Raw genomic sequence first — 57515 nt, forward strand, 5'->3', positions numbered from 1 at the left:
TTCAACGTGTCGATACTCGTTAGACATAAGCCTGTCCTCAAGCCTGTGCTTGAGCCTTTCTGCTTATGCCGACTGTCCGGTCGAAATGGGGGGCAGTTCACTGGCCAAAGGCTAAGTGTTAGATTTTGTTGGTGAGGGGATCTCGACCGCGCACGAAAATCCCCACACCAAAAACCCGTGCCACACTCCTCTCGTCCCGTCACGGATACACCGGTTTGCGTTGCCGGCGAGGCGGGGCCGGTGCCCGGGTGGTCTGACGGAACGCGCGTCAGATATCCGGGGCCGCGTGAAAGGCGGTTCTCCTCCGGTTCGCAAATGAACCGGGCGTGCCGGGTAGCCACGCCACGGGCGGCTCACGCCGCCGGACGGTTCTGCCGTCCAAGGGTCCAGGGCTGAACCCCGCCTCATTGAAAGGCCCTGCGGATAAGCAGCGGGCCGGGGCATTGGAGGCCTCTCCGTCAAACGAGAGGCGCAGAAGAACCTGAGAAGCGCGGCAAAAGACATCGAAACGGGGCACGGCGTGCGCCATATTACTATTCTATCTGAGGCATATGTCGTGCCCCGGCCGGATTGCTCTTTGAAAACCACGGCGATTTTTCGCGCGTGGGCGAACGACGTTGCGACAGTCTTCCCGTCCTTGTGCGGAAGAAAGTACCGGGAAGACGACCGCCCTGAAAGAGTGATGGAAAAAACCGGCCGACCTGTTATGAACCTCGGCTGCGTCTGTCGCAGCGCCCCGGAACAGGAGGCAATCATGTCACGCAAGACCTTCCACGACGTGAGCTTTTGAGGTTACGTCCAAGCGACGCAAATCCTATCCATCCGAAACCAGAGTGAAGACTGGCACCCGCTTCGTCCACGGCGATGTGGAACTGATCGAAAAACTCGGCCGCAACGATCCCTGCCCCTGCAAGTCGCGGAGGCGATTTCAAGAATTGCTGCCTCAGCCTTGGCCGCTATGATGGCATTGAACGCGACCACTACTTCTAGGGAGCGGGACTGAAATGTGCAGCCGCTGGAATTCAATTCGGCGGCTGCATGGTCTCCAGTCATCAAAACGTGATCGGCACGCCAGAAACGATGCCTGCCGCAAAACGTTGTATGCGACAGTCAACTAAAGGATTGAACACGAAATTGCGACAGAGCGTCGTGAAAACGTGCGTTGCTCCTTACGGCGAACTCGTCAATAACATGACATACATTTGGCCCCGCCGGGCCGCCAACATCGGATGTCTGTTTGAACCTTGTTTCCTCACGATCGCGCAAAAGACTGCATCTGCTGACCGGCGCCTGCCTCGGGTTCTTCTTGCTCACCCATTTCTCCAATCACGCGCTCGGTCTCGTGTCGGTCGATGCGATGGAGGAGATGCGCTGGTGGTTCAATCTGATCTGGCGTAACTGGATCGGCACGGTGCTGCTTTACGGTTCGCTTCTCGTGCATTTCATCCTGGCGCTTGAAAGCCTCTATCGGCGCCAGACGCTGCGGATGCCGATGCGGGAAGCCCTGAAGATCATCTTCGGCCTGTCCTTCCCCTTCCTGCTGATCGCCCATGTCACCAACACGCGGATCGAATGGATGCTGACCGGTTACGGAGACGGCTATTACCAGGTGCTGCCGCGCCTCTGGGCCAATCCCGTCAATGCCAGCCTGCAGTCGCTCGCGCTCATTCTCGCCTGGTCGCATGGCTGTCTCGGCGCCTGGTTCTGGATGCGCGGACGCGACTGGTATCCCCGCTATTTCCTGTGGTTCTATTCCTTCGCCGTCATGGTGCCGCTGCTGGCTTTGCTCGGCTTTGCCGTCGGCGCGCGGTCATTGGAAGTCGGATTGCCATCCGACGCATGGTTCATGCCGGTGCGAACCGCGCCCGAAATTCTCGGGCAGATCCGGCTCTCCATTCTCGCCACGCTGCTCGCCGCCATCGGCGGAACCCTGATCGCCCGCGCCATTCCCACAGGCGGCAAGATCAGGATCACCTATCCCGACCGGGCGATTTCCGTCGCCAAGGGCTTCAGCGTGCTGGAGGCGAGCCGCGCCGCAGGCATTCCGCACCTGTCGATCTGCGGCGGGCGCGGGCGCTGCTCGACGTGCCGCGTTCGCGTGACCGAAGGGCTGGACCGGCAACCACCGGCGACGGAAGCCGAACGCGCCACGCTCATCCGTATCCGTGCACCCGACAATGTCCGCCTCGCCTGCCAGCTGCGCCCCAATCACAGCCTGTCGATCTCGCCCATCCTCGGGGCCGACAATGTCGGCGTGAAGATCCAGCCGACGGAGCAGGAAGCCGCCGGCCGCGAACGCCGCATCGCTGTCCTGTTCTGCGATCTCCGCGACTTCACCCTGCTCGCCCAGCAGAAGCTTCCGTTCGACACCGTCTTCCTGCTTAACCGCTATTTCGAGACCATCGGCGAGGCCGTTGAAAGCTCGGGCGGCGTCATCGACAAGTTCATTGGCGACGGCGCACTGGCGATCTTCGGACTGAGCAACGGTATCGAGGAAGCCTGTGAGCAGGCGCTGATGGCAACCGCCCGCATCGCCAAGGGCGTCGAGGTGCTGAACCGCAATTTCATGAGTGAACTCGACCGGCCCTTGCGCATCGCCATGGGCATGCATGCCGGATCCGCGATCATCGGCCAGATCGGCTACGGCCGCGCATCGTCGCTGACCGCCGTCGGCGACACCATCAATGCCGCCAGTCGGCTCGAAGGCTTCGCCAAGGAATATGACGCGCAACTCGCCGTGTCCGCCGATGTCGTCCGCTATGCCGGCCTCACGGTGGACAATCGCGAAAGCTACAACATCTCGATCCGGGGCCGCGCCGGTACATTGGAAACATTGATCGTGCAAAGAGCGGTGGAGATCGAAGCGATGATCGAGGCGGTCAAGCAAGCGCCAGATACGCCGACCTGACGTTGCGTCAGACCGCGTCGACGCCGCCTTCTCGGATCTCGAGACCATGAACGAACAACTGCTCGAGAAACCGGGCGGCATCCTCGAAACGCCCCTCGCCGGACCGTTCCTCGCCCAGCACGCCACGGACCTGGACATCGAAATCGGCATAGTGCTGCGTCGTCGACCAGATGGCGAAGATCAGGTGATAGGGATCGCATTTGGCGATCTTGCCGGCCTTCGCCCAGGAGCGGATCACCTCCGCCTTCTCATCGACCAGCTCCTTCAGCGGCCCCTTCAACTCGTCCTCGATATGGGGCGCGCCCTGCAGAATCTCGTTGGCGAACAGCCGGCTCTCGCGCGGGAAATCGCGGGCCATTTCAAGCTTGCGGCGGATATAGCTGCGGATTTCCGAAACCGGGTTCCCCTCGGCATCGAACTCCCGAAGAGGATCGAGCCAATTGTAGAGCACCCGGTCGATCAGCGCCCGGTGCATGGCGTCCTTGGTGCGGAAGTAATAGAGCAGGTTGGGCTTCGACATGCCCGCCACTTCGGCGATCTGGTCGATGGTACTGCCACGAAAACCATGGGTGGCGAACACATCGAGCGCCGCCTCCAGAATAAGTTCTTCCTTCTCCTCCTGGATACGGGTACGCCTCTGTGTCCTGGCTGCCCTCGGAAGTACCATCTTTCCCCCTGTCTTCTCACCACCGCCGCGAAAATTGCGGCCCGAAAACATCCGAAAAACGCATGTTTCAAAAATTCGGAGGGCACGGACGTTTTTTCTGTTTTTCGTCTTGAGTGCCGCAACGGAAGTTGTAATGTTTTACCAACCGGTCAAATTATCAGTCAGTTCATCATCAAACGCAACGGCTGATCGCAGGGCAATCGAAAAAACCAGATGGCCCCGATTTGACCACGGGAACAACGGGATGTGCCTCAAGGTGCTACCTGCAAAAACATGAGGAGAACCGCCATGGCAGCTGCACCGGGCGAGAACATGCGCGTCAATGCGGACCGTCTGTGGGATATGCTCATGGACATGGCGAAGATCGGCCCCGGCATTGCCGGCGGCAACAACCGCCAGACGCTGACCGACGAAGACGGCGAAGGCCGCCACCTTTTCCAGAAGTGGTGCACGGACGCCGGCCTGACCATGGGCGTCGACAAGATGGGGACGATGTTTGCCACCCGCCCCGGCACCGATCCCGATGCGCTGCCCGTCTATGTCGGCTCCCACCTCGACACCCAGCCGACCGGAGGCAAATATGACGGTGTGCTCGGCGTGCTTGCGGCCCTCGAAGTCGTGAGCACCATGAACGACCTCGGCATCCAGACCAAACATCCGATCGTCGTCACCAACTGGGCAAACGAGGAAGGCGCGCGCTTTGCACCGGCCATGCTGGCGTCGGGCGTCTTTGCCGGCGTGCACACGCTCGATTATGCCTATGGCCGCAAGGACCCTGAGGGCAAGACCTATGGCGACGAGTTGAAGCGCATCGGCTGGCTCGGTGAGGAAGAAGTCGGCGCTCGCAAGATGCATGCCTATTTCGAATATCATATCGAGCAAGGCCCGATCCTCGAGGCAGAGGAAAAGCAGATCGGTGTGGTGACGCACTGTCAGGGCCTGTGGTGGCTGGAATTCACGCTGACCGGCCGGGAAGCCCATACCGGCTCGACACCGATGAACCTGCGCGTCAATGCCGGCCTTGCCATGTCGCGCATCATCGAGATGGTGCAGGATGTCGCCATGGCCGAACAGCCGGGCGCCGTTGGCGGCGTCGGCCAGGTGTTCTTCTCGCCCAACTCGCGCAACGTGCTGCCGGGCAAGGTGGTCTTCACCGTCGATATCCGCTCCCCCGACAAGGAGAAGCTCGACAGGATGCGGGCGAAGATCGAGGCCGAAGCGCCGAAGATCACGGAGGCGCTCGGTGTCGGCTGCTCGATCGAGGCCATCGGCCATTTCGCGCCGGTGACCTTCGACCCGACCCTGGTGACCGCCGTCCGCACCGCCGCCGAAAGGCTCGGCTACAGCCACATGAACATCATTTCCGGCGCCGGCCATGATGCCTGCTGGGCCGCCAAGGTGGCGCCGGCAACCATGGTCATGTGCCCCTGCGTCGGCGGCCTCAGCCACAACGAAGCCGAGGACATTTCGAAGGAATGGGCATCGGCCGGCTGCGATGTGTTGTTCCATGCAGTTGTCGAGACGGCGGGGATCGTGGAGTAAGCCCATGAACATCGCCGCAGACTTCGGGAAGCATCGAGAGAACGACGAGCGGCAATTGAGGATCGATCTCGCCGCGGCCTTCCGGCTCGCCGTCCGCTTCGGCTGGCATGAGGCGGTCGCCAATCATTTCAGCGCCGCCGTCTCGCCCGATGGCAAACAATTCTTGGTCAACCCGCGCTGGCGTCATTTCTCGACGATTAGGGCGAGCGAACTGCTGCTGCTGGATGCCGACGACACGAAAACAATGAACCGGGCAGATGCGCCCGATCCCTCCGCATGGTCGATCCATTCGGCCATCCACCGCAATATCCCCCATGCCCGGGTGGCCCTGCATCTCCACCCACCCTATTCGACGGCGCTGGCCGGTTTGAAAGACCCGTCGATCAAGCCGATCGACCAGAACACCGCCCGCTTCTACAATCGCATGGCAATCGACCTGTCCTTCGGCGGCATTGCGACCGAAGGCTCCGAGGGCGAGCGCATCGCCGCCACGATCGGCAATCATTCGACCGTCATGATGGGCAATCACGGCGTCACCGTCGTCGCCCCCACCGTCGCCGAAGCCTTCGACACCATGTACTACCTCGAACGCGCCGCCCAGACGATGGTGCTCGCCTATTCCACCGGCCAGCCGCTCTCCGTCATGTCCGACGACATCGCCGAACAGACCGCCGCCGAATGGGACGCCTACAAGGGTGCGAGCTTTGCCCATTTCGAGGAAATGAAACGCATTCTCGACCGCGAGGACCCGAGCTATGCGGAGTGATACGGGACGGGAAAATTCAAAGGTCAGCCTTGAGCCAAATGCCGGGAACGCAGTGGGCTCTCGTACCATCAGCCTCTGGACAACCACCTGACACAAGCACCGTGCACCAGAACGGAGTTTTCCAAAAGGACATAAAGCACTGAAATCCAAATTATAACCGGTTCAATCAGGAGAATGGCATGTCGGACGGCAACAAGACGATCACCTTTACCTTCTCCGGCCCCAAGGCGGCCGAGGCAGCAGAGGTTCTCTGGGTTCAATATCTCGACGGCGGCCTCGATCAGTAAATCGAGAGCCGGTTTCAAGTCCAGGGGATCGGCGACACGACATATACCAATGACGACAACACCCGGACTATCACGATTTCGACCAAGTAATCAGGGAACAGCACCATGCCCAGCACAGTCATCAAGAACGGAACCATCGTCACCGCCGACCTGACCTACAAGGCGGATGTCAAGGTGGATGGGGGCAAGATCGTCGAGATCGGGCCGAGCCTTTCCGGCGACGAGACGCTGGATGCGACGGGGTGCTATGTGATGCCGGGCGGCATCGATCCACATACCCATCTCGAAATGCCGTTCATGGGCACCTATTCCTCCGACGATTTCGAGAGCGGCACTCGGGCGGCACTGTCCGGCGGCACGACCATGGTCGTCGATTTCGCCCTGCCCGCGCCCGGCCAGTCGCTGCTCGAGGCGCTGACCATGTGGGACAACAAGACATCGCGCGCGACCTGCGACTTCTCCTTCCACATGGCGATCACCTGGTGGGGCGAGCAGGTGTTCAACGAGATGCAGACCATCGTTGAGGACAAGGGCATCAACTCGTTCAAGCACTTCATGGCCTACAAGGGCGCGCTGATGGTGGATGACGACGAGATGTTTCATTCGTTCCAGCGCTGCGCCGAACTTGGCGCGCTGCCGATGGTGCATGCCGAAAACGGCGATATCGTCGCGCAGATGCAGGCAAAGCTGCTGGCCGAAGGCAATAACGGCCCCGAAGCCCATGCCTATTCCCGCCCGGCCGCCGTCGAAGGCGAGGCCACCAACCGCGCTATCATCATCGCCGACATGGCGGGCGCGCCGCTTTACGTGGTGCACACCTCCTGCGAACAGGCGCACGAAGCCATCCGCCGCGCCCGCCAGAACGGCATGCGGGTTTATGGCGAGCCGCTGATCCAGCACCTGACGCTCGACGAGACCGAATATGCCAACCCGGACTGGGACCATGCCGCCCGCCGCGTCATGTCGCCGCCCTTCCGCAACAAGCAGCATCAGGACAGTCTCTGGGCCGGGCTGGCAGCCGGTTCGCTGCAGGTGGTGGCGACCGATCACTGCGCCTTCACGACGGCACAAAAACGCTTCGGCGTCGGCGATTTCACCAAGATCCCGAATGGCACCGGCGGGCTTGAGGATCGCATGCCGATGCTCTGGACGCATGGCGTCGCCACCGGCCGCATCACCATGAACGAGTTCGTGGCCGTCACCTCGACCAATATCGCAAAGATCCTCAACATGTATCCGAAGAAGGGCGCAATCCTTGTCGGCGCCGATGCTGACCTCGTGGTCTGGGATCCCAAGCGCTCCAAGACGATCTCGGCATCCTCGCAGCAATCGGCGATCGACTACAACGTCTTCGAGGGCAAGCAGGTCACCGGCCTGCCGCGCTACACGCTGACCGCCGGCATCGTCGCCATCGAGGAATCGACGATCAAGACCCGCGAGGGCCAGGGCAAGTTCATCAAGCGCGAGCCCTTCGCCGCCGTCAACAAGGCGCTCTCGACCTGGAAGGAAATCACCGCGCCGCGCAAGGTCCAGCGCACCGGCATTCCGGCAAGCGGGGTGTGATGACGTCAGGTTTTCCGACAGTTGGTAAAACCGTGCTGGCATATCTGGCTGCCGCGCTGGCAGGCATGTGTGTCGGCATCGGGCTTGTCGCTGTCTTTGACCAGTTGATGGGAGCCGGGACACCAAACCCGAGCGATCACGGGATTGGTGGCTTGATAGGGGCTTTGGCGGCATCCGGCCTGATCGGGTTGATCGCGTATTTTCCGCTGGCGCTCTGGTCTGTCATATCGACCATTGCGAAAATGCGGATGTCTTTGTCTGTAGCCTGTTTTGTCGGGGTCGTGGCGCCGACCCTGTCATTCCTGACGATCGGCTGGCTGGTGGGGAAGAGCGGGCCAACCCACGTGTTCGACGTGACAAAATTCGACGCCGCCATCTCGGTGGCAGGCGTCATTGCCGGAGCAGTGTTCTGGCGGATTGCGTGGATGCAGACGACCAGTCTGGATCAACAACCCTTGAACAGGAATTAGGCGGGACAATGGAGTTCATTGCCAGAATCACAGTCGTCGCGACTGCCCTGTCCATCACCGCAGGGTATGCATTTGCCCAGGAAAAATTCCTTGATGGCGCCTATGGCAACACGGACGGCTGCGCCTATGCCAACAGCAACGGCCCCCTCGTTTCGGAGGACGTTTTCCTGCTGACGGACGAGGCGGTGATGTCGGCAGCCACCTATTGCGGCTTCAAGGGTCCCCTGAGCAGGAAAGGCGATTCCTTTGCCTCGGCGGTCACCTGCGCGGAGGAAGGCGATGGCGGCGAGATGGACACGAAGCTGGAAATCCAGCGTGCCGGCAAGGACTATGTGATCGTGTTCGAGGACGGGATGCGTTGGGGGCCGTTGAAGAAATGCAAGTGAATTGCACACTGCCTCTAACGCGACTCTGTCTGTTGCCGGCGGAAGGTGAAGCGTGAACGCAGCATCAGAATTCCTCGCCAGATTCATTATCGCTCATTGTGCGGCCGGGGTTGCTGGCGCTGTTTTCTATGTGATTGCACTGTCGTTGCTGAAACCTGAGTTCGCCATGCTTATGGCCTTGGCTTTCCCCTTCTTCATTGGCATCACCGCCGCAATCGTCGCGGTTACTCTTCCCTTCAGCCTTGTTATGTCCGTTGTTCTTTTGAAACTCGACTGTAAGAACAAGTGGATATGGATCAGCATCGGAGCTCTTTTCCCGGCGCTTTTCTTTGTGACAGTAGAGATATTGCCGACATTGCAGCACACTTCCGGACCAACTCGGTTTCCGGCTCCAGCACTCGCTGAAAGGCTGAAAACTCCGTTGACCGCAGGAATATTCATGGCACCGGCTGGTATGTTTAGCGGATGGATCCTTTGGAGAATGATCGCCCGTCCACAGGCAATGGTGGCTAAAGATATGGCGGAGAACGCATAATGTTCCACTCAGGAAAGCCGGTCGTGATCCGGTCAGCCCCCTCTTGCCGTCGTCAAACGGCCGACCTGAAGCTGGTGACTAACCGCAACGCGATCCCTTTAAGACGGCACCAGCGCTTCCAGTTCCGGCATCAGGACGACGCTTTCCTGTTCGTTCGGGTCGGTGCGGGCGATCACGGCCGAGGCCGGCTGGTCCGACAGGTTGGCCGGAAGATGCGGTACGCCAGCCGGGATGTAGAACATTTCGCCCGCCTTCACGATGACATGGTTTTCCAGCTGGTCGCCGTACCAGGTGTGTGCCTCGCCCGACAGCATGTAGATCGCCGTCTCATGGGTTTCGTGCTTGTGGGCCTTCGCGCGGCCGCCGGGCGGGATGGTCAGAAGATGCATGCAGATGGCCGACGAGCCGACGGCTTCGGCGGAAATACCCTCGAAATAGCTGAACCCCTGCTTGCCGTCATAAGTCTGGCCGGGACGGACGATCCGGCAGGTCGGTTTCGATGATTGCAACATATCCACATCTCCGGGCTCATTGTTCAATATCTCAATCGGAAAATTTGACGTACGACTATCAGGAACACCAGACAAAAAGACGTCAACCAGGCATTCAGGGCGGAGCATACAAGACCTTATGACAACAACACCTGCATCCGTCGTTTCGGCGCGTGATCTCGGCCTCACTTTCCAGACCAATGATGGTCCCGTCAATGCGCTAACGGGCGTCAATCTGGATGTGCGCAAGGGCGATTTCGTTTCCTTCATCGGGCCTTCCGGCTGTGGCAAGACAACCTTCCTGCGCGTCATCGCCGATCTCGAACAAGCGACGGCCGGCTCGATCACCGTCAACGGCGTCACGCCGCACGAGGCGCGGCAGAACAGATCCTACGGTTATGTCTTCCAGGCGGCAGCCCTCTATCCCTGGCGCACAATCGAGAAGAACATCGCCCTGCCGCTCGAAATCATGGGCTACAGCGCGGCCGAACAGAAGGAACGGATCGACCGGACGCTCGACCTCGTCAATCTCACTGGCTTCGGCAAGAAATTCCCCTGGCAGCTGTCCGGCGGCATGCAGCAGCGTGCCTCGATCGCCCGTGCACTCGCCTTCGACGCTGATCTTCTCTTGATGGACGAGCCGTTCGGTGCGCTGGATGAGATCGTTCGCGACCATCTGAACGAGCAATTGCTGAAGCTTTGGGAGCGGACCAACAAGACGATCTGCTTCGTCACCCATTCGATCCCGGAAGCGGTCTATCTCTCGACCAAGATCGTCGTCATGAGCCCCCGCCCCGGCCGCGTCACCGACGTCATCGAATCCACCCTGCCGCGCGAGCGCCCGCTCGACATCCGCGAAACGCCGGAATTCCTGGAGATCGCCAGCCGGGTGCGCGAGGGACTGAGAGCGGGGCATAGCTATGATGAGTAGACCACGCACGCCTGGGGATACCCCCCTCTGTCAGTTCGTGACATCTCCCCCTCAAGGGGGGAGATCATTCATTTCCCTTGACGCTTCCGTAATGGGCGCACGAGCCGTGCGGTCAATCTCCCTCCTTGAGGGGGAGATGTCCCGGAGGGACAGAGGGGGGTGTAGCGACACGACGAGGTGCCTGCCATGAACCTCTCCTTCATCCTCTGGCTCGCGGCCTCCATGGCCATTTTCCTCAGCGCGGCGACGGCGTCGCGGTACTATGTCTCGACCAACAATATCCTGCTGCTCGTCTTCTCCCTGTTCCTCTACTGCGTCGGCAACCTAATGATGGTGCGGCTGATGCGGGAAGGCGGGTTGGGGCTGGCGATTTCGGCATCCGCCATCGTTCAACTGGTTCTGGTCAATGTCATCGCCTTCGTCGTCTTCGGCGAGCGGCTGACGTTGACGCAGATGGCGGGCGTCGCGCTGGGCATCGTGGCGATGGGCCTGATGATGCTGCCGGCGAGCGGGAGGGTCTAACCATGGAGAAACCGGGTTTCTTCAAGGACAGGATCATGCCGGTCGCGGTGATCGTCGCCGCACTGGTGGTCATCTGGTACATCGCCGCCGTCTTCCTCAACGCGCCGTTCGAACGCGACACCGCCGCTCGCGCCGGAACGCCGATCACCTTCTCGGAAATCTTGCCGAAGACGATGTTCCAGGAGCGGCCGGTTCTTCCCGCGCCGCATCAGGTCATCGCGGAAATCTGGGACACGACGTTCAACAAGGCGGTCACTTCCAAGCGCAGCCTCGTCTACCACGCCTGGATCACGCTGTCGGCGACCCTCGTCGGCTTCGGCATCGGCACCGTACTCGGCATCCTGCTTGCCATCGGCATTGTCCATAACCGCGCCATGGACCGCTCGCTGATGCCCTGGGTCATCGCCAGCCAGACCATCCCCATCCTCGCTATTGCGCCGATGATCATCGTGGTGCTGAATGCGGTCGGCATATCCGGCCTGCTGCCGAAGGCGTTGATCTCGACCTATCTCAGCTTCTTCCCCATCGTCGTCGGCATGGTGAAGGGGCTGCGCAGCCCGGAAACCATCCAGCTCGATCTGATGCATACCTATTACGCCAGTGCGTCGCAGACGTTCTGGAAGCTGCGCTGGCCGTCGTCCATGCCCTATCTCTTCACGTCGCTGAAGGTCGCCATCGCCATCTCGCTGGTCGGCGCCATCGTCGGTGAATTGCCGACGGGGGCTGTGGCGGGGCTCGGCGCCCGTTTGCTCGCCGGCTCCTATTACGGCCAGACGGTGCAGATCTGGTCGGCGCTGTTCATGGCGGCGGCGCTGGCGGCAACACTTGTCATCATCGTCGGCCTCGCCCATACGGCCGTCCTCAAGCGCATGGGGATGAAGCCATGAACACAAGCCTTGTTTTCGGCGCTATCGCGTTCTGGCTCGTGGCTTGGGCCATCAATGAATGGCTCGTGCGCCAGACATTCCGTGACCGGCTGGCAAACCGCGCGGTGCGACTTGTCGTCCCGCTGCTGTTCGGCATCAGCATCCTTGTGCTGTGGGAAGGACTTGTGCGCGGGCTGAACGTGCCCTTCGTGCTCCTGCCGCCACCGTCGGCGATCGGGGTGCGGCTGGTCAATTCGGTGCCCACGCTCTGGGCGGATTTCCAGCAAACCTTCCTCAAGGCCGTCATCACCGGCTATGCGCTTGGCTGCGGTCTCGGCTTCATCGTCGCGATCGCCATCGACCGCTCGCCCTTCCTGCAGAAGGGCCTGCTGCCGCTCGGCAATTTCGTTTCCGCCCTCCCCGTCATCGGTGTTGCGCCAATCATGGTCATGTGGTTCGGCTTCGACTGGCAGTCGAAGGTGGCCGTCGTTGTCATCATGACTTTCTTCCCCATGCTGGTGAACACGGTTTCCGGTCTCGCCGCGACCAGTTCGATGGAAAAGGACCTGATGCGCACCTATGCCGCGACATGGTTCCAGACGCTGGTGAAATTGCGGCTTCCGGCGGCGTGGCCTTTCATATTCAATGCGCTCAAGATCAATTCCACCCTGGCGCTGATCGGCGCCATCGTGGCCGAATTCTTCGGAACCCCAATCGTCGGCATGGGCTTCCGGATTTCCACTGAGGTGGGGCGCATGAATGTCGACATGGTTTGGGCCGAAATCGCCGTCGCGGCGGTGGCTGGCTCCGCCTTCTACGGGGCGGTGGCGCTCATCGAGCGTGCCGTCACGTTCTGGCATCCGTCCATGCGCAGCGCACGGGCGGCCTGACTGATCGCCTGCCCGGGTCGGGCAGGCGCGCGACGAACGACCGCCGGTTCGCAATTGGCCCGGCATAACAAAAAAGAGGGAACTGACATGAAGTTGAGACTTGCATCACTGCTGCTGGCAAGCGCCTTTTCGCTGTCCGCATTCCAGGCCATGGCCGCCGACAAGGTCGTGCTGCAGCTGAAATGGGTCACGCAGGCCCAGTTCGCCGGCTATTACGTCGCCAAGGACAAGGGCTTCTATGAAGAAGAAGGCCTTGATGTCGAGATCAAGCCGGGCGGCCCGGATATCGCACCGCCGCAGGTGATCGCCGGCGGTGGCGCCGACGTTGTCGTCGACTGGATGCCATCAGCGCTTGCCACCCGCGAAAAGGGCGTCGCCCTCGTCAACATCGCCCAGCCCTTCAAGTCATCCGGCATGATGCTGACCTGCCTGAAGGAATCCGGCGTCGCCACGCCTGCCGACTTCAAGGGCAAGACGCTCGGCGTCTGGTTCTTCGGCAACGAATATCCGTTCCTGTCCTGGATGAGCCAGCTTGGCCTGAAGACCGAAGGCGGCCCGGATGGCGTCACCGTCCTCAAGCAGGGCTTCAACGTCGATCCGCTGATCCAGAAGCAGGCGGCCTGCATCTCGACCATGACGTATAACGAATACTGGCAGGTCATCGATGCCGGCATCAAGCCGGAAGACCTCGTAACCTTCAAGTACGAGGACCAGGGCGTGGCAACGCTTGAAGACGGTCTCTACGTGCTGGAAGACAAGCTCAAGGACCCGGCCTTCAAGGAAAAGATGGTCAAGTTCGTGCGCGCCTCGATGAAGGGCTGGAAATATGCCGAAACAAATCCGGATGAAGCGGCCGGCATCGTTCTCGAAAACGACTCGACCGGCGCCCAGACGGAAGTGCACCAGAAACGCATGATGGGCGAAGTGGCCAAGCTGACCGCCGGCTCCAACGGCGCGCTCGACGAAGCCGACTACAAGCGCACCGTCGATTCCCTGCTCAAGGGCGGCTCGGATCCGGTCATCACCAAGGAGCCGACCGGCGCCTTCACCCACGAGATCACCGACGCGGCTCTCAAGTAGTCTGATTGGTATTACTTTTTTAACCTTGAAACGCGCGGGCAGGCCCCGCGCGTTTCTCATTTGCAACACTTTGGCAAGACTTCTCGGCAACAAATCGACACAAAACAGAAGTTGTGTTGATGGCACTCGACAAATAAAATAATGAGGCACCATTCTTTTTTTGTACTGCCTTGCAACGTCGAAAAGGCCTAACTAAATAAGGCCCGAGGCATTTGAGGAGAGGTGTGGGGAAGCGTTTCGCCCGGGAGCATATCGGCGATATTTCTTTCTCCTCCAGCGACTGATTGAGACAAACCCTTCTCAAGAGGGACTTCTCACAGGCAAAACTGATTTATCCGGAATTCGAGGAAAGTGAGCCGATGGCCCGTACTTTGACTAACGCATTTGGTGTTTCCACTGCCCTGATGCTGGCTTTCCTGTCGAGTGCCGCTTTCGCGGAAGATCCTGCACCGGCCAAGACGGAACCTGCCCTGCCCTCGATTGTTGTCTCCGAGGTCAAATCCCAGGCGATTGTCGACCGCGTGCTCGCAACCGGTACGGTCAAGGCCGTCGATGAAACCTATGTCTCGCCGCTGGTCGATGGACTATCCATCCGCACGCTGAACGCCGATGTCGGCGATCGCGTAGAGGCCGACAGTACGCTGGCGACCCTGAACCCGGACATGCTTGAACTGCAGAAGAGCCAGTATGCTGCAAGCCTTGCCAAGGCCAATGCGGCGCTCGCCCAGTATGAGGCACAGCTTGCCGAGGCACAGGCCAACGCCGATGAGGCCGTGCGTGTCGCCGAACGTTCCAAGAAACTCGCGGAAGCCGGCTCGATGTCGACGGCGCAGCGCGATCAGGAACGGGCCGCGGCGACCGCCGCACTTGCCCGTGTCCGCTCCGGTGAGCAGCTGGTTTCCGTTGCGAAGGCCGATATCAAGGTGGTCGAGGCACAGATTTCCGACGTCGATCTGCGGCTTGCCCGCACCGATGTGAAGACGCCGGTAAGCGGTGTCGTCTCGGCCCGGACCGCCAAGGTCGGCGCCATTGCCAACGGCGCCGGCGAACCGCTGTTCACCATCATTCGCGACGGTGCCGTGGAAGTGAAGGCCGAAATCATCGAGACCGACCTGCCGAAGCTGGCAATCGGTCAGCGCGCCGAGGTCACACTTGCCGATGGCAAGACGCAGATCGAAGGCAAGATCCGGTTGATTTCGCCGGTTGTCGATACCCAGACCCGTCTCGGCAACGTCTATATCAGCCTGCTGACGCCGGATAAGGCGCGCGTCGGCATGTATGCGCGGGCGCAGATCATCGTCACCGAAAAGACCGCGCTTGTCCTGCCGCTGTCGGCCGTTACCAACACCAAGGACGGCATGGTTGCCCGAAAGGTCGAGGGCGATGTCGCGCATGTCGCCAAGATCGAAACCGGTATTCAGGACAATGGAGTGATCGAAATCCAGACCGGTCTCAAGGAGGGCGACAAGGTGATCACCAAGGCCGGCGCCTTCGTGCGCGACGGTGATCGCATCAAGCCTGTTCTTGCCTCCGCCGAAACCGTATCGAACTGATCGAGGTCATAGCGATGAATTTTTCTGCCTGGGCCATCCGAAACCCGATCGCACCAATCCTCGCTTTTGCGCTGTTGCTGTTTCTGGGAATACAGTCCTTTTACGCACTGCCGATCACCAAGTTCCCGAACATCGACGTTCCCGTCGTCGCGATCACGGTGACACAGAACGGCGCTTCGCCATCCGAGCTGGAAATGCAGGTGACGAAGGAGGTCGAGGACGCAGTCGCCTCCATCGCCGGCGTTGACGAAATTCAGTCGACGGTGACCGACGGCCAGTCGGTTACCTCTGTCATTTTCCGCATCGAGAAGCCGACGGAAGAAGCCGTTCAGGACACCAAGGATGCGATCGACCGCATCCGCAGCGACCTGCCGGCCGATGTCGAGGAACCCGTCGTCACCAAGATCGACGTCGAAGGTCAGGCGATCCAGACCTTCTCCGTCACCTCGCCCGACATGACGCTCGAAGAGCTGTCCTGGTTCGTCGACGATACGATCAAGCGCGCCCTGCAGGGCCAGATCGGCGTCGGCCGTATCGACCGTTACGGCGGTTCGGATCGTGAGATCAAGGTGGAGCTGGACCCGAGCAAGCTCGATTCCTTCGGCATCACCGCGCCTGATGTCAACAACCAGTTGCGCAGCACCAACGTGGACCTCGGCTCCGGCCGCGGCCAGATCGGTGGCAACGAGCAGACGATCCGCACGCTCGGCGATGCCCGCAACGTGCAGCAGCTTGCGAACACGACGATTGCCCTGCCGAATGGCCGCTTCGTGAAGCTGTCGGATCTCGGCACCGTCACCGATACCTATGAAGAGCCGAAGTCATTCTCGCGCTTCAATGGCGATGCCTCGGTCACCTTCGCCGTGTTCCGTTCCAAGGGCGCTTCCGAAGTATCGGTCGCCGAAACCGTTGCTGCGAGCCTCGACAAGGTTCGCGCCGCCCATCCTGAAGTCAATATCGCGATGGTGGACGACGCCGTCTACTTCACTTACGGCAACTACGAAGCGGCGCTTCACACGCTGATGGAAGGCTCGATCCTCGCCGTCATCGTGGTTCTGCTCTTCCTGCGCAACTGGCGTGCGACCCTGATCGCCGCTGTCGCGCTGCCGCTATCGGCTATCCCGACTTTCTGGATCATGGACCTGATGGGCTTCTCGCTCAATCTGGTCAGCTTCCTGGCGCTGACGCTGGCGACCGGTATTCTGGTCGATGACGCGATCGTCGAGATCGAGAACATTGCCCGGCATATCAAGATGGGCAAGACGCCGTATCGCGCCTCGCTCGATGCCGCCGATGAAATCGGCCTTGCGGTTATCGCCACCAGCTTCACGATCATCGCGGTCTTCGTGCCGGTCTCGTTCATGCCCGGCGTCGCCGGTCAATACTTCATCCAGTTCGGCCTGACCGTCGCCTTCTCCGTCTTCTTCTCGCTGATGGTGGCGCGTCTCATTACCCCGATGATGGCCGCCTACCTGATGAAACCTGAAGATGGCGTCGACGATCATCATGACAATGATGGCCGCCTGATGAAGGGCTATACCTGGCTTGTCACCAACACGACGTCGCGCTGGTACATGCGTTACGCCACATTGGTGGTGGCAATCGCCTTCCTGGTGGGATCGCTGGCCCTGATGTTCCAGGTTCCCGGCAGCTTCCTTCCGCCGGACGATGCCTCGCGCGTCGTGCTCTCGATCGAACTGCCACCGAACGCCACCCTTGATGAAACAGATTCGACGACGGAGAAAATCTACGAAGCCGTTCGTGGCATTGATGGTGTCGAAAGCGTGTTCGTCCTCGGTGGCGCGTCTCCCAAGGGTGATCTCGAACTGCGCCGCGCGACGATCCGCATCATTCTCGGCAAGATCGATCACTCGCTGATCAAAACCCTCGTCAACAAGGGACTTGGCGGCCTTCCGATCGTCGGACAATATGTGCCGAAGATGGAGCTTGAGGGCCGCAAGCGTCCGCAGTGGGACGTCGAAAAGGATATCTTTGCCGCCATCCGCGGTATTCCGGATGTCCGCATCACCAAGCTGAACGATCGTGGCGAGCGCGAGTTGACCTTCAACTTCCTGTCCTCCAACGAGGAAGACCTCAACGCGGCCGTTGCCGTTCTGGAAGGCAAGCTGCGTGCGTCCCCGATCCTGGTCAATGTCAGCTCGGAAGGCGCCCTGCCCCGGCCTGAACTGCAGATCCGGCCGCGCAAGGACGAAATCGCCCGCCTCGGCATCACGCCGCAGCAGATTTCGCAGACGATCCGCGTTGCAACGACGGGTGACGTCGATGCCGCTCTGACCAAGATCTCGCTCGATGATCGGCTGATCCCGATCCGCGTTCAGACTTCGCTCGACGTTCGCCGTGACCTTCGGGCCATTGGCGCACTCAAGATCAAGACCGCCTCGGGTGGAACGGTGCCGCTCGATAGCGTCACGGATATCACCTATTCGGAAGGGCCGAGTTCGATCCTGCGCAACGCGCGCAACCGGGTCGCCGCCATTGGTTCGGACGTGCCCCAAGGCACGGCACTCGACACGTCGACGGCGGAGTTCAAGCGGATCGTCGAAGAAACGAAGCTGCCATCGACGGTGCGCCTCGCTGAGAGCGGTGACGCCAAGATCCAGGGCGAGATGATGCAGAGCTTCGGCAATGCCATGTTGCTCGGGCTGCTGATGGTTCTGGTGGTACTCATCCTGCTCTTCAAGGATGTCATCCAGCCCTTCACCATTCTCTTCTCGCTGCCGCTCGCTATCGGCGGGGTCGCGGTGGCGCTGATCCTGACCCGCAACGCGTTCTCCATGCCGGTCATGATCGGGGTACTGATGCTGATGGGCATCGTCACCAAGAACGCCATCCTGCTGGTCGATTTCGCGGTCGAGATGAAACGCCATGGCATGGGCCGTGTTCAGGCCATGGTCGAAGCCGGGCGCAAGCGCGCCCAGCCGATCATCATGACCTCGATCGCCATGTCGGCAGGCATGATCCCGTCTGCACTCGGCGTCGGCGAAGGCGGCTCGTTCCGCGCGCCGATGGCGATCGCGGTGATCGGCGGCATCATCGTCTCGACCGTTCTGTCGCTGCTCGTCGTGCCGGCCTTCTTCCTGATCATGGACGACCTGTCGCGCCTGCTCGGCTGGATGTTCGGTCGCATCGTCGGCCGCAAGGACGAGGAACTGGACGTGCTGGAAAACGAAGCGCTGACCGAGATCGTCACCGATCAGGGCAAGACGATCAGCGATCTGCAGGAACGCCTCGACAAGCTGGAAGGTCCAAAGCGCGGCAACAACGTCATCAATCACCCGGCGCTCGCCGCCGAGTGATTTACGGCAAACACAGAAAAGCCCCGGCGGAGCAATCCGCCGGGGCTTTTCGTTTGGAGTGGGTAAACTCAGAGTCCGCCTTCGACCGTAAGGAACTCGACGATCCGCTCGACGCCGTCACCGCGCTTCATGTCGGAAAACACGAAGGGAAGCTCCTTTCGCATGCGCGTCGCATCCCGCTCCATCACGTCGAGATCGGCGCCGACATAGGGAGCGAGATCCTTCTTGTTGATCACCAGCAGGTCCGAGCGCGTGATGCCCGGCCCGCCCTTGCGCGGAATTTCCTCGCCCTGGCAGACGGAGATCACGTAAATCGTGATATCGGCCAGATCCGGTGAGAAGGTCGCAGCGAGATTGTCGCCACCGGATTCGATGAAAACGACATCGAGGTCGGGGATGCGGCGGTTGAGATCGGCAATGGCCTGCAGGTTGATCGTCGCATCCTCGCGGATTGCCGTATGCGGGCAACCGCCGGTCTCGACGCCGACGATCCGGTCCGACGGCAGGGCCTGCATGCGCACCAGAGCCTCGGCATCCTCCCGCGTGTAGATGTCGTTGGTGACGACGGCGACGGAATAGTTTTCGCGCATGGCCTTGCAGAGCTTGTCGGTGAGCGCCGTCTTGCCGGAACCGACAGGACCGCCGATCCCGACGCGAAGGGGGCCGTTTGCAGATTTCATGACGACAGGTCCTTTCAAAAACAGGCTTCTTCCCTCAGGAGCGGAACAGCCGTGAATGCAATGTCTCGTGACGGAGCGCCGCAATGTCGGCGATGATCGTGGCCGACCCCAGATCGTCCAGCGTGCTTTCGGCAGCCCTTGCCGCCGTCTCGGCAATCAACGGCTCCAGGCCTGCCAGCACGCCGACGCCCTGAGTCTGCCCCATCACCCCACAGCGAATGGCGACGGAAACGAGGTTCGATGTAGTGGCATGCAGATAGGCAGCCAGCGCGGGTTCGAGCCCGGTCCGATGCGCACCGGCAACCGCGCCGACGGCGACGGGATAGGCGACCATGCCACCAAGCATTTCCAGTACCGGATGCGGCCAGTGGGTGGCGGCCGTCAGGAAAGCATTTCCCTGCAGCACCGTTTCCTGATGGCGTTCACGCGATCCGGCCAGCGCCTCGGCAAGCTCCCTCACCTGCTGCAGCCTCGCCGCATCATCATAAGCCCGGTAACTCTCGGCGAGAAGCACCGCATCGTTCCAGCTCGACCCGTGACAGATCAGGGATTCCAGCCACACGGCAAGGGTTGCGGCATTGCTTATCAACCCGTCATGGACAGCCTGCTCCAGCCCACCGGAATAGGAGAAGGCCCCCACCGGAAACGCCGGCGACATCCATGTCACCAGCCGAAGCAAGGCCTGGATATTCGACGGCTCAGTCATGGGCGTGGTGATGACCGCCGTGCGCGTGCCCATGATCATGTCCATGGGAATGTCCGCTATGATAGGCGCCACGCATCGGCTGGAACGGCTCGGTGACTTCCGCAACCGTGGCACCGAGGCCTTCCAGCATCACTTTGATTACCGCATCACGCTGGATGAGGATACGATCCTGCCGGATTTCCGCCGCCAGATGGCGATTGCCGAGATGCCAGGCGAGTTCGATCAGGTGGAGCGGATCGCGCGGACGAATGTCGTAGAGAGCCTCGGGGATGGCCGAAATCCGCACATATTCGCCGGTATCGAGCACCAAGAGATCGCCATCGGCCAGCATGACGGCTTCCTTCAGGTCCAGCATCACCACGTCGTCATTGTCGAGATGCAGCAGCTTGCGGCGCAGGTGCCGCTGATCATGGGCAAGCGCGATCGTGTGCAGGATGGTCTTGTCGGCGGGTCCCGGCGACAGGACCTGGGTCGAGCGATACGGCATTCAGGCGGCCTTGTGGTTCCGCGCGTGCGCTCGGGCGTCCGCGGCAGGGTAAATCATTGAACCTCCGAGGGTTTCTCGGACGTACTGTAACAATAAAAAACCCCGGCGCCAGATCAAACAATGGCGGGCGCCGGGGTTTGTCTCATTCCATCAGACCTGCCCGATATCAGGCGGCGATCTTGTCCGACTGCAGCGCGCCAAGAATGTTCTGCGGCGAGGAAACGCCATAGGGATCGCTGTCTGCGTTATCGGCATAGCCTTCTTCCTCGAACCACTGCTCGACGACACCATCATTGATGATCGCCGCATAACGCCAGGAGCGCATGCCGAAGCCGAGATTGTCCTTGGCGACCAGCATGCCCATCTTGCGGGTGAATTCGCCCGAACCGTCCGGGATCAGCTTGACGTTTTCGAGGTTCTGCGACTTGCCCCAGGCATTCATGACGAAGGCGTCGTTGACGGAGATGCAATAGATCGCATCGATGCCTTCGGCGGCGAAATCACCGGCCAGCTTTTCAAAATCCGGCAGTTGGAAGGTTGAGCACGTCGGCGTAAACGCGCCCGGCAGCGAGAACAGAACGACGCGCTTGCCGGCGAAATAATCGGCAGAGGAAACGTCCTGCCAGCGGAACGGATTGTCGCCACCGACAGCCTCGTCGCGGACGCGGGTACGGAACGTTACGGAAGGCACTTTGCGGCCAATGATCATATGCTAACTCCTTGAAATACAGTCGTCCCGCGCGGCAAGTCTTGGGAGGAATCCGCGCGATGGGGCGAGCCGCTTCTCTACAACAAGCCGTGCTGCGGCGCAGCACAAACCGGGTTAAAAAATCCCAGTGCATGGCTGCTTTGCGGATAGCGCATGCCTTCTACTAGACAGAAATTTCAGTTGTAGAGCGAAAGCGACGTGGTCAGGGAACCGGGCAGCGGGTTCCACCAGCCGGTGCGCAACCCGGCTTCACGCAGGCCCGCTGCTGTCCAGGTGTTGCAGCCCAATCCAGCGCTGAACCAGCCGTTTGCCTCGAAGAAGCGATCATTCGGACCATAGGCCGTGTTCGGGATCGCTGCGATCCCGCCATCCTTCGGCGTGAAGCTGGCTTCGATATAGGACAGCAGTTTCTCGTATTGCGCATCGCCGATCTCGAAGGCCACGACCGTCTCGGAAGGCTCGACAATCTCACCGGCAACATCGACATGCATGACGGAACGATCGACGGTCAGCCCCTTCAGCAATGGCATCGGCTTCAGGTCCGCCCATGTCGGGGTCTCGATGTAGAACGCCCGCCCGCCCCAACCGAACACGATCCAGCGCGCATTCGGATGCCCGAGCGGCATGCCGCTGTCCTCCAGGAACGAAAAACGGCTTCGGGTCTCGCTATCGAGTGCAATGGCGATATCGGTGTGGATGGGATTGGAAAGCACGAGGATACGGTGTCTGCCCTCGCCCCCACTATCCGCCTTGGCTACCGGCCACAGCGGACGAGGAACGAATGTTCCGGCGACGGCGACCGATGCCGCGACCACCAGAACGACCAGCAGCCAGCGAACGGACCGTCTCCAGGACATCAGCACTTTTCTTTCGCCATCAGGCCTAGAACATGAAATAGCGCTGCGCCATCGGCAGCACCGTCGCCGGTTCGCAGGTCAGCAGTTCGCCATCGGCGCGGACTTCGTAGGTTTCCGGATCGACTTCGATATGCGGTGTCAGGTCGTTGTGAATCATCGATCGCTTGCCGATGCCGCCGCGGGTGTTCTTGACCGCCACCAGTTCCTTGGCGACGCCGAGACGGCCCTTGAGCCCGGCATCGAGCGAAGCCTGCGAGACGAAGGTGACGGACGAATTGGTGCGCGCCTTGCCGAAAGCGCCGAACATTGGGCGGTAATGCACCGGCTGCGGCGTCGGGATCGAGGCATTCGGGTCGCCCATCGGGGCAGCGGCGATCGTGCCGCCGAGGATGACCATGTCCGGCTTGACGCCGAAGAAGGCCGGGTTCCACATGACGAGGTCGGCGCGCTTGCCGATTTCGACCGAGCCGATGTGCTGGCTCAAACCATGGGCGATCGCCGGGTTGATCGTATACTTTGCGATATAGCGCTTGACGCGGACATTGTCGTTCTCGCCGGTCTCGGACGCCAGTCGGCCGCGCTGACGCTTCATCTTGTCAGCGGTCTGCCAGGTGCGGATTGCCACTTCGCCGACGCGGCCCATGGCTTGGCTGTCGGAGGAGATGATCGAGAAGGCACCAATGTCGTGCAGGATGTCTTCCGCCGCGATGGTTTCCTTGCGGATGCGGCTTTCCGCAAAGGCGATATCTTCCGGGATTGACGGCGACAGATGGTGGCAGACCATCAGCATGTCGAGATGTTCGGCCAGCGTGTTGATCGTATAGGGCCGGGTCGGATTGGTCGACGAGGGGATGACATTCGGCTGACCGCAGATCTTGATGATATCAGGTGCATGGCCGCCGCCGGCACCTTCGGTGTGGAAAGCGTGGATGGTGCGGCCCTTCAGCGCACCGATCGAATCCTCGACGAAACCGCTTTCGTTCAGGGTATCGGTGTGGATCATCACCTGCACGTCATATTCGTCCGCCACCGACAGGCAGCAATCGATCGCCGCCGGCGTCGTGCCCCAGTCCTCGTGCAGCTTCAGCGAGGTGGCGCCGCCCATAACCATCTCGACCAGCGCGCCCGGCAGCGAGGCATTGCCCTTGCCGGCAAAGGCAAGGTTCATCGGGAAGGCATCGGCCGCCTCGATCATCCGGGCAAGGTGCCAGGGACCTGGCGTGCAGGTGGTGGCGAGCGTGCCGTGGGCCGGGCCTGTGCCGCCGCCGAGCATGGTGGTGAGCCCGCTCATCAGCGCTTCCTCGATCTGCTGCGGGCAGATGAAGTGGATATGGCTGTCCATGCCGCCGGCGGTGATGATCTTGCCTTCGGCAGCGATCGCCTCGGTACCAGGACCGACGATGATATCGACACCCGGCTGGGTATCGGGATTGCCGGCCTTGCCGATCGCGACGATCCGGCCATCCTTCAGGCCGATGTCCGCCTTCACGATGCCCCAGTGATCGACGATCAGCGCGTTGGTGATGACCGTATCCACGGCACCGGCGGCGCGGGTGACCTGGCTCTGGCCCATGCCGTCACGAATGACCTTGCCGCCCCCGAACTTCACCTCGTCGCCATAGGTGGTAAAGTCCTTCTCAACCTCGATGAAGAGTTCCGTATCGGCAAGCCGCACCTTGTCGCCGGTGGTGGGGCCGAACATGTTGGCATAGGCCGCGCGCGACATCTTGTAGGACATGGGTCAGGCTCCCTCAGCAAAAGCAGATAGTGTCTCTTTATCGAGGCGCGCGAGACGCCCCTTTGAAATCATTTCGTCCACGTAACGGCGCTCGGCCGCAAATGGATGCCATTCCCAGCCGGCATGGCCAAAGCCCGCGAGAACGACCCGGTCGCTCGGACGGCGCCAATGGGCCAGTACCTCGGCGATCACGATCAGGCCGCTGCTCGGCACGACGTAATCTCCCGCATCGAAGCGCTCCAGATCGGCGTCCACGGCCGCATGGGTTGAGGCCGGAATTACATGCAGTGCCCGGTTCGTCGCCTTGGCGAAGGCCCGGAAACCATCGGCATAATCGTCGCAAAGGTCATCCAAGTCGGGATGGCTGATCGCGAGTTTCGGCCGCAGCGCCTCGAATACTTCCGAGGATCGCACACACCAAATTTCGCGCGCCTGCCGAACAGCCGCATTCGTCTTCCAGCCGCCGCCACCCAGCATGGCCATTGCCGGACGCCCGGTGTTGCAGACGGCGACGATATCCGTCTTCTGTCCACCGGCGCCGCAGGAGCGGCAATCGTTGAAACGGATCACCAGATCGGCTGCATCGATGACCGCCGCCATTTCTGGTTCGACCTGCCCATTGCCGACGATCATGATGGTACGGCTTGCCGTCACGCGACCCTCAGTTCCCAAAACCGTTGGCCAGTTCTTTCAGTTCGTCCGTGCGCTTTTTCGTCAGGTCCGCCAGGCATCCGGATACCAGCATCGGCTCCATCGAACCACCACGTGCCTCGAACCCGGCAAGTTCGCACTGGCCGTCGCGATAGCCGATCCACGCACGCTGCGCATTTTTTAGTGCCTCAACGGCACCGACGAGGTTGGTGTCGATATCGGCAAGCTCCGTATCGGTCGCCTTCACCGAAGCCATGGCCTTCCTGTAGACCGCATTCAATTCCTTGTCGGCGGCCTCGTAGTCCTGGTTGGCGCACATGTTCATCTCGGCCTGCGTTATCGCATTCTGGCAATCGATCTGATCCTCTTGCGCCGATGCCGTCGACGTACCGAGGACAAGGCCGCCGAACATCAGGCCGGCGAAGATCGCTTCACGGATCATAATTTGCCCATGACCTTCTGCCGGAAGCCATAGACCTCGCGCTTGCCGGCAAAAGGAACCAGTGTGACGCTGCGCGTCTGGCCGGGCTCGAACCGCACGGCCGTACCGGCGGGGATATCCAGCCGCATGCCATGGGCGAGCGTGCGATCGAAAGACAGGCCAGCATTGGTTTCGGCAAAATGATAGTGGCTGCCGACCTGCACCGGACGGTCGCCGGTGTTGGAGACGTCGAGCGAAACGGTTTCCAGACCGGCATTCAGCTCGATTTCGCCATCGGCGGCAATGATTTCACCGGGGATCATGATCTTCTCTCCTCCTCATGCCGCTTTGGTCGGGGAGCAACCGTCGGGCTGCAATACGCGCTCGGTGGAAGCCGGGAATTTCCCAAGTTTGGCCGCCGGGCGGACCGGACGACGTACCAACTCACCGGAACAGTTGGGGCATATGCCGTCCAGAACTTCGGAAGCGCAGGTCGTGCAGAAGGTGCATTCGAAGCTGCAGATCATCGCTTCACGGCTGCCGGGCGGCAGATCCTTGTCGCAGCATTCGCAATTGGGTCTCAGTTGCAGCATGGCGCGCTCCTCAGCGAATGGGTTCGTGGACGGTGACGAGCTTGGTGCCATCGGGAAACGTCGCCTCGACCTGGATGTCGTGGATCATTTCCGGGATACCCTCCATCACCTGCGCACGGGTGATGACATGGGCGCCCGCTTCCATGAGATCCGGAACGGAGCGACCGTCGCGCGCACCCTCGACGACGAAATCGCTGATCAGCGCGATCGCTTCGGGATAGTTCAGCTTGACGCCGCGCTCCAGCCGCCGCCGGGCAACCATGGCCGCCATGGAGATCAACAGTTTGTCTTTTTCCCGGGGGGAGAGGTTCATGCTTGGCCACCAGATTTCGTGTCGATTACAGGTTCCAGACTTTCGGCACAGAGGCGCCCTTGCGCAAGTGCGAAATGATCGGAAGAAGGATTTTTCTCAGGGCAAAACCATCGGCGGCAACAAGACGCGCAACCAGCTTGTCCTGCCCGCCGACCTGATAGTGGCTGACGCCGGCCACATGGTCTTCGGTCAGCGCGCGCAGTGCAGCGAGTTGCTGCTCGCAATCCCTGCCGGTGTAGAAAAGCGTGGCGAACGCCACATGCCCGCCCAGCACTGCGGCTCGTCGCGTCAACCCGGCGATGTCGTCTGAAAAACCCAGGTTTTCCGCATGCAGGAGGGTTCCATTCTTTCGGATGCGCCAGCAATCTCGAAACAGCCCGGCATGCATCGCCTCGCCCATCGCCTTGCGGCCGAGCAGGATAGCTTCAACCGCCAGGAACTCGCCACCTTCGGCTACATCGACATCAAGCCTGCGCGACAGTGAGGCGCGATCGAACAGGATGGTCTCCTGCGGCAGCCAATGCACGGTGGCGCCTGCCTCGACAGAGATCCGGGCGGAGACGGCGGCCGTTCCGGCGCTCGCCTTGTAAATCTTCTCGCAGGCCTGCGTCGTCAGCGTCAGGTGCGTGCCCTCGCCGGCTGAAAACAACCATTCCATATGGTCGCCGCCAGTCAGGCCGCCGGAGCTGTTGATCAGCACGGCTTCCATCGTTCTGTCGAAGGTATCCGGCAGGCGAATCTTGGCGCAGCCTTCCTGATAGAACTCCGCAAGCCGGGTGCGTCCGTCGAGCGGCTTTGCCACCAGACGTCCCTTGCCCCAGGCCCGTTGTGGGAGAATAACCGCCGCCTCAGCCATACATTCCGCCGTCAAACTGTCAGGTGGCGGCGCGCTTCCGGCGTGTCCAGCGTTTCCGCCGGCCCCTGATGCACGATCTCGCCCCGATCCATGATATAGACATGGTCGGCAAGCTCGCGGCAGAAGTCAAGATATTGTTCCACAAGCAGAATCGCCATCCCCGTGGAATCGCGCAGATACTGGATCGCCCGGCCGATATCCTTGATGATCGACGGCTGGATGCCTTCGGTCGGCTCGTCCAGAACCAGAATTTTTGGTCGCGTCACCAGAGCCCGGCCGATGGCCAGCTGCTGTTGCTGCCCGCCGGACAGGTCGCCGCCGCGCCGCCCCAGCATGGTCTGGAGAATGGGGAAGAGGCTGAAGATGTCGTCGGGGATGAACCGGTCCTTGCGCGGCACCGGCGCATATCCGGATTCGAGGTTTTCCTTGACCGTGAGCAGCGGAAAGATCTCCCGCCCCTGCGGCACGAAGCCGATGCCATGCTTGGCGCGGTGATAGGGCGCCATGCCGTTCAACACCGCGTCGTTGAAGGTGATGGTGCCGGCGCTCGGTCCATGTTGCCCGGTGATTGCCCTGAGCAGGCTGGTCTTGCCGACACCGTTGCGGCCGAGCACGCAAGTGATCTTGCCCATCGGCGCGGTGATGGAGACGCCACGCAAGGCCTGCGCCGCGCCATAATGCAGATTGATGTTTTCGACCGTCAACATGAGGCACCTTCATTCATTGAACCGCGATCATCCGAGACCACGGCCGCTTTGGGACTACCGCCATCAGGCTGCCCTCGCAGACAGGACAACACTTTCGCCATGAACAGCACCAGCGTCAGGCAACGTTCCTCCTGTGGCATGACGAGCTGCGCGGGAGGTACGTCGGGAAATAGTGGCGGGATTCGATGGGCATCGAACATGGAAACGTTGTGATGCATCGCACTCACCTTCCCAAATAATTCTCGATGACCTTCGGGTCGTTGCTGACGAAATCGATGGAGCCTTCGGCAAGCACCGAACCTTCGGCGAGACACGTTACCTTGACGCCGAGATCGCGGATGAAGCCCATGTCATGCTCGACCACGACGACGGAGCGTGTCTTGGCGATCTCCTTGAGCAGGATGGCGGTTTCGGCGGTTTCGGCATCGGTCATGCCGGCAACGGGTTCGTCGACCAGCAGCAGCTTCGGCTCCTGTGCAAGCAGCATGCCGATCTCCAGCCACTGCTTCTGCCCATGGGACAGGTTGGCGGCGAGATCATCCTTGCGGGCGGTCATGCGCACGGTTTCGAGGATTTCCTCGATGCGCGCCTTGTCGGTGGGCGACAGCCGGTAGAACAAGGTCGAAAACACGCCGCGGTTCCGGTTCAATGCCAGCTCGATATTGTCCCAGACCGTATGGCTTTCGAACACCGTCGGTTTCTGGAACTTGCGGCCGATGCCCAATTGGGCAATTTCGGCTTCGTCGCGCTTGGTGAGATCGATATCGCCGTTGAAGAAAACCTGACCGGTATCGGGCCGGGTCTTGCCGGTGATGATGTCCATCATCGTCGTCTTGCCGGCGCCGTTCGGGCCGATAATTGCACGGAGTTCACCCGGATCGACCACGAAGGACAGCGAATTCAGTGCCTTGAAACCATCGAAAGACACGGAGACACCGTCGAGATACAACAGGCTCTTGGAGGGTTTTTCATCCATCGATCTTACTCCGCAGCCTGGGGTTCAAGTGTTGCAAGCGCTGCATCCGGCTTGGCCGACGCCTTTTCCTGATAGGCCTTCTCGATCGCATCGGCCTTCTTCTGCTCCTGGCGGCGCGCGAGATATTGCTGAACGGTGCCAACCACGCCCTTCGGCAAGAAAAGGGTCGTCGCGACGAACAGCGCGCCGAGTGCAAACAGCCAGAACTCAGGGAAAGCGGCAGTGAAGATGCTCTTGCCGAAGTTGACGAGGACAGCGCCGATGATCGGGCCGATCAGCGTGCCGCGCCCGCCGACAGCGGTCCAGATGACCACTTCGATCGAGTTGGCCGGAGCAAATTCGCCGGGATTGATGATGCCGACCTGCGGCACGTAGAGCGCGCCTGCGACACCGGCCATCATGGCCGAGACGGTGAAGATGAAGAGCTTCATGTTCTCGACGCGATAACCTAGGAACCGGGTGCGGCTTTCCGCATCGCGCACGCCGACGAGCACCTTGCCGTATTTGGAGCGGACGATGGCAGAACTCAGGAGCAGCGCGAGAGCCAGCGCGATCGCGGTGGCGGCAAACAGCGTTGCGCGCGTTCCGCTGGCCTGAACGTTGTAACCGAGGATTTCCTTGAAGTCGGTCAGGCCATTGTTGCCGCCGAAGCCCATTTCGTTGCGGAAGAAGGCAAGAAGCAGCGCATAGGTCATCGCCTGGGTAATGATCGACAGGTAAACGCCGGTGACACGGGAGCGAAAGGCGAACCAGCCGAACACGAAGGCGAGAATGCCGGGCACAAGGAACACCATCAGCGCCGCGAAAGCGAAGTGATTGAAGCCGTACCAATACCAGGGCAGTTCGTTCCAGTTGAGGAACACCATGAAATCGGGCAGGAGCGGATTGGCATAGACGCCGCGATCGCCGATCTGGCGCATCAGGTACATGCCCATCGCATAGCCACCGAGCGCGAAGAAGGCGCCGTGGCCAAGCGAGAGAATGCCGCAGTAACCCCAGACGAGATCCAGCGCCAAGGCCAGCAGGGCGTAACACAGGTACTTCCCGAGCAGCGGCACGAGATGATCCGGCACATGCAGGAAATTGCCGTCGGGGATGAGCAGGTTGGAGAGTGGCACGAGGGCCGCCACGAGAAGGATCAGGCCGATAGCCCAGACCGTCTTCTTTTCATGTCGCGAGAACAGCATTTGCGCAATCATTGTTCGATCGCCCTTCCCTTGAGCGCGAACAGGCCGCGTGGCCGCCGCTGGATGAAGAGAATGATGAGAATGAGGATGATGATCTTGCCCAGCACCGCACCGGCATAGGGCTCGAGAAACTTGTTGGCGATGCCAAGCGAGAAGGCGCCGACGAGCGTGCCCCAGAGATTGCCCACACCACCGAAGACTACGACCATGAAGCTGTCGATGATGTAGCTCTGGCCGAGATCGGGCGAGACGTTATCGATCTGGCTGAGCGCCACGCCCGCCATGCCGGCAATACCCGAGCCGAGACCGAAGGTCAGCGCATCGACCCAGGGCGTGCGAATGCCCATCGACGATGCCATCCGGCGGTTCTGCGTGACGGCGCGCATCTGCAGGCCGAACTTGGAGCGCTTGAGAAGCAGCAGCAATGCAACGAACACGCTGAGAGAGAACAGGATGATCCAGAGGCGGTTCCAGGTGCTGGAGAGGCCGCCGATCTCGAACACGCCGGACATCCAGCTGGGATTGTCGACCTGCCGGTTGGTCGGGCCGAAGATCGTGCGGATCGCCTGTTGCAGGATGAGCGAGATGCCCCAAGTGGCCAGCAGCGTTTCCAGAGGCCGGCCATAGAGCCAGCGGATAACACTGCGCTCGATGGCGATGCCGACAAGGCCGGTGAAGACGAAGGCAGCGGGGACGGCGAAGACCAGCGAATAGTCGCTCATGCCCGGCGCGACCGTATTGATCGTCTGTTGCACGACATAGGTCGTGTAGGCGCCCAGCATGACCATTTCGCCATGTGCCATGTTGATGATGCCCATGACGCCGAAGGTGATGGCAAGGCCGATGGCCGCGAGCAACAGCACGGAGCCGAGCGACAGGCCGTACCAGATGTTCTGGAAGACATCCCAGACAGCGAGGCTGCGGTTGATGGAATCGATGTTCGTCTGGATCGCGGGCTTCAGATCATCCGGTGCGTTGTCCATCGCGGCTGTCAGGATCGCCAGCGCATCGCGGTTGCCGCGGGCGGCGATCATGTCGATGGCGGCTTTCTTGTCCTCGGCGCTGGCATCCGTTTTCAGCATGATAACGGCGCGTGCCGCTTCCATCGTCGCCTTGATTTCGGCGTCCTGCTCCTTGGCGAGCGCCGAGTTCAGAAGTTCGAGGTTGTCAGGGTTGGCATCCTTGAGCAGGTCCTGCGAGGCGGCCAGGCGAGCAGCGCGGTCCGGGCTCAGAAGCGTCAACTGGCTGAGCGCCGCGCCTATGGCACCGCGCAAGCCATTGTTCAGCCGGATCTTGGCGAGATTGCCGGGCACATCCGCGACAGCCATGCCGGTCAGGACATCGACATAGCTACCGGCATCCGGGCCTTCGAGATAAACAGCGCCGCCGGTTTTCGGGGCATAGAGCTTTCCGTCGCTGAGGTTTTGAAGGATCTCGGCGACTTTGGCGTCACCGGAAGCTGCGAGCGCTCCGACAGCTTCGATCTTCTGCGGGAATCCGCCGGCGCCGAGCGCGTCGACCAGCGGACGGATGTCCTCCTGCGCGCGCAGGCCTGTTGCGAGGCAACTGACGAGCAGGCAGAGAGCGACAAGGAAAGTCTGGATGGCGCGATACATGAGCTCTTCTTGTTCCGTTGGCTTGACGCCGTGCACTCCGGGCAATGTCGATGCTGGCGCCGCTGCTTAAGATTTCCGCAATTCGCTCGCCCGACGATCAGATCGGGGAAACCGGTCTCGGGAACCGTATCCCTCCCTCTGCGAGATGCAGAAACCATGCCAGACGGCCGGCAAAGGGAGACAAGTCCCTCCGTCCAGGTGGGAGACCTCGACGGAGGGTATTGGCATGAAAATCAAAAGGTCATTGGATCATTTGTCGAAGCGGTGCGGACACCGCTTCGGATTATGCTGGCCTTGATGAAATCAGGAGCCCCAGATCAGGAACCTTTGCCGCCGCACTTGCCGGTTGCAACGTTGAAGTTGCCGCAGGACATCGGCTTGCGCCAATCGGAGATCAGGTCCTTCGAGTCCGGCAGGTAGTCGGACCATTCGTCACCGACGACGGCCGGGGTCTGCTGAACGATTTCGAACTGGCCGTCTTCCTGGATTTCACCGATCAGCACCGGCTTGGTGATGTGGTGATTCGGCATGACGGTGGCATAGCCGCCCGAAAGGTTCGGAACGGTGGTGCCGATGATCGTGTCGAGAACGGCGTCCGTGTCGGTCGTGCCGGCGGCTTCAACAGCCGAAACCCAGGCCTTGAAGCCGATATAGGCAGCTTCCATCGGGTCGTTGGTCACGCGCTTGTCGTTCTTGGTGAACGCATGCCATTCCTTGATGAACTCGGCATTGGCAGGCGCATCGACCGACTGGAAGTAGTTCCAGGCAGCGAGGTGACCGACGAGCGGCTTGGTGTCGAGACCGGCAAGCTCTTCTTCGCCGACGGAGAACGCGACGACCGGGATGTCGGTTGCCTTGATGCCCTTGTTGCCGAGTTCCTTGTAGAACGGAACGTTGGCGTCACCATTGATGGTCGAAACGACGGCGGTCTTCTTGCCTGCCGAACCGAATTCCTTGATCTTGGCTACTTCCGTCTGCCAGTCGGAGAAACCGAACGGCGTGTAGTTGATCAGGATGTCTTCCTTCGGAATGCCCTTGGCGATCAGGTAGGCTTCGAGGATCTTGTTGGTCGTGCGCGGATAGACATAGTCGGTGCCTTCGAGCACGAAGCGCTCGACGCCTTCGGTGTTCATCAGGTAATCGACAGCCGGGATTGCCTGCTGGTTCGGCGCGGCACCGGTGTAGAAGATGTTGCGCGAGGATTCTTCACCCTCGTACTGAACCGGGTAGAACAGGAGCGAGTTCAGCTCTTCGAAAACTGGCAGAACGGACTTGCGCGACGACGAGGTCCAGCAACCGAACACGGCCGAAACCTTGTTGACCGAGATCAGCTCGCGGGCCTTTTCGGCAAACAGCGGCCAGTCCGAGGCCGGATCGACGACGACGGCCTCGAGCTTCTTGCCTAAGAGGCCGCCCTTCTTGTTCTGATCCTCGATGAGCATCAGCATGGCGTCCTTGAGCGTGGTCTCGGAGATGGCCATGGTGCCGGACAGCGAATGCAGGATGCCGACCTTGATCGTGTCTTCGGCAGCATAGACGCTGGAGAATGCGGTCGTGGCGAGCGCACCGGCCAGGAACGCGCCCATGACGTGAGATTTGAATTTCATTGTGAACCCCTCTCGTTCTTTGACGACGGCTCTTGGGAGACATTTACCGTTCGTAAAGGAACTATCCGCCGGGCTTCACGAAACCTGTATACGTCAATTGACGTAGGAGGGGTGGCGAAGTGTGCAATGCAGCACACTTAATGCCCGCCCGCATCTATGCTACGACAACAAGGCGGCCTCGAACGAAGCCGCAGGTAGAGCATCAAGGGGCATTCACGCAGCATATGACAGCACGCCAGCGCATCATTCCGGTCCGGCGCGAGTATAATCGCTGGGTCGCCAACCAGACGCTGGAAGACTATGCGCTGCGCTTCACCGCCAAGAGCGCCCGGCAATTTTCCTCGCAGCGCATTTCGCAGACGGCCATCGGGGCGATTTCCTTCCTCGCGCTGGAGGCGATCGGCGGGGCGATCACGCTTTCCTACGGCACGACCAACGCCATCATCGCCATTCTTGCCGCGAGCCTTGTCATGCTCGGCGTCGGTCTGCCGATCAGCCGCTATGCCATCCGCCACGGGGTCGATATCGATCTTCTCACCCGTGGCGCCAGCTTCGGCTATATCGGCTCGACGATCACATCGCTGATCTATGCCTCCTTTACCTTCATGCTCTTTGCCATCGAGGCCTCGATCATGTCGGCGGCGCTGGAGCTCGCGCTCGGCATTCCCGTCTGGATCGGTTACATCATCAGCGCCGTGATGGTCATTCCGCTGGTGACGCACGGCGTGCGGCTGATCAGCAAGTTCCAGCTCCTGACACAGCCCTTCTGGATCATCCTCAACATCCTGCCGTTCATCTTCATCGCGCTGGCAGACTGGGGAAAGTTCAATCTCTGGCTCGCCTTTCCCGGTGCGGCCAAGCCGGCGGGTCAACCCGGTACGCTGGCCCCGTTTTCGCTGATCGAGTTCGGGGCTGCCTCGGCCGTCATTCTCGCCCTGATGGCGCAGATCGGCGAACAGGTGGATTTCCTGCGGTTCCTGCCGCCGGAAGGTCAGCGCAAGCTGCATCATCGCTTTGCCGTATTCCTGGCCGGTGCCGGCTGGGTGATCGTCGGCGCGCCAAAGCTGCTCGCAGGCTCCTTCCTCGTCGTCCTCTGCCTCAGCGCTGGCGTGCCGGTCGAGGATGCCGCCGACCCCGCCCACATGTACTTGACCGCCTTCGGCTACATGATCCCCTGGCACAACGCCGCACTTCTGCTGATGGCTGCCTTCGTGGTCGTCTCGCAATTGAAAATCAACGTGATGAATGCCTATGCCGGGTCGCTCGCGTGGTCCAATTTCTTCTCCCGCCTGACCCACAGTCATCCCGGCCGCGTCGTCTGGCTGATGTTCAATGTGGCGATCGCGCTGCTGCTGATGGAACTCGGCATCTACAAGCTGCTGGAAGAAACACTCGGCATCTTCTCGATCATCGCCATGTCCTGGCTCTGCACGATCTCGGCCGATCTCTTCGTCAACAAGCCGCTCGGCCTGGCGCCGCCCAACATCGAATTCAAGCGCGCGCATCTCTACGACATCAACCCGGTCGGCGTCGGTTCGATGACGATTTCGGCGCTGATCGCGCTGACCGCCCATTTTGGCGCGATGGGCGCCATTGCAGCGTCGCTCGCACCCTATATCGCGCTGATCACCGCACTCGTCGTCTCGCCGTTGATCGCTTGGGCGACGAAGGGCAAATATTATCTTGCCCGCAAGCCGCGCCAGAGCTGGAAGCTCAAGCCGACCGTCACCTGCTCGATCTGCGAACATCCGTTCGAGCCGGAAGACATGGCCTGGTGCCCCGCCTATTCGGCGCCGATCTGTTCGCTGTGCTGCTCGCTCGACAGCCGCTGCCACGACATGTGCAAGCCGCATGCGAGCTTCAACGCCCAGACCGCCGTCGTCGCCAAGGCGCTGCTGCCGCAAAAGGTGACGGAAACGCTCTCTACCCGTCTCGGCCGTTATGGCGTTGCGGTGGTTCTCTCCGTTGCGGGCATCGGGGCGATCCTAGCGATGATTGCCCACCAGACGGGCACGGCATCCCCGGAAACCGCTGCTGTCATCAACCGTACGATAGGAGTCGTGTTCTTTGTCTTCGCTGTGGTGACCGGTATCGTCTGCTGGTTCTATGTGCTGGCGCATGACAGCCGGTTGGTGGCCGAGGAGGAATCCTCGCGGCAAAACACCCTGCTGCTGAAGGAAATCGCCGCCCACAAGAAGACCGACGCGGCGCTTCAATATGCCAAGGAAACAGCTGAAGCGGCCAACCGTGCCAAGAGCCGCTATGTCGTGGGCCTGAGCCACGAACTGCGCACGCCGCTCAATGCAGTGCTCGGCTACGCGCAGATTCTCGAGCGCGACGAAACCATCCCCGCCCCACGCCAGTCCGCCATCAAGGTGATCAAGCGCAGCGCCGACCATCTTTCCGGGCTGATCGACGGGCTGCTCGACATATCGAAGATCGAGGCCGGGCGGCTCCAGGTCTATTCCAACGAGATCAACATCCGGGATTTTCTCGACCAGATCGCAGACATGTTCCGCCCGCAGGCGCAGGCCAAGGGGCTGGTGTTCGGGCACGATCGGGCCAGCGCCCTGCCACAATATGTCCGCACCGACGAGAAGCGGCTGCGGCAGATCCTCGTCAATCTCCTCTCCAACGCCGTCAAGTTTACCGATTCAGGCACCATTCGCTTCGATGTTACCTATCGCAGCCAGGTCGCGACCTTCACCATATCCGACACAGGACGCGGCATTTCCGAAACGGACCTGCCGCGCATCTTCGAGCCCTTCCAGCGTGGCGAAGCGGAGCATATCCGGCCAATGCCGGGGCTCGGGCTCGGACTGACCATCACACGGCTGCTCACCCAGACGCTTGGCGGCGATATCGTCGTCGAGAGCGAGCGCGATACCGGCTCCACCTTCAAGGTGCGCCTGATGCTGTCGGCGATCGATCGGTCGACGGCCACCCTGCCCTCGATCCGCAAGATCGTCGGTTATGCGGGAGTGCGGCGCACCATCGTCGTTGTCGACGACAATGAGGATCATCGCGACCTGATGCGCGAAGTGCTGATGCCGCTCGATTTCGTCGTCCTGACGGCCGCCGGCGGTCCGGAATGCCTGACGTTGATCGAGGGGATTCAGCCTGATTTGTTCCTGATCGACATCTCCATGCCAGGCATGAACGGATGGCAGCTGGTGACGCGGCTACGCGACGACTACGCGCAGACGGCGCCGATCATCATGCTGTCGGCTAATATCGGCGACGGGACGGCGGCCGATACGCACACGGGCCACAACGACACGCTCGCCAAACCGTTCGATATAAGGCAATTACAGGACAAGCTGGCCGTCCATCTGACGCTGGAATGGACCTATAGCGATACGGTGCCGCCGCCGGCCACGCGAAAGGCCAACGGCGCGGTGAAGACCCCGGGCGTCACCCATGTCGAGGAACTCATCCGGCTCGGCGAAATCGGCTATGTCCGCGGCATCGAGGCCAAGCTTGCGGATCTCGCCCGCATCGAGGAAAACCAGCCGTTCACCGATGCCGTCCGCACCTATGTGCAGGCTTTCGACCTTGCCGGTTATGCCGACTTCCTGCACAACATCAACAAACAGGGGAGACCGGCTGGTGAATGAAATCGTGCATCCACGCGACATCGTGCTTATCGTGGATGACAGTCCCGAAACGCTGGGGTTCCTCACCGACGCGCTCGAGCAATCCGGCTTTTCCGTTCTCATCGCCACATCCGGCAATGCCGCGATCAAGGTTGTCGATCGCATTACACCCGATGTCATTCTGATGGATGCGGTGATGCCCGGCATGGACGGGTTCGACACCTGCCGGACGCTAAAGACCAATCCCGGCGTGGCGCAAGTTCCGGTGATTTTCATGACCGGGCTGACCGAAACCGAGCATATCGTCCACGCGCTCGAATCCGGTGGTGTCGATTATCTTTCCAAGCCCATCAACATCGACGAGTTGCGCGCCCGGATCCGCGTTCACCTTGCCAATGCCCGCTCCGCCCAGAGCGCCCGCGTGGCGCTGGATGCGGCCGGCCGACATCTGCTGGCCGTCCGCAGCACCGGCCATGTCCAGTGGTCGACCCCACAGGCCACCCGGCTTGTGAATGCCGCGACCGGTCGTGACGACGGGCTGGATACGCTGGCGGCGCCGATCCGCCAGTGGCTGCAGGAGCGCGAAAAACACGGCGTAGCCAAGGATGGCCCGTTGATGATCCACCAGAACGGCGTGCCCGTGTTGCAACTCGCCTATCTCGGTGCGATCGGCGGCGACGAGTTCCTATTTCGCCTGACCGGCGTCAGCCAGACCAGCGACGACGAGATTTTACGACAGAGTTTCTCGCTGACTGTGCGGGAGGCACAGGTGCTGCTCTGGATCGCCAAGGGGAAATCGAACCGCGATATCGGCGAGATCCTCGGACTGAGCGCTCGCACGGTCAACAAGCATCTGGAGCAGATCTATGTGAAGCTCGGCGTGGAAAACCGGGCATCGGCCGCCGTCAAGGCGGCCAATGTGCTGCATCAGGAATGATCAGGCGACCCGGTCCGGCGGCTCGTGGCCTTCGAAGAAGGCGGTGATGTTGTCCACCACCTTCATGCCCATGGCCGTGCGTGTCTCTTCCGTCGCGCTGCCGAGATGCGGCAGGAGCACGACGTTTTCCAGGGCACGCAGGCGCCCGGGAACGGCCGGCTCCGCCTCGAAAACATCCAGCCCTGCACCGCGAATGGTACCGGCTTCCAGAGCCTCGACCAGCGCCGCTTCATCGACGACATCACCGCGGGCGGTGTTGATCAGGTAAGCGCCGGGCTTCATCGCCTTGAGTCGGCGGGCGTCGATCAGATGCCGGTTTTCACCGCCACCGGGGCAATGCAGCGAGACGAAATCGGAGGCCGCCAAGACCTCGTCGACCGTTTCCAACTGACGTGCGCCGAACCGGGCGGCTTCAGCCGGATCGACCTTCGAGCGATTGTAAAAGACGACATCCATGTCGAAGCCGAAATGGCAGCGTTTCGCCATCGCCTTGCCGATGCGCCCGAAACCGATGATGCCCAGCGTCTTGCCGGTGACCTTGGTTCCGATCATGTGCGTCGGCCGCCAACCGGTCCATTCGCCTGCACGAACCTGCCGTTCGCCCTCGCCTGCCCGCCGCGCGACGGACAGAAGCAGCGACATGGCGATATCGGCGGTGCAATCCGTCAGAACGCCCGGCGTGTTGGTGACGACAACACCATTCGCCTTGGCCGCCGCCACGTCGATATGATTGTAACCGACACCAAAATTCCCGAGGATTTTCGTCCGTATGCCGCCGCCTTCGAACAGGCTGGACGGCAGGCGATCGGAGACGGTCGGCAGGACGGCGTCGAAGTTGCGCAGGGCCTCGGCAAGAGCCGTGGCGTCGAGGGGAACGTCCGGCTCGTTGAACACCGCGTCAAAGCGCTCTGCAAGAACCTGTTCGACGGCACCGGGCCAGCGGCGGGTCACGAGGATACGTTGCTTCTCTGCCATCGGGTCTCTCCTGAATCAATTCAGCCTTGAGACCTAACACAGGAACGGCCGCCAAACAGCGGCCGTTCGGTTTAAAGAGCTATGCCATTTCAAAACGTTCGATCAGCTCTTCAGGAAGGCGAGCATGTCCTCGTTCAGTTGCTGCTTGTGCGTATCGGTGATCCCATGCGGGCCACCGGCATAGACCTTCAGCGTGGCATGCGGCACGAGCTTCTTCGAGGCGCGGGCGGCGGCATCGATCGGCACGATCTGGTCGTCGTCGCCATGGACGATCAGCGTCGGCACATCGAACTTTTTCAGGTCTTCCGTGAAATCGGTTTCCGAGAATGCCTTGATCGAGTCGTAGGTGTTCTTGTGACCGCCCATCATGCCCTGCAGCCAGAAACTGTCGATCATGCCATGCGAGGCCTTGGCGCCCGGACGATTGAAGCCGAAGAACGGACCTGAGGCGATATCCTTATAGAGCTGCGAGCGATCGGCGATCGAAGCGGCACGGATGCCATCGAAGACTTCGATCGGCAGACCACCGGGATTGGCTTCGGTCTTCAGCATCAGCGGCGGCACAGCGGAGATCAGGCCAGCCTTGGCGACACGGCTGGTGCCATGACGGCCGATATAACGGCTGATTTCACCGCCACCGGTGGAGAAGCCGAACAGCGACACGTTCTTCAGGTCAAGAACTTCGATCAGGTCCGCCAGATCGTCGGCATAGTGATCCATGTCGTTGCCGTCCCAAGGCTGCGACGAGCGGCCATGGCCACGGCGGTCATGGGTGATGACACGGAAGCCGTTGCTGGCGAGGTGCAGGGCCTGCGCTTCCCAGCTGTCCGACGACAGTGGCCAGCCGTGGCTGAGGATGACAACCGGACCGTCCTTAGGACCCCAGTCCTTGTAATAGATTTCGACGCCATCGCGGGTGATGATGGTGTTGACGCTGCGCTGCGCGGGAGCGGCGCCGGAGGATGCGGTCTGTTCCTGCGCGGTGGCGGGAGACGCGGTCAGGGCGGCCGAGGCGGCTGCGACCCCTGCTCCGCCGATGCCGGCGAGCAGAACATTGCGACGGGAAACACTGTGGTTGTTGACGCTATTGGACATGACGTTCTCCTTCATTGTGGCGATGCCGGATGACATTCAAATTTGATATCTATCGATTTAATCGTACGCGATATTAATTCTCGTGGTCGGACCGAACAATGGTTTCGTTCGACGAATTAAAATCGCTTACGATTAAATCGCGATCGATATTTAGGCGGAAAAATTCGCGCCGTCAATACCTTGCGATTAAATCGCGAGCGATTTATTTTATGGCTATAACAAGGAGACATTCCATGGCACGCACATCGGATCAGAACGACGACGGGGTGAAGCTCGACGATTTTCTCTGCTTCGCCATCTACTCGGCCAACCATGCCCTCAATCGCGTCTATAAGCCGCTTCTGGATGCAATCGGGCTCACCTACACACAGTACATCGCGATGGTCTCGCTTTGGGAGCAGGACGATCAAACGGTGGGGAGCCTGGGAGAGAAGCTTTTTCTGGAATCGAGCACACTGACGCCGGTTCTAAAGCGGCTGGAAACGCTGGATCTTGTCAAGCGAACCCGCGACAAGGCGGATGAGCGTGTCGTGCGTGTGAAACTGACATCGAGCGGACGCGCGCTGCAGGAAAGGGCGAAATCGATCCCGCCCTGCATTCTCGAAGCCAGTGGTCTCGAGATGAGCGAGTTGACCGCCTTGAAAACGGAAATCGCGACACTCAGGTCATCGCTGCTCAAGGCATAGTCAAGCCTCATCGACAGAGCCCGCAATGCAAAAAGGCCCGGCAATGCCGGGCCTTTCGTGGTCTTGAGACCAATTCCGTTTCCGAAACGACTATTCGTTCTGGAAGTAGGTGTACTTGCCGTCGTCACCCTTCTTCCAGGTGTACATGACGTAGTCCGGACGGGTGATGTCGCCCTTGTCGTCATAGCCGAAGTCGCCGATAACGGTCTTGAACGGACCTTTGCCCTTGATGTTCTCGGCAACAGCCTGCGGATCGTTACCGCCGGCAGCCTTTGCACCTTCAGCAACGATCTGAAGGGCGGCATAGGAGTACAGCGTGTAGGCTTCCGGTTCGAAGCCGGCAGCGCGGAACTTCTCGACGAGGTCCTTTGCAGCCGGGTTCTTGCGCGGATCCGGAGCAAACGTCATCAGCGTGCCGTCAACGGCGTCGCCAGCGATCGAAGCCAGTTCGTTCGAAACGATACCGTCGCCGGACATGAAGGTTGCCTTCAGGCCCTGGTCGGCAGCCTGACGCTCGATCAGACCGAATTCGGTGTGCAGACCGCCGTAGTAAACCACGGAAACGCCGGCTTCCTTCATCTTGGCGATCAGGGCCGAGAAGTCCTTGTCGCCAGCGGTGATGCCTTCGTAAACGGCTTCGGTTACACCGGCTTCGTTCATGGCAGCCTTGGTCAGGTCAGCGAGGCCCTGGCCGTAAGGCGTCTTGTCGTGAACGACAGCAACCTTGGCGTCCTTGAAGTTTGCAGCGATGTAGGCACCGGCAACGGCGCCCTGCTGGTCGTCACGGCCGCAGGTACGGAACGTGTTCCACAGACCGCGCTCGGTGAAGGTCGGGTTGGTCGAAGCAGGCGTGATCTGCATGATGCCGTTTTCGGCGTAGACTTCCGAAGCCGGGATCGAAACGCCGGAGTTGAAGTGGCCGATAACGAACTTGACGCCGTCAGCAACGAACTTGTTGGCAACCGAAACGCCCTGCTTCGGGTCGGACACGTCGTCGCCGAGCACGATCTTGATCTGCTCGCCATTGATACCGCCGGCAGCATTGATGTCAGCCGCGGCCTGCTCAGCACCCTTCTGGAGCTGCGCGCCGAAAGCTGCGTTCGGGCCTGTCAGCGGGCCAGCAACACCAACCAGCAGGTCAGCCCATGCATTGCCGCTGAAGGCGACCATTGCAGTCAGCGCAACAGCTGACAAAAGTGACTTTTTCATCTTGTTACTCCCAAAAAATTGAGCGGGTGTTTTTTAACCGGTCACGATACCCGCAATAATCGCCCCGGTGTTCTTATATCCGCGTCAGCGTAAACGGCTGCCGCGGGGTTCCCTCGGTTATTTGGCTTTCCAGGAGAAGGGCGAAGCCTTCTCGTAAAGCCAGTAGTATTTTTCCGTCATCTGCTTCGTCCGGTAGAAGCGATAACCGGCCGTAGCAAACAACAAAAGAATGATCGTGTCCACGACATAGTACTGGATCGTCAGCATCGAGCCTGCGAAAAGTGCGTGGTGGATGAAGCGGATAGCGCCACCCAGAAGCAGCGTGTAAATCACCAGCGTCGAATAGCTGCCCCAGCCATCCGCACAGCTCTTGCCCGTGCGCCAGGCCGTCCAGCCGCCGATGATGACGGTCACCAGCATAAACTGCCAGATGGTTGGTTCTTCATAGAGAATGCCGTGCATCCCTTGCTCCCTTCAAAGCGCTGGCGGCGTGAAACGTCCCTGCCCTGCGCCTCAATTCCCAAACTCTGCCCGTCGCCGGAAAGCCGGCGACGGTGCGGGATCAATGATGGCCACCTTCGAGATAAGCGGCGCGAACTTCCGGATTGGCAAGCAGTTCCTTGCCGGTACCGCTCATCGTCACCTTGCCGTTGACCATGACATAGCCACGGTGCGACAGCTTGAGGGCGGCAAAGGCGTTCTGCTCGACGAGGAACACCGTCAGGCCTTCCGTTTCGTTCAGCTTCTTGATCGCCGCAAAGATGCCCTTGACTATCAGCGGAGCCAGACCGAGCGACGGCTCATCCAGCAACAGAAGCTTCGGACGCGCCATCAGCGCGCGGCCGATGGAAAGCATCTGCTGCTCACCGCCAGAAAGCGTGCCGCCCCGCTGCGACTGACGCTCCTTGAGGCGCGGGAAGAGCGTGAAGATCTTTTCGACATCCTCGTTGAAATATTTCAGATTGTCGAGGCTGGCGCCCATCTGAAGATTCTCGAACACCGTCATGCGCGGGAAGATGCGACGGCCTTCCGGCGACTGGGCGATGCGAAGCCGCGCGATCTCATGCGTCGGCATGCGGGTAATGTCCTGACCCTCGAAAGTAACCGAGCCGGTGCGCGCCTGCGGACTGCCGCAGATCGTCATCATCAGCGTTGATTTGCCGGCGCCGTTGGCACCGATCATGCAGACGATCTCGCCCTTCTTGACCTCGACATCAACGCCAGCCAGGGCGCGAATATTTCCGTAGTACGTCTCGACAGCTTTTACATGCAGGAGGTTGTCGCTCATCAAAGCGGCCCTCCCGGGGTGACGTGCTCGATCTCTTCGATCACTTCCTCGACCTCATCATCTTCAACACCGAGATAGGCCGCAATAACCTTCGGATCGTTCTTCACATGGTCCGGATTGCCATCCGAAATCTTCTGGCCGTATTCGAGCACCACGACATGGTCGGAGATTTCCATGACCACAGACATGTCGTGCTCGATCAGCAGGATCGACGTGCCGGTATCCTTGCGGATGCTGCGCAACAGTTCGTTGAGCGCCAGGGATTCGCGCGGATTGAGGCCGGCGGCCGGTTCGTCCAGGCACAGAAATTCCGGTCCTGTACACATCGCGCGGGCAATTTCCAGACGGCGCTGCGCGCCATAGGGAAGGTCGCCGGCCGGATCGTCCGCACGGTCGATCAGGTTGGCCTTCTCAAGCCAGTATTTCGCCTGCTCGATCGACTGCGCCGCAGCCTTCTTGTAGGCGGGGAAGCCGAGCAGGCCGAGGATCGTGTAGCCCGAAGCCAGCATCAGCTTGTTGTGCTGCGCGACCAGCAGGTTTTCGAGAACCGTCAGGCCGGAAAACAGCCGGATGTTCTGGAACGTGCGGGCAACCTTGGCATCGCGGTTGACCTCGAAATCCGACATGCGCTCAAGGAGAAATTCCTTGCCCGCTTTCTGCCGCATCGTGATCATGCCCATCGTCGGCTTGTAGAAGCCGGTGATGCAGTTGAAGACCGTCGTCTTGCCGGCGCCATTCGGGCCGATGAGAGCGGTGATGTCGCCGCGATAGGCTTCGAACGACAGGTCGTTGATGGCCATGAGGCCGCCGAAACGCATCGACAGATGCTCGACTTTGAGGATTGGATCTTTCGTCATCGTATTCGTTCCGGCCATGATCAACCGTGACCTTCCTTGGTGAAGCTGCCGGAGACACTCTTGCGTTCTCGCAGGAATGCCGTGGGTTCGCGCGAGCCGACAAAGCCGCGGGGCTTCCACACCATGACGACAATCATGGCCAGACCGAAGATCAGCATGCGATAGAGTTCCGGGGTGAAGTCAGGGCCGAAGATGTGCTTGAGGAATTCCATTTCACGCAACATTTCCGTACCGCCGATCATGACCGTCGCGGCAACCGCGATACCGATCAGCGAGCCCATGCCGCCGAGAACCACGATGGCGAGAATGATCGCCGATTCCAGGAAGACGAAGGATTCCGGAGACACGAAGCCCTGGCGAACCGCGAAGAAGGAGCCTGCAAAGCCGCCGAACATAGCGCCCGTGGCAAAGGCCGTCAGCTTGGTGGTGACCGTGTTGATCCCGAGCGAGCGGCAGGCGATTTCATCCTCGCGCAGCGCTTCCCAGGCACGACCGATCGGCATGCGGCGCAACCGGATGGTCACGAGAGCGGTGATCAGGCAGAGCGCCAGGATGAGATAGAAGAGGAAAATCTTGTAGTAAGCGGACGACATCGGCAGCCCGAAGGACTTGGCGAAGTTGTTTGCCGCGCTGACATCGAAGGACCAGATGCCGAAGACCGAAGCCTTGGCAATGCCCGAAATCCCGAACGTGCCCTTGGTGACGGCCGTCCAGTTGATCAGGACGAGGCGGATGATTTCACCGAAGGCGAGCGTGACGATCGCCAGATAGTCACCCTTGAGACGCAGGACCGGGAAGCCCAAGACGATGCCCCAGAGTGCAGCGAAAATGCCGGCCATGGGCAGCAAGAGCCAGAACGACAGCCCGAAATAGGACGACAGCAACGCGTAAGAATAGGCGCCGACAGCATAGAAGGCGACGTAGCCGAGGTCGAGCAGGCCGGCGAGACCGACGACGATGTTCAAACCCCAAGCCAGCATCACGTAAATGAGGATCTGGATGCCGAAGTTATCGACCCATTTCAGCGAGCCCTGGAAGCCGAAGAAATAGACCATCACCGGCGGATACAGGAGCAGAACGATGACCGCGATCATGCTGAAGTTGCGGGCAACGAACCCGGCTTCCTGAGCGGGGGCCGCTGCCTTCGCAGCCTTGCGCTCTTCCAGATACGGGCGGATGAAAGCAACTGACAGGAAGCGACCAACAGCGGCGATGGCAACGAAGATCGCCAGCAAGCCCCAGCGCTGAACGAGGATCAACTCGTTCAGGATGTTCTGGTCGGTCTTGAGACCGACGAAGAGAACGAAGAGGCCAAGTGCCACGAGGCCGGCATAGAAAGCCTCGCGCAGAGCCCGCGCCATCAGATTGCTGCTGGCGCTCTCGGTGGTGTTCGAAATGTTTGCCATGAAATTATACCTTCTCGACTTCAGGCCGACCCAGAATACCAGACGGCTTGAAAATCAGCACGATGGCGAGGATCGAGAATGTCGCGACATCCTTGTAGTCGATGGTGAAATAGGCAGACCAGAGCGACTCGATGAGACCGATCATCAAACCACCGAGAACAGCGCCCGGCAGCGAGCCGATACCGCCGAGAACGGCAGCCGTGAAGGCCTTGACGCCCGGTGTGAAGCCATCGGTGAAGACGATAACACCATAGTACATCAGGTACATGGTACCAGCGACGGCAGCGAGTGCCGCGCCCATGATGAAGGTGATCGAGATCGTCTTGTCGACGTCGATGCCGAGAAGGGCCGCCATCTTGCGGTCCTGTTCGGTCGCACGCTGGGCACGACCAAGCGGCGTGTGATTGACGATATACCAGAAGATCGTCAGCAGCACCGCCGTCACCACGACGATGATGATCTGCTTCAGCGAGATCGAGATACCGAAGACATCATAGACCGACGACACCATGGACGGGATCGGCTTGTTGCGCGGACCCTGCGTCACCTGGATAAAGTTGGAAAGCGCGATCGACATGCCGATCGCGGTGATCAGCGGAGCCAGGCGGAACGAGCCGCGCAAGGGTCGATAGGCCATTTTTTCGATGACCCAGTTCCACAGACCGGTCATCAGCATCGCCACGATGATCATGATAAAGAGTGCAAGCGCAATCGGTACGCCGCCGAACAGTGACAGCAGCAACAGGTATACGATCAAAGCGGCGAAACCGCCCAGCATGAAGATATCGCCGTGGGCGAAGTTCACCATGCCGATGATGCCGTAAACCATGGTATAGCCAATGGCTATCAAACCGTAAATTGAGCCAAGCGTCAGCCCGTTGACGAGCTGCTGGACAAAATACTCCATCTATATCCCCCGGATATGATCCATGCGGTCATATCTCTTGTTTTTGTGCTCTTTTAGAGCATCATTTGCCAATGCGGATTCCATACCGCTTTAGAAAGAAAAGGGAAGCGTAAAAGTGAGGCATCGACAATTTCTTTCGGTTTTGGATTAAAATGGTGCACGGATCGGTGAAAAAGCCAAAAAATCATCAGGAAAAGCCGTGCTTTTGAGCAGTTTTTTGCTTGATAAACCGATTTACGCGAAACAAAAAAGCCGGGAACGTTGCCCCCAGCTTTGATTTTCCATCAAAATTGCAGATTATTGCTCAGGACCGCATGCGCGACCCGTTGGCATCGAAAAGGGGTTGCGGCTGCAGGCGTGCGGTCAGCATTTCGCCGAGAAGTTCGACCTGCCAGCCCTCCGATTCGTCGGCAATCTCCTTCGGGACATAGCCGACGGCAACCGAAACGCCCGATGCATGGGCATAGCCGCCTGATGTCACCCAACCACGCACTTCGCCGTTCAGATAGATCGGCTCGTCACCGATGACGTCGGCATCCTTGGCATCGATGATGAAGGTGCGCAGGCGCAGGGCTCCTCCGTCGGCCTTTTCCTTGGCGGCCGCTTCCTTGCCGATAAAGTCGGCGTCCTTCTTCAGGGCGACGAATCGGCCAAGACCGGCCTCGAACGGACCGTAGAGCGGACGATATTCTCGCGACCAACTGCCGAAGGACTTTTCGACGCGCAGGGCGTTCAGCGCCCGCAGACCGAAAAGCTTGATATTGAACTCGGCGCCGGCCTGCATGATGAGATCATAGAGGTAACGCTGGTATTCCGGCTTCATCCAGATTTCGTAGCCGAGGTCGCCGGTATAGCTGACGCGCCCGACGATCGCCGGCGCCATGCCGAGATCCATCCTGCGGATATCCATGAAGCCGAAGGCATCATCCGACATGTCGAGATGGGTCAGCTTGGAGATCAGCGCGCGGGAGTTCGGGCCGGCGATCGACAGGCCGACCAGTTGCAGGTTGAGCGCCTTAACGCTGACCGAGCCATCGTTCGGCAAGTGGCTCTCGAACCACCGCATGTGATAATCCTCGGCGATACCCGAGCCGATCAGCAGGAAATCGCCGTCGCCGAGCTTCGCCAGCGTGAAATCACCGATCAGCTTGCCGTCGTCCTTCAACATCGGCGCCAGCGACATGCGGCCGGCTTCGGGAATACGGCAGGTCAGCATCCGGTCGAGCCAGGCCTCGGCGCCCTTGCCGGTGATCGCATATTTGGCGAAGCCGGAGGTTTCCATCAGGCCGACGCTGTCGCGCACGGCCTTGGCTTCGGCGCCGACGACGTCGAAATCGTTCGAACGACGCCATGAGAACTTGTCCTCCTCGCCCTTCGGCGCGAACCAGAGCGGCGATTCGAGGCCGAAGGAGGCGCCGAAGATCGCACCGGCGTCCTTCAGCTTGTCGTAGATCGGGGTCGTCAGGAACGGGCGGGCACCCGGCAGTTCCTCGTTCGGATAGCGGATCGAGAAGCGGCGCGAATAGTTTTCGCGGACCTTGGCATTGGTGAAACCGAGCGTGGCGAAATCGCCGTAGCGCGAGACATCCATGGCGAAGACATCGAAGCCCGGATCGCCGTAGATGATCCAGTTGGCGAGCGCGAGGCCGACGCCGCCGCCCTGGCTGAAGCCGGCCATGACGGCGCAGGCCGACCAGTAATTGGTGAGACCACGTACCGGGCCGACCAGCGGATTGCCATCCGGCGAGAAGGTGAAGGGGCCGTTGATGATCTTCTTGATGCCGGCCTTGTTGAAGGCCGGGAAGTGACGAAAGCCGACCTCCAGTTCCGGCGTGATGCGCTCGATATCCTCGGCCAACAGTTCATGGCCAAAGTCCCACGACGTGGTGATCGGCGACCAAGGCCGGCAGGCCTTTTCATAGGTGCCCATCAGCATGCCGTTGCGTTCCTGGCGCAGGTAGATTTCGCCGTCGAAATCGACGCAGTGCATCAGCTCCTTGCCGCGCGTCTGGTTGAATTCGATGACCTCGGGCATGTCCTCGGTGATGAGGTACATATGCTCCATGGCGAGCACCGGCAGTTCCAGCCCGGTCATGCGGCCGACTTCACGCGCCCAGAGGCCGGCGGCATTGACCACATGCTCCGCGATGATCTCGCCCTTGTTGGTGATGACGCGCCAGGAGCCGTCTTCCAGCTGCACCAGATCCTCGACCTTGGTGTGAAGGTAGATATCGGCACCGTTCTTCTTGGCCGACTTGGCATAGGCATGGGTGGTGCCGTAGGGATCGAGATGGCCTTCGACCGGATCGAACACGGCGCCGACGAACTGCGAGGGATCGAGCAGTGGCATCAGCTCGTGCGCTTCCTTCGGCGTCAGAAGCTCGGCCTCGAGGCCCATGTAGCGGCCCTTGGCAAGGATCGACTTCATCCAGTCGAACCGCTCCTTGGTCGCCGCGAGCATCATGCCCGAGGTCATGTGCAGGCCGATATCCTGGCCGGAATATCCCTGGATTTCCTTGTAGAGTTCGACCGTATATTTCTGCAGCTTGGCGACGTTCGGGTCGCCGTTGATCGTGTGCATGCCGCCAGCGGCATGCCAGGTCGATCCCGATGTCAGCTCCGATCGCTCCAGGAGAACGACGTCGGTCCAGCCGAATTTCGTCAGGTGATAAAGGACCGAACACCCGACGACGCCGCCGCCGATCACGACGACTCTGGCATGGCTTTTCATGAAAATTCTCCGGTTTCGGGCGCTAGGAAAAAGCGGCCCGTTGGATGGGCAAATCTAGGCTCTCGAAACCGTAGTGTGAAAGGTGTCGCGGATAAAGCCATTCCTGCGAACAGGCCTTTCCCATTTCCGCCATTCGCTGCTTCACCAGCGCCGTAAAAGCGTCACGCCATGACGCTTTTGTCGTCAGGTGGAAAACCCGACCGACAGATCGAATTCGCGGCCCATCGTCTTGAGGTCGTCGAACAGCGACTCTGCGAAACTGCGCATGACGATGACCTCGAATTCGTTTTCGCCGGTGCGCGCAAGATTGACGCTTATGTGCCCACACAGGACATTCGAGGACGTGCCGACTTCAAAAACGTTGGGATGCAGGTCCGTGGCGATCCCCTTGGCGAGAATGCGCCGGACGTTGGGGCCGGAGAGCCGCAACAGAACACGGCCATCACTCTGATCGACGATATGGGCGGCTTCGGCGAGGAGCAGCGACAGGTTGCGTTGCAAAATCTCCGGCGTGTCGAGTTGCGACAAAGCCAGCCATTCTCCCGGTGCGACGAAGCGCAAAGACAGGTCGCCAGCGGCCGCAAGCGCGGCAGCCACAAAGGCATCTCCGCCTTCCGCCGCCATGACGGTCGCAATCGCGACGCGCTGCGGAACTTCGAGATGATCGACGGCCCGGATACCGGGATCGGCGGGGATGCGGCTTTCGAGAGGATGCCGGGAAATATAGGTCTTGCTCATGTCCGCATCCGTCTCAAGAATTCAGCTTCGCATTACCGGGATCGACAAAGACCGGATGGCAGACTTCCGCTACCGTTTCCGTACCGCCGAGCTTGTCCCAGACAACGACGCGTTCGCCATAACGCTCGCGTCCGGACTTGAGGAAAGCGAGCGCGATGTCGTGACCGAGCGTCGGTGAAAAGCCGGCGGAACTGACATAACCCTGGTCGTTCAATGTCGATGGCTTGGCACCTTCGCGCAGCAGATGCGCGCCGGCACGAAATGTCTTGTCCGCCTCCACCGGCTTCAATCCGACCATCTGCATGCGATCCGCCGCCGTCAGGCCGTAACGGGTCGATAGGCGCTTGCCGATGAAATCAGACTTCTGCGCGGAGACCATGCGCCCGAAACCGGCATCATCCGGGGTCACGCGGCCATCGAACTCTGCGTGGGTGACATGGCCCTTTTCGAGGCGCAGGACGTTCAGCGCTTCCAGACCATAGGCGCAGATGCCATGTGCCCTGCCCTCCTCCATCGCCGCATCGGCAACGGCTTCGCCGAACCAGGCCGGAACGGCGAGTTCGTAGGCCAGTTCGCCGGAAAACGAGATGCGGAACAGGCGTCCCTTGAGGCCGCCCTTCAGCGTCACGGCTTGCGCCGCCAGGAACGGGAAAGCCGCATCCGACACATCGTCCTCGACCAGCGCCTGAACAACATGGCGCGCTTTCGGCCCGGCAATCGCCATCTGCGCCCACTGGTCCGTCGAAGAGCAGAAGCGGACCTTGAGGTCCGGCCAGAGAACCTGCGCGCAATATTCCATGTGGGACATGACGCCGCCGGCCAGCGCCGTGGTCGTTGTCATGAAGAAATGCTCGGACGACAGCCGGCTGGTCGTGCCGTCGTCATAGACCATGCCGTCCTCGCGCAGCATCAGCCCGTAGCGTGCTTTGCCGACAGGAAGTTTCAGGAACGCGTTGCAATAGAGCCGGTTGAGGAATTCGGCGGCATCCCTGCCGAAAATCTCGATCTTGCCGAGCGTCGAGACATCGCAAATGCCGACATTCTGGCGGACATTCAGGACTTCCCGGTCGGTGCTCTGCCGCCAGGTCCTTTCGCCATCGCGGGCAAACCAGGCGGGACGATACCAGAGGCCGGAATCGACGAAAACGGCGCCGTTCTTCTGCGCCCAATTGTAGAGCGGCGACTTGCGCACCGGCGCCGCATGTTCGTCGCGGGAGGTGCCGGCGAGTGCGCCGAAGGCGACCGGCGTATAAAAAGGCCGGAACGTGGTGGTGCCGACATCAGCGGGGCTGATGCCCTGCATGGCGGCGAGAAGCCCCGTGGCGTTGATTCCGGACAGCTTGCCCTGATCGGTCGCCATGCCGTTTGTCGTGTAGCGCTTGGCATGCTCGACATGGCCGAAGCCCTCGCGCAATGCCAATCCCAGATCTTTCACATGCACATCGTTCTGGAAATCGACAAAGGCTTTTGCCTTAGCGCCAGGCGCATACCAGAGCGCGGTGAAGGACGGATCGATCTCGCCGCTCACTGATGGCAAGACGTCTGAGACGGCCGAAAACCCGAGATCTGCAATAATCGCCGCAGCCTTCCCGGCGCCATCGCTCAGGCAAGCGGCCAACGAATAGATGCCAGCCGCAGCGCCCGCGACGGCGAGACCATTGCCGACGTCGGGGGCAAGGAAGCTGTTCAGTTCAGGCGACCAGACAGCCTTTGCGCCGCGCTGGCAGGCGAGATGGATGACCGGATTCCAGCCGCCGGACATGGCGACCGCGTCGCAGGCAATCGTGTCCTCGAAGCCGGACCGCTCGACGACGATGCCGGACACACGGTGCTTGCCTTTCGTATCGGTGACGGAGCCCGAACGGATGACCCGTGTGCCTGTGGGCGCGACATCATCTGCGTCAGCCCGGCTGTCGATGATGACGGCAATCTCAATGCCCTGGGCGGCAAGGTCGGCGGCGGTGCGGTAACCCGTGCCGCCATTGGTAAAGATCGCCACGGACTTGCCGGACGCCACGCCAAAGCGGTTGGCATAGGTGCTGACCGCGCTTGCCATCATCACGCCCGGCCGATCGTTGCCGCCGAAGACCAGTGGCCGTTCCTCGGCCCCGGTTGCCAGCAGCGCCCGCTTGGCGACGATACGCCAGAGCCGCTCCACCGGCAGCTTGGCTTGCGGCTGGGCCACATGTTTCTGGACCCGTTCGACCGCGCCGAAGACATTGTCGTCGTACCAGCCGAAGACGGTGGTGCGCGGCATGATCGTGACGTTCGGCAGAGAGCGAAGTTCGGCCAGCAATGTTTCGGCAAATGCCGGCGCCGGCATTCCGTCGATCTCGACGGTTTCAGAGAGCAGCGAGCCGCCCGGCCGGAAATCCTCGTCCGCGAGGATGACGCGCAGCCCGGCGCGGCCGGCCGTTCGTGCCGCCATCAGCCCCGTCGGACCGGCACCGACGACCAACAGGTCGCAATGCGCCCAGACTTTCTCGTAGGTCTCCGGATCGCGCTCCAGCACGGCGCGGCCGAGCCCGGCTGCCCGGCGGATGATCGGCTCATAGACCTTCTCCCAGAAGGCCGCCGGCCACATAAAGGTCTTGTAGTAGAAGCCGGCCGAGAGGAACGGCGACAGGAGATTGTTGAGCGCGCCGACATCATGTTTCAGCGACGGCCAACGGTTCTGGCTGCGGGCATCAAGCCCGGCATAGAGTTCTGCAACCGTCGCCTTGGTGTTGGGGTCCGAGCGCGACCCCTGACCGATGGTCACCAGCGCGTTCGGTTCCGAGGGGCCGGCTGTGACGATGCCGCGCGGGCGGTGATACTTGAAGCTCCGGCCGACCAGAAGCTGGTCATTCGCCAGCAGCGCCGAGGCGAGCGTATCACCAGACAGACCGGACATTGTGCGGCCGTCGAACTTGAAGTCCATGCGGTTGGTACGATCGACGAGACCGCCTGCAGAGAGACGATAGGCCGTCATCGCGCCGCCTCCCGCGCTGCAACGGCGCCATCTGTCACGGAATAGACCTCATGGGTCATGGTATCGCGCTCGACGACCAGCCAGCGGCGACAGCCGGCCACATGCTGCCAGTGTTCGCGGTAACGGCCGCGCGGATTGGCGCGGATATGGACATAATCGTTCCAGGCCTCGTCGGAGGCTTCCGGATCGGGACGCAGGACCGACGCGTCGCCACGGATGGAAAACTCTTCCTTCGGACGGGTGCCGCAATGCGGGCAGGAGATGAGGCTCGCCATTCTTCAGGTCTCAATGCAGGTTCGGCTGGGGACCAGCGCCGTGTTCGTCGATGGGATAGCCGCGCTCGAAGCGATCCAGCCGCAGGAAACGGGCGACCGGATGGCTCTCGTTCTTGGCGATCAGATGGGCGAAACACCAGCCGGAGGCCGGCGTCGCCTTGAAGCCGCCATAGCACCAGCCGCAGTTCAGGTAGAGATTGTCGATCGGCGTGTGGCTGATGATCGGCGAGCCGTCCATGCTCATGTCCATCACACCGCCCCAAGAGCGCAGGACGCGCACCCGCGACAGGCCGGGGATCATCGTTACGCCCTCCTCCATCACATGCTCGACGGTCGCCAGATTGCCGCGCTGGGCATAGGAATTGTAGCCGTCGATCTCGGCTCCGAAGACCAGGCCGCCCTTGTCCGACTGGGAAATGTAGAAATGCCCGGCGCCATAAGTAATGACATGATCGATGGCCGGCTTCAGTCCCTCGGTGACGAAGGCCTGCAATACATGGCTTTCGATCGGCAGTTTCAGATCGGCCATCTGTCCGACGCGCGAGGTATTGCCGGCGGCCGCGAGACCGAGCTTGCTGCAGCCGATGAAGCCGCGCGATGTCTCGACGCCGGTCACGACACCGTTTTCTCGGCGGATACCGGTCACTTCGCAGTTCTGGAGCAGATAGACGCCCAGACGATCGGCGGCGCGGGCATAGCCCCAGGCAACGGCATCATGACGCGCGGTGCCGCCACGCTTCTGCAGCAGGCCGCCCATGATCGGGAACCGGGCATGGTCGAAATTGAGGAAGGGCAGCATCTTCTTCAGCGCCGCGCGGTCCAGCAGTTCGGCCGGAACGCCCTCCATCCACATGGCATTGCCGCGGCGGATATAGGCGTCGCGCTGGCCGTCATTGTGATAGAGATTGATAATGCCGCGCTGCGACAGCATGGCGTTGTAGTTGAGGTCCTGCTCCATGCCCTCCCAGAGTTTCATCGAAAACTCGTAGAACGGTTCATTACCGGGCAGCATGTAGTTGGAACGGACAATCGTGGTGTTGCGGCCGACATTGCCGGAACCGAGATAGCCCTTTTCCAGCACCGCGATGTTCTTCAGGCCGAATTCCTTGGCGAGATAATAGGCCGTCGCCAGGCCGTGACCGCCACCGCCGACAATGATGATGTCGTAGAAGGGTTTCGGCTCCGGCTGCCGCCAGGCGGGCTTCCAGTTGACGTTGCCCGTGAGCGCGTTTTTGACGATCGAGAATGCCGAATAGCGCATGCCAGTCCCAATTCACCTATCGATGTTGCAGCGCCACATTTGCACAGGCGGTGACCGGCGCAAAGACCACGCAGGCAAAGGCATCGCGCCCTGCTGTCGGCACCTCTAGCCGAATGGGAAAGCAGATACAGTGCCAAATGCGGCACAGTCGTGGAAATTTGCAGATTCATCCTTGAAAAGACCGGTAAGGAATGTGGATGTATATTCATTCTGCCTGGCAATACCGTCAGTGGTTGCGCACGGGCACGCTTGGGCGGCAAAGGGGCACGGGACTGAAATGCTTGATATTCTGGAGGAGGCGGCCGTGGCTGCGGGGAAAGCAATCCTCGACGTCTACCATGCCGGACCGGATGTCAGCTACAAGGCAGACTGTTCCCCCGTCACAGATGCTGACGAAAATGCTGAAAAAATCATTCTGGACCGCCTCGCGGCGGCCTTTCCGGACATTCCGGTCGTTGCCGAGGAAGCCGTCGCAGCCGGCCAGATTCCCGATATCAGCGGCCAGACCTTTTTCCTGGTCGATCCCCTCGACGGCACGAAGGAATTCGTCGGCCGCAACCACGATTTCACCGTCAACATCGCTCTGATCGAGAAAGGCGAGCCGGTCGCCGGCGTCGTCTATGCGCCGGCGCTCGGCATCCTCTATGCCGCCACCCGCAACAAGGCGAAGAAGGCCGTCGTCTCGGGCCAGACCACGATCGGGCCGGAAACTATCATCGGCTGTCGCTTCCGTGGGGACCGGATTGTCGCCCTTGCCAGCCGCTCCCACAATAGCCAGGAAACAATCGCCTATCTGGCCGCGCACGGGATCACGGATTACGAATCGGTCGGTTCGTCCTTGAAATTCTGTCTTCTCGCCGAAGGGCTCGCCGACATCTATCCGCGCCTCAGCCGGACGATGGAATGGGATACGGCGGCCGGAGACGCCGTCCTGCGCGCAGCCGGCGGCGAAACGCTGACGATGGATGGCAATCCGCTGTCCTACGGCAAACGCAACCAGAGCTTCGACGTCGATTTCGCCAATCCGTTTTTCGTCTCGCGGGGCAAGAACTGACTTCCTCCCCTGCCCACCTACGGGCATGAGATCGGCAAATTTCCCTGTGTAAACAACAGTGCCCCCCTGCCCGGCATCCACGGTCGCCACCGCGCGGCTAACCTTCTCGGAACGACAGAGGAGAATTGCCGGTGAGCGAAACGACGATCAATCTCGAAATGCCCTATATCCTGCCCTCGCAGGCGCAGAAACACGTCACGCATAACGAGGCGCTGCAGCGGCTCGATGCGATCACGCAACTGACCATCACCGCAACGCTTTCGACTCCCCCGTCAGATCCGCAGGAAGGCACCTGCTACAATATCGACGCATCGCCGACCGGAGCCTGGACAGGCAAGGCCGGCAAGCTGGCCTTCCGTCAGGATGGCGACTGGATCTTCATCACCCCGCGCGAAGGCTGGCGCGGCTGGTTCCTCGCCGAAGATGGCATGAAAATCCACGATGGCAGCGGATGGGCGGCCTATGACGCCATCGGTACGCCGGCCATGCTGGGCATCAACACCTCCGCCGACAGCACCAACCGCCTAGCCGTCTCTGCCGCCGCCACCCTGCTCAAGCATGCCGGAAACGGGCATCAGGTGAAGGTCAACAAGTCGGCCGCCACCGATACGGCAAGTCTGCTGTTCCAGTCCGGCTGGTCGGGCCGGGCGGAAATGGGACTTGCCGGTTCGGACGATTTCTCCGTCAAGGTCAGCCCGGACGGTTCGGCCTGGACTTCGGCGCTCAGCATTACCGGCCAGGGACAGGTGCGCATGCCGCAGCGTCCGCTCGTCCGCGCCACCCGCGGCGGCGGTGTTCTCACCCCCTCCTCCGGCTCGCAAACGGGTTTCTCGACGCTGAGCGTCAATCAGGGTGGCTTCAGCCTTGGCGCATCGGTCGCCGGGGGCGGCAATCGCCTCGTCGTGCCGGTGACCGCGCCCTACCTCGTCTGCCTCGGGGTCGAGGCTAACCCCTCCGGCGCCTTTTCGGTGTCGGTCAAGGTGAACGGAACGACGACGATCGCCAGCATCAATGACAACGATGCCGCCTCCGCCTCCTATGGAAACTGCGCCATGGGCCTGGCGCTGCTGACGGCCGGGGACTGGCTGGTGCTGGAACACACCGGCACAACACCGCTCGATTTCGGTTATGACAAAACGGAGTTGACGGTAATGATGCTGTGAAGCCCGAACGGCACACGGCCGCTTATTGTGGGCCGTTCCGCGCGGATGTCAGCAGGCTGGCCATCGAATCCTCATTGAAAGGCTTGGTGATGCGGGGAATATCACGCAGTACCGCCGGAAAGATCGAGCTTTCGCCGTAGCCGGTGACGAAGCCGAAGACTATGCCGCGCGCCGTGACGATCTCGGCAAAGGCGAAGCTGGTCTCATTGCCGAGATTGACGTCGAGAAGCGCGAAATCGAAATCATGCGCCTCGATCAGGGATTTCGCCTGCTCGACATTGGTCGCGATCTCGACATGCTCCACACCGATGGACTTCAGGATGTCCTCGGCCTCCATGGCGATGATGAAATTGTCTTCAAGCACAAGCACGCGCTTGACCGACAATGGAATTTCCGTATGCACCACCGAGATTTGTTCCTATCCGCACGCGTCCCACCAATGACGCGTCCCGCGATTCGAGACATAAGTTAGGAGCAGAATCATAGCATTTAAATAAGACATGTATTGGCGGATATAGCTGCGCCAGGCTATCCACAGAGCAGGCAGTAATTTCCAGACTCAGATGAACGGACGGTTTATCTCGTGATAGCCCTCCCATCCCGCGATCTTCATCAATCCTTCGTCGTCAAGGATGTCGCAGCCGCGGTCCGCCCAGCGGATCAGCTTGCGCTCACCCAATTTCTTCAGAGTCTTGTTGGTGTGGACGATGGAGAGCCCGAGCGTATCGGCGACATGCTGCTGGGTGATCGGGATGGACACACGCTGCCCCTTGAACAGGTTGGATGCCTTGGCCCGTTGATAGAGAAACGCGAGCAGATAGGCCGCCCGTTCCAGCGCCGAGCGGCGGCCGATGCTGAGAAGGTTCTCGTCGAGAATGCGCTCCTCCTGCGCCGCGATCCAGGTCAGGTCGTAGGCAAGGTCGGGATAGTTGCGATAAAGCATTCCCAGCTTGTCGCGCTCGAAAACGCAGAGCGTCACCGGCGATAGCGCCTCGACCGAGTGCTTCATCTCGCCCATGAGGCTGCCCTGCAGACCTATCAGGTCACCCGGCATCATGTAGTTCAGAATCTGCCGGCGACCATCATCCAGCGTCTTGTAGCGAAAGCCCCAGCCGGACAGCACCGTGAACAGATGGGCGCTGTGCGAGCCTTCCACCAGGATCGTCGTCCCGGCATCCACCGCCAGTTCACCGGTTTTGAAATTGGAGACGAAATCAAGCTCGTCCGGCTTGAATTCTCTGAAATGCGGAAGCGCCCGCAGGGGACATTGCTCACAGGCTGTCTGCCTGTTGTTGCGGGTCTTGGGTAAGGCCATTCAATTCCTCGGGTGCAGGATATGGAGATGAGAGTTACAGCTTTGATTTCAGGTAAAAATTAGGACTCGATGTTTTTCCGGCAAGAGGTTTCGGCAAAGGATCGGTGGACATAACGTCGTCGCGAGCCTAGTTTTTCCTTGAAGATCATATCCTTAAAGAGCGAGATGCAACA

General features: G+C 60.7%; 53 protein-coding genes. 19 read left to right on the forward strand and 34 right to left on the reverse strand.

Annotation, left to right across the window (positions count from 1 at the left end; translation table 11 throughout):
* Positions 1–1237: 1237 nt before the first annotated feature.
* Entirely contained in the window at positions 1238–2908 is a 1671-nt protein-coding gene (locus ASG68_RS29075) for an adenylate/guanylate cyclase domain-containing protein (protein WP_062584571.1), read from the forward strand.
* Positions 2909–2915: 7 nt separating this feature from the next.
* On the opposite strand, the gene ASG68_RS29080 is transcribed toward ASG68_RS29075, so the two are convergent.
* Complete coding sequence (locus ASG68_RS29080; protein WP_062584924.1) at positions 2916–3575, reverse strand: TetR family transcriptional regulator C-terminal domain-containing protein; 660 nt, start codon at positions 3573–3575, stop codon at positions 2916–2918.
* A 288-nt stretch (positions 3576–3863) separates the two neighbouring features.
* On the opposite strand from ASG68_RS29080, the gene ASG68_RS29085 reads away from it, so the two are divergent.
* The 6 genes from ASG68_RS29085 (at position 3864) to ASG68_RS29110 (ending at position 9124) form a co-directional block, all read left to right on the forward strand.
* The gene (locus tag ASG68_RS29085; protein WP_062584573.1) at positions 3864–5117 is read left to right on the forward strand and encodes a Zn-dependent hydrolase; all 1254 of its coding nucleotides are present in this window, start codon (positions 3864–3866) and stop codon (positions 5115–5117) included.
* Positions 5118–5121: 4 nt separating this feature from the next.
* A complete protein-coding gene (locus ASG68_RS29090) occupies positions 5122–5883 on the forward strand; it encodes a class II aldolase and adducin N-terminal domain-containing protein (protein ID WP_062584575.1) in 762 nt (253 codons plus the stop codon).
* 392 nt (positions 5884–6275) lie between these two features.
* On the forward strand, positions 6276–7733 hold the full coding sequence (gene hydA / locus ASG68_RS29095; protein WP_062584577.1) for a dihydropyrimidinase: 1458 nt from the start codon (positions 6276–6278) through the stop codon (positions 7731–7733).
* Positions 7733–8203: a hypothetical protein gene (locus ASG68_RS29100; RefSeq protein WP_062584579.1), complete on the forward strand. Its 471-nt coding sequence runs from the start codon at positions 7733–7735 to the stop codon at positions 8201–8203. The genes hydA and ASG68_RS29100 overlap by 1 nt, the downstream gene beginning before the upstream one ends.
* An 8-nt stretch (positions 8204–8211) precedes the next feature.
* Entirely contained in the window at positions 8212–8589 is a 378-nt protein-coding gene (locus ASG68_RS29105) for a hypothetical protein (protein WP_062584581.1), read from the forward strand.
* A gap of 52 nt (positions 8590–8641) precedes the next feature.
* Positions 8642–9124 carry a hypothetical protein gene (locus ASG68_RS29110; protein WP_062584583.1) on the forward strand — a complete coding sequence of 161 codons (483 nt, stop codon included), beginning with the start codon at positions 8642–8644 and terminating at the stop codon, positions 9122–9124.
* A 98-nt stretch (positions 9125–9222) separates the two neighbouring features.
* On the opposite strand, the gene ASG68_RS29115 is transcribed toward ASG68_RS29110, so the two are convergent.
* Positions 9223–9636, reverse strand: coding sequence for a cupin domain-containing protein (locus ASG68_RS29115; RefSeq protein ID WP_062584586.1), 414 nt, complete (start codon positions 9634–9636; stop codon positions 9223–9225).
* 118 nt (positions 9637–9754) lie between these two features.
* Between ASG68_RS29115 and ASG68_RS29120 the strand changes: the two genes are divergently transcribed.
* The 7 genes from ASG68_RS29120 (at position 9755) to ASG68_RS29150 (ending at position 18774) form a co-directional block, all read left to right on the forward strand.
* A complete protein-coding gene (locus ASG68_RS29120) occupies positions 9755–10546 on the forward strand; it encodes an ABC transporter ATP-binding protein (RefSeq protein ID WP_062584587.1) in 792 nt (263 codons plus the stop codon).
* A gap of 186 nt (positions 10547–10732) precedes the next feature.
* Entirely contained in the window at positions 10733–11068 is a 336-nt protein-coding gene (locus ASG68_RS29125) for a hypothetical protein (protein WP_062584590.1), read from the forward strand.
* A 2-nt stretch (positions 11069–11070) separates the two neighbouring features.
* Positions 11071–11955 carry an ABC transporter permease gene (locus ASG68_RS29130; RefSeq protein ID WP_062584591.1) on the forward strand — a complete coding sequence of 295 codons (885 nt, stop codon included), beginning with the start codon at positions 11071–11073 and terminating at the stop codon, positions 11953–11955.
* Positions 11952–12824 carry an ABC transporter permease gene (locus tag ASG68_RS29135; protein ID WP_062584593.1) on the forward strand — a complete coding sequence of 291 codons (873 nt, stop codon included), beginning with the start codon at positions 11952–11954 and terminating at the stop codon, positions 12822–12824. The genes ASG68_RS29130 and ASG68_RS29135 overlap by 4 nt, the downstream gene beginning before the upstream one ends.
* Before the next feature lie 87 nt (positions 12825–12911).
* Positions 12912–13904: an ABC transporter substrate-binding protein gene (locus ASG68_RS29140; protein ID WP_062584595.1), complete on the forward strand. Its 993-nt coding sequence runs from the start codon at positions 12912–12914 to the stop codon at positions 13902–13904.
* Positions 13905–14263: 359 nt separating this feature from the next.
* Positions 14264–15457, forward strand: coding sequence for an efflux RND transporter periplasmic adaptor subunit (locus ASG68_RS29145; RefSeq protein WP_062584597.1), 1194 nt, complete (start codon positions 14264–14266; stop codon positions 15455–15457).
* 14 nt (positions 15458–15471) lie between these two features.
* Positions 15472–18774, forward strand: coding sequence for an efflux RND transporter permease subunit (locus ASG68_RS29150; protein WP_062584599.1), 3303 nt, complete (start codon positions 15472–15474; stop codon positions 18772–18774).
* A 68-nt stretch (positions 18775–18842) separates the two neighbouring features.
* Here ASG68_RS29150 and ureG read toward each other — a convergent pair whose 3' ends face one another.
* The 17 genes from ureG to urtA form a co-directional block, all read right to left on the reverse strand.
* Positions 18843–19454: an urease accessory protein UreG gene (gene ureG, locus ASG68_RS29155; RefSeq protein WP_062584601.1), complete on the reverse strand. Its 612-nt coding sequence runs from the start codon at positions 19452–19454 to the stop codon at positions 18843–18845.
* 34 nt (positions 19455–19488) lie between these two features.
* Positions 19489–20160: an urease accessory protein UreF gene (locus ASG68_RS29160; RefSeq protein WP_062584926.1), complete on the reverse strand. Its 672-nt coding sequence runs from the start codon at positions 20158–20160 to the stop codon at positions 19489–19491.
* The gene (gene ureE / locus ASG68_RS29165) at positions 20153–20647 is read right to left on the reverse strand and encodes an urease accessory protein UreE (protein ID WP_062584603.1); all 495 of its coding nucleotides are present in this window, start codon (positions 20645–20647) and stop codon (positions 20153–20155) included. The genes ASG68_RS29160 and ureE overlap by 8 nt, the downstream gene beginning before the upstream one ends.
* A gap of 166 nt (positions 20648–20813) precedes the next feature.
* Positions 20814–21353 (reverse strand): peroxiredoxin, encoded by a 540-nt coding sequence (locus ASG68_RS29170; protein ID WP_062584928.1) that lies wholly within the window; start codon positions 21351–21353, stop codon positions 20814–20816.
* Between the two features lie 179 nt (positions 21354–21532).
* Positions 21533–22213, reverse strand: coding sequence for a TIGR02117 family protein (locus tag ASG68_RS29175; protein ID WP_062584606.1), 681 nt, complete (start codon positions 22211–22213; stop codon positions 21533–21535).
* A 25-nt stretch (positions 22214–22238) separates the two neighbouring features.
* Complete coding sequence (gene ureC, locus ASG68_RS29180) at positions 22239–23951, reverse strand: urease subunit alpha (RefSeq protein WP_062584608.1); 1713 nt, start codon at positions 23949–23951, stop codon at positions 22239–22241.
* Between the two features lie 3 nt (positions 23952–23954).
* A complete protein-coding gene (locus ASG68_RS29185) occupies positions 23955–24605 on the reverse strand; it encodes a Urease operon accessory protein (RefSeq protein ID WP_156373621.1) in 651 nt (216 codons plus the stop codon).
* A gap of 7 nt (positions 24606–24612) precedes the next feature.
* On the reverse strand, positions 24613–25014 hold the full coding sequence (locus ASG68_RS29190) for a lysozyme inhibitor LprI family protein (protein ID WP_162243534.1): 402 nt from the start codon (positions 25012–25014) through the stop codon (positions 24613–24615).
* Positions 25015–25040: 26 nt separating this feature from the next.
* On the reverse strand, positions 25041–25346 hold the full coding sequence (locus tag ASG68_RS29195; protein WP_062584612.1) for an urease subunit beta: 306 nt from the start codon (positions 25344–25346) through the stop codon (positions 25041–25043).
* A gap of 15 nt (positions 25347–25361) precedes the next feature.
* Entirely contained in the window at positions 25362–25616 is a 255-nt protein-coding gene (locus tag ASG68_RS31005) for a DUF1272 domain-containing protein (RefSeq protein ID WP_082477927.1), read from the reverse strand.
* 10 nt (positions 25617–25626) lie between these two features.
* Complete coding sequence (locus tag ASG68_RS29200) at positions 25627–25929, reverse strand: urease subunit gamma (RefSeq protein WP_062584614.1); 303 nt, start codon at positions 25927–25929, stop codon at positions 25627–25629.
* Between the two features lie 25 nt (positions 25930–25954).
* Positions 25955–26785, reverse strand: a complete 831-nt coding sequence (locus tag ASG68_RS29205) for an urease accessory protein UreD (RefSeq protein ID WP_062601842.1) — start codon at positions 26783–26785, stop codon at positions 25955–25957.
* A gap of 11 nt (positions 26786–26796) precedes the next feature.
* On the reverse strand, positions 26797–27492 hold the full coding sequence (gene urtE / locus ASG68_RS29210; protein ID WP_062584618.1) for an urea ABC transporter ATP-binding subunit UrtE: 696 nt from the start codon (positions 27490–27492) through the stop codon (positions 26797–26799).
* A 223-nt stretch (positions 27493–27715) separates the two neighbouring features.
* Positions 27716–28468, reverse strand: a complete 753-nt coding sequence (gene urtD / locus ASG68_RS29215; protein ID WP_062584620.1) for an urea ABC transporter ATP-binding protein UrtD — start codon at positions 28466–28468, stop codon at positions 27716–27718.
* 5 nt (positions 28469–28473) lie between these two features.
* Complete coding sequence (gene urtC, locus ASG68_RS29220) at positions 28474–29655, reverse strand: urea ABC transporter permease subunit UrtC (RefSeq protein ID WP_413814058.1); 1182 nt, start codon at positions 29653–29655, stop codon at positions 28474–28476.
* 8 nt (positions 29656–29663) lie between these two features.
* On the reverse strand, positions 29664–31271 hold the full coding sequence (urtB, locus tag ASG68_RS29225) for an urea ABC transporter permease subunit UrtB (protein WP_062584624.1): 1608 nt from the start codon (positions 31269–31271) through the stop codon (positions 29664–29666).
* Between the two features lie 317 nt (positions 31272–31588).
* Positions 31589–32878: an urea ABC transporter substrate-binding protein gene (gene urtA / locus ASG68_RS29230; RefSeq protein WP_062584626.1), complete on the reverse strand. Its 1290-nt coding sequence runs from the start codon at positions 32876–32878 to the stop codon at positions 31589–31591.
* Between the two features lie 224 nt (positions 32879–33102).
* Here urtA and ASG68_RS29235 point away from each other — a divergent pair, with 224 nt between their 5' ends.
* Both ASG68_RS29235 and ASG68_RS29240 read left to right on the forward strand, forming a co-directional pair.
* Positions 33103–36495 carry an ATP-binding protein gene (locus tag ASG68_RS29235; protein WP_062584628.1) on the forward strand — a complete coding sequence of 1131 codons (3393 nt, stop codon included), beginning with the start codon at positions 33103–33105 and terminating at the stop codon, positions 36493–36495.
* A complete protein-coding gene (locus ASG68_RS29240) occupies positions 36443–37411 on the forward strand; it encodes a response regulator (protein WP_413814055.1) in 969 nt (322 codons plus the stop codon). The genes ASG68_RS29235 and ASG68_RS29240 overlap by 53 nt, the downstream gene beginning before the upstream one ends.
* On the opposite strand, the gene ASG68_RS29245 is transcribed toward ASG68_RS29240, so the two are convergent.
* On the reverse strand, positions 37412–38386 hold the full coding sequence (locus ASG68_RS29245; RefSeq protein WP_062584632.1) for a 2-hydroxyacid dehydrogenase: 975 nt from the start codon (positions 38384–38386) through the stop codon (positions 37412–37414).
* A gap of 102 nt (positions 38387–38488) precedes the next feature.
* Positions 38489–39481 (reverse strand): alpha/beta fold hydrolase, encoded by a 993-nt coding sequence (locus tag ASG68_RS29250; RefSeq protein ID WP_413814056.1) that lies wholly within the window; start codon positions 39479–39481, stop codon positions 38489–38491.
* Positions 39482–39714: 233 nt separating this feature from the next.
* On the opposite strand from ASG68_RS29250, the gene ASG68_RS29255 reads away from it, so the two are divergent.
* A complete protein-coding gene (locus ASG68_RS29255; protein WP_062584634.1) occupies positions 39715–40167 on the forward strand; it encodes a MarR family winged helix-turn-helix transcriptional regulator in 453 nt (150 codons plus the stop codon).
* A gap of 90 nt (positions 40168–40257) precedes the next feature.
* On the opposite strand, the gene ASG68_RS29260 is transcribed toward ASG68_RS29255, so the two are convergent.
* From ASG68_RS29260 to ASG68_RS29310, 11 genes are all read right to left on the reverse strand, one after another.
* Entirely contained in the window at positions 40258–41376 is a 1119-nt protein-coding gene (locus ASG68_RS29260) for a branched-chain amino acid ABC transporter substrate-binding protein (RefSeq protein ID WP_062584636.1), read from the reverse strand.
* 117 nt (positions 41377–41493) lie between these two features.
* Positions 41494–41838 carry a DUF6867 family protein gene (locus ASG68_RS29265; protein ID WP_062584638.1) on the reverse strand — a complete coding sequence of 115 codons (345 nt, stop codon included), beginning with the start codon at positions 41836–41838 and terminating at the stop codon, positions 41494–41496.
* 100 nt (positions 41839–41938) lie between these two features.
* Complete coding sequence (locus ASG68_RS29270) at positions 41939–42664, reverse strand: ABC transporter ATP-binding protein (protein ID WP_062584640.1); 726 nt, start codon at positions 42662–42664, stop codon at positions 41939–41941.
* Complete coding sequence (locus ASG68_RS29275; protein WP_162243535.1) at positions 42664–43542, reverse strand: ABC transporter ATP-binding protein; 879 nt, start codon at positions 43540–43542, stop codon at positions 42664–42666. Before ASG68_RS29275 ends, ASG68_RS29270 begins: the two co-directional genes overlap by 1 nt.
* Positions 43542–44927: a high-affinity branched-chain amino acid ABC transporter permease LivM gene (gene livM, locus ASG68_RS29280; RefSeq protein ID WP_062584645.1), complete on the reverse strand. Its 1386-nt coding sequence runs from the start codon at positions 44925–44927 to the stop codon at positions 43542–43544. Before livM ends, ASG68_RS29275 begins: the two co-directional genes overlap by 1 nt.
* Positions 44928–44931: 4 nt before the next feature.
* Positions 44932–45834 (reverse strand): branched-chain amino acid ABC transporter permease, encoded by a 903-nt coding sequence (locus tag ASG68_RS29285; RefSeq protein ID WP_062584646.1) that lies wholly within the window; start codon positions 45832–45834, stop codon positions 44932–44934.
* A gap of 304 nt (positions 45835–46138) precedes the next feature.
* Positions 46139–48565: a GcvT family protein gene (locus ASG68_RS29290; protein ID WP_062584647.1), complete on the reverse strand. Its 2427-nt coding sequence runs from the start codon at positions 48563–48565 to the stop codon at positions 46139–46141.
* 183 nt (positions 48566–48748) lie between these two features.
* The gene (locus tag ASG68_RS29295) at positions 48749–49303 is read right to left on the reverse strand and encodes a sarcosine oxidase subunit gamma (RefSeq protein ID WP_062584648.1); all 555 of its coding nucleotides are present in this window, start codon (positions 49301–49303) and stop codon (positions 48749–48751) included.
* A gap of 13 nt (positions 49304–49316) precedes the next feature.
* On the reverse strand, positions 49317–52274 hold the full coding sequence (locus ASG68_RS29300; protein WP_062601848.1) for a sarcosine oxidase subunit alpha family protein: 2958 nt from the start codon (positions 52272–52274) through the stop codon (positions 49317–49319).
* On the reverse strand, positions 52271–52549 hold the full coding sequence (locus ASG68_RS29305) for a sarcosine oxidase subunit delta (protein WP_062584650.1): 279 nt from the start codon (positions 52547–52549) through the stop codon (positions 52271–52273). Before ASG68_RS29305 ends, ASG68_RS29300 begins: the two co-directional genes overlap by 4 nt.
* Positions 52550–52559: 10 nt before the next feature.
* Positions 52560–53810: a sarcosine oxidase subunit beta family protein gene (locus ASG68_RS29310; RefSeq protein WP_062610328.1), complete on the reverse strand. Its 1251-nt coding sequence runs from the start codon at positions 53808–53810 to the stop codon at positions 52560–52562.
* A 277-nt stretch (positions 53811–54087) separates the two neighbouring features.
* Between ASG68_RS29310 and cysQ the strand changes: the two genes are divergently transcribed.
* Positions 54088–54864: a 3'(2'),5'-bisphosphate nucleotidase CysQ gene (gene cysQ / locus ASG68_RS29315; RefSeq protein WP_062584654.1), complete on the forward strand. Its 777-nt coding sequence runs from the start codon at positions 54088–54090 to the stop codon at positions 54862–54864.
* A gap of 131 nt (positions 54865–54995) precedes the next feature.
* Positions 54996–56027 (forward strand): DUF2793 domain-containing protein, encoded by a 1032-nt coding sequence (locus tag ASG68_RS29320; protein ID WP_062584656.1) that lies wholly within the window; start codon positions 54996–54998, stop codon positions 56025–56027.
* A 22-nt stretch (positions 56028–56049) separates the two neighbouring features.
* On the opposite strand, the gene ASG68_RS29325 is transcribed toward ASG68_RS29320, so the two are convergent.
* The gene (locus ASG68_RS29325) at positions 56050–56430 is read right to left on the reverse strand and encodes a response regulator (protein WP_062610343.1); all 381 of its coding nucleotides are present in this window, start codon (positions 56428–56430) and stop codon (positions 56050–56052) included.
* Positions 56431–56586: 156 nt separating this feature from the next.
* Positions 56587–57342, reverse strand: a complete 756-nt coding sequence (locus tag ASG68_RS29330) for a Crp/Fnr family transcriptional regulator (protein WP_062584659.1) — start codon at positions 57340–57342, stop codon at positions 56587–56589.
* Between the last annotated feature and the right edge of the window lie 173 nt (positions 57343–57515).

Origin of the sequence: Rhizobium sp. Leaf453 (assembly GCF_001425605.1) — a bacterium.
Classification (GTDB): domain Bacteria; phylum Pseudomonadota; class Alphaproteobacteria; order Rhizobiales; family Rhizobiaceae; genus Pararhizobium.

Coding starts and splice junctions, on each gene's coding strand:
- ASG68_RS29080 (WP_062584924.1), bottom strand. CDS start 3,575: ATGGTACTTCCGAGGGCAGCCAGGACACAGAGGCGTACCCGTATCCAG.
- ASG68_RS29085 (WP_062584573.1), top strand. CDS start 3,864: ATGGCAGCTGCACCGGGCGAGAACATGCGCGTCAATGCGGACCGTCTG.
- ASG68_RS29090 (WP_062584575.1), top strand. CDS start 5,122: ATGAACATCGCCGCAGACTTCGGGAAGCATCGAGAGAACGACGAGCGG.
- hydA (WP_062584577.1), top strand. CDS start 6,276: ATGCCCAGCACAGTCATCAAGAACGGAACCATCGTCACCGCCGACCTG.
- ASG68_RS29100 (WP_062584579.1), top strand. CDS start 7,733: ATGACGTCAGGTTTTCCGACAGTTGGTAAAACCGTGCTGGCATATCTG.
- ASG68_RS29105 (WP_062584581.1), top strand. CDS start 8,212: ATGGAGTTCATTGCCAGAATCACAGTCGTCGCGACTGCCCTGTCCATC.
- ASG68_RS29115 (WP_062584586.1), bottom strand. CDS start 9,636: ATGTTGCAATCATCGAAACCGACCTGCCGGATCGTCCGTCCCGGCCAG.
- ASG68_RS29120 (WP_062584587.1), top strand. CDS start 9,755: ATGACAACAACACCTGCATCCGTCGTTTCGGCGCGTGATCTCGGCCTC.
- ASG68_RS29125 (WP_062584590.1), top strand. CDS start 10,733: ATGAACCTCTCCTTCATCCTCTGGCTCGCGGCCTCCATGGCCATTTTC.
- ASG68_RS29130 (WP_062584591.1), top strand. CDS start 11,071: ATGGAGAAACCGGGTTTCTTCAAGGACAGGATCATGCCGGTCGCGGTG.
- ASG68_RS29135 (WP_062584593.1), top strand. CDS start 11,952: ATGAACACAAGCCTTGTTTTCGGCGCTATCGCGTTCTGGCTCGTGGCT.
- ASG68_RS29140 (WP_062584595.1), top strand. CDS start 12,912: ATGAAGTTGAGACTTGCATCACTGCTGCTGGCAAGCGCCTTTTCGCTG.
- ASG68_RS29145 (WP_062584597.1), top strand. CDS start 14,264: ATGGCCCGTACTTTGACTAACGCATTTGGTGTTTCCACTGCCCTGATG.
- ASG68_RS29150 (WP_062584599.1), top strand. CDS start 15,472: ATGAATTTTTCTGCCTGGGCCATCCGAAACCCGATCGCACCAATCCTC.
- ureG (WP_062584601.1), bottom strand. CDS start 19,454: ATGAAATCTGCAAACGGCCCCCTTCGCGTCGGGATCGGCGGTCCTGTC.
- ASG68_RS29160 (WP_062584926.1), bottom strand. CDS start 20,160: ATGACTGAGCCGTCGAATATCCAGGCCTTGCTTCGGCTGGTGACATGG.
- ureE (WP_062584603.1), bottom strand. CDS start 20,647: ATGCCGTATCGCTCGACCCAGGTCCTGTCGCCGGGACCCGCCGACAAG.
- ASG68_RS29175 (WP_062584606.1), bottom strand. CDS start 22,213: ATGTCCTGGAGACGGTCCGTTCGCTGGCTGCTGGTCGTTCTGGTGGTC.
- ureC (WP_062584608.1), bottom strand. CDS start 23,951: ATGTCCTACAAGATGTCGCGCGCGGCCTATGCCAACATGTTCGGCCCC.
- ASG68_RS29190 (WP_162243534.1), bottom strand. CDS start 25,014: ATGTTCGGCGGCCTTGTCCTCGGTACGTCGACGGCATCGGCGCAAGAG.
- ASG68_RS29195 (WP_062584612.1), bottom strand. CDS start 25,346: ATGATCCCCGGTGAAATCATTGCCGCCGATGGCGAAATCGAGCTGAAT.
- ASG68_RS31005 (WP_082477927.1), bottom strand. CDS start 25,616: ATGCTGCAACTGAGACCCAATTGCGAATGCTGCGACAAGGATCTGCCG.
- ASG68_RS29200 (WP_062584614.1), bottom strand. CDS start 25,929: ATGAACCTCTCCCCCCGGGAAAAAGACAAACTGTTGATCTCCATGGCG.
- ASG68_RS29205 (WP_062601842.1), bottom strand. CDS start 26,785: ATGGCTGAGGCGGCGGTTATTCTCCCACAACGGGCCTGGGGCAAGGGA.
- urtE (WP_062584618.1), bottom strand. CDS start 27,492: ATGTTGACGGTCGAAAACATCAATCTGCATTATGGCGCGGCGCAGGCC.
- urtD (WP_062584620.1), bottom strand. CDS start 28,468: ATGGATGAAAAACCCTCCAAGAGCCTGTTGTATCTCGACGGTGTCTCC.
- urtC (WP_413814058.1), bottom strand. CDS start 29,655: ATGCTGTTCTCGCGACATGAAAAGAAGACGGTCTGGGCTATCGGCCTG.
- urtB (WP_062584624.1), bottom strand. CDS start 31,271: ATGTATCGCGCCATCCAGACTTTCCTTGTCGCTCTCTGCCTGCTCGTC.
- urtA (WP_062584626.1), bottom strand. CDS start 32,878: ATGAAATTCAAATCTCACGTCATGGGCGCGTTCCTGGCCGGTGCGCTC.
- ASG68_RS29235 (WP_062584628.1), top strand. CDS start 33,103: ATGACAGCACGCCAGCGCATCATTCCGGTCCGGCGCGAGTATAATCGC.
- ASG68_RS29240 (WP_413814055.1), top strand. CDS start 36,443: ATGCCGACTTCCTGCACAACATCAACAAACAGGGGAGACCGGCTGGTG.
- ASG68_RS29245 (WP_062584632.1), bottom strand. CDS start 38,386: ATGGCAGAGAAGCAACGTATCCTCGTGACCCGCCGCTGGCCCGGTGCC.
- ASG68_RS29250 (WP_413814056.1), bottom strand. CDS start 39,481: ATGTCCAATAGCGTCAACAACCACAGTGTTTCCCGTCGCAATGTTCTG.
- ASG68_RS29255 (WP_062584634.1), top strand. CDS start 39,715: ATGGCACGCACATCGGATCAGAACGACGACGGGGTGAAGCTCGACGAT.
- ASG68_RS29260 (WP_062584636.1), bottom strand. CDS start 41,376: ATGAAAAAGTCACTTTTGTCAGCTGTTGCGCTGACTGCAATGGTCGCC.
- ASG68_RS29265 (WP_062584638.1), bottom strand. CDS start 41,838: ATGCACGGCATTCTCTATGAAGAACCAACCATCTGGCAGTTTATGCTG.
- ASG68_RS29270 (WP_062584640.1), bottom strand. CDS start 42,664: ATGAGCGACAACCTCCTGCATGTAAAAGCTGTCGAGACGTACTACGGA.
- livM (WP_062584645.1), bottom strand. CDS start 44,927: ATGGCAAACATTTCGAACACCACCGAGAGCGCCAGCAGCAATCTGATG.
- ASG68_RS29285 (WP_062584646.1), bottom strand. CDS start 45,834: ATGGAGTATTTTGTCCAGCAGCTCGTCAACGGGCTGACGCTTGGCTCA.
- ASG68_RS29290 (WP_062584647.1), bottom strand. CDS start 48,565: ATGAAAAGCCATGCCAGAGTCGTCGTGATCGGCGGCGGCGTCGTCGGG.
- ASG68_RS29295 (WP_062584648.1), bottom strand. CDS start 49,303: ATGAGCAAGACCTATATTTCCCGGCATCCTCTCGAAAGCCGCATCCCC.
- ASG68_RS29300 (WP_062601848.1), bottom strand. CDS start 52,274: ATGACGGCCTATCGTCTCTCTGCAGGCGGTCTCGTCGATCGTACCAAC.
- ASG68_RS29305 (WP_062584650.1), bottom strand. CDS start 52,549: ATGGCGAGCCTCATCTCCTGCCCGCATTGCGGCACCCGTCCGAAGGAA.
- ASG68_RS29310 (WP_062610328.1), bottom strand. CDS start 53,810: ATGCGCTATTCGGCATTCTCGATCGTCAAAAACGCGCTCACGGGCAAC.
- cysQ (WP_062584654.1), top strand. CDS start 54,088: ATGCTTGATATTCTGGAGGAGGCGGCCGTGGCTGCGGGGAAAGCAATC.
- ASG68_RS29330 (WP_062584659.1), bottom strand. CDS start 57,342: ATGGCCTTACCCAAGACCCGCAACAACAGGCAGACAGCCTGTGAGCAA.